The sequence below is a fragment of the Nonomuraea sp. NPDC049129 genome, from assembly GCF_040648495.1.
In the GTDB taxonomy this organism is placed as follows: Bacteria; Actinomycetota; Actinomycetes; order Streptosporangiales; family Streptosporangiaceae; genus Nonomuraea.
In genome coordinates, this window is the sequence record NZ_JBEZDU010000035.1 from 56,357 (window position 1) to 106,893 (window position 50,537).

Annotated in this window: 52 protein-coding genes and 2 pseudogenes (1 of these 54 cut by a window edge); 32 read left to right on the plus strand and 22 right to left on the minus strand. The window is 70.7% G+C overall.

From position 1 onward, the window contains the following. A protein-coding gene (locus AB0B64_RS54110; RefSeq protein ID WP_358201819.1) for a zinc-binding alcohol dehydrogenase family protein crosses the window boundary here: on the minus strand, window positions 1-326 show its 5' portion. It extends 622 nt beyond the left edge of the window; only the first 326 of its 948 coding nucleotides appear in the window; it begins with the start codon at window positions 324-326; its stop codon lies off the left edge, out of view. A 90-nt stretch (window positions 327-416) separates the two neighbouring features. On the opposite strand from AB0B64_RS54110, the gene AB0B64_RS54115 reads away from it, so the two are divergent. Further along, entirely contained in the window at window positions 417-881 is a 465-nt protein-coding gene (locus tag AB0B64_RS54115; RefSeq protein ID WP_357956987.1) for a MarR family transcriptional regulator, read from the plus strand. Here the strand turns inward: AB0B64_RS54115 and AB0B64_RS54120 are convergent. Together AB0B64_RS54120 and AB0B64_RS54125 are read right to left on the minus strand one after the other, a co-directional pair. Further along, window positions 878-1,984, minus strand: coding sequence for an SWIM zinc finger family protein (locus AB0B64_RS54120; RefSeq protein ID WP_358201824.1), 1,107 nt, complete (start codon window positions 1,982-1,984; stop codon window positions 878-880). The genes AB0B64_RS54115 and AB0B64_RS54120 overlap by 4 nt on opposite strands. Then, entirely contained in the window at window positions 1,981-4,788 is a 2,808-nt protein-coding gene (locus AB0B64_RS54125; protein ID WP_358201999.1) for a DEAD/DEAH box helicase, read from the minus strand. Before AB0B64_RS54125 ends, AB0B64_RS54120 begins: the two co-directional genes overlap by 4 nt. 111 nt (window positions 4,789-4,899) lie before the next feature. Between AB0B64_RS54125 and AB0B64_RS54130 the strand changes: the two genes are divergently transcribed. From AB0B64_RS54130 to AB0B64_RS54140, 3 genes are read left to right on the plus strand one after another with little or no spacing between them, the layout of a single operon-like run. Then, on the plus strand, window positions 4,900-5,517 hold the full coding sequence (locus AB0B64_RS54130; RefSeq protein WP_358201829.1) for a DedA family protein: 618 nt from the start codon (window positions 4,900-4,902) through the stop codon (window positions 5,515-5,517). Next, window positions 5,501-6,589, plus strand: coding sequence for a histidine kinase (locus tag AB0B64_RS54135; protein ID WP_358201835.1), 1,089 nt, complete (start codon window positions 5,501-5,503; stop codon window positions 6,587-6,589). Before AB0B64_RS54130 ends, AB0B64_RS54135 begins: the two co-directional genes overlap by 17 nt. Next, entirely contained in the window at window positions 6,580-7,224 is a 645-nt protein-coding gene (locus AB0B64_RS54140) for a response regulator transcription factor (RefSeq protein WP_357956978.1), read from the plus strand. Before AB0B64_RS54135 ends, AB0B64_RS54140 begins: the two co-directional genes overlap by 10 nt. Window positions 7,225-7,270: 46 nt before the next feature. Here the strand turns inward: AB0B64_RS54140 and AB0B64_RS54145 are convergent, their stop codons facing one another. Beyond that, window positions 7,271-7,585, minus strand: coding sequence for a hypothetical protein (locus AB0B64_RS54145; RefSeq protein ID WP_358201843.1), 315 nt, complete (start codon window positions 7,583-7,585; stop codon window positions 7,271-7,273). 207 nt (window positions 7,586-7,792) lie between these two features. Between AB0B64_RS54145 and AB0B64_RS54150 the strand changes: the two are divergent. Beyond that, window positions 7,793-8,761: pseudogene (locus AB0B64_RS54150) on the plus strand (sigma-70 family RNA polymerase sigma factor); the annotation flags it as partial. A 278-nt stretch (window positions 8,762-9,039) separates the two neighbouring features. On the opposite strand, the gene AB0B64_RS54155 reads toward AB0B64_RS54150, so the two are convergent. Then, window positions 9,040-10,032, minus strand: a complete 993-nt coding sequence (locus AB0B64_RS54155) for a magnesium and cobalt transport protein CorA (protein ID WP_358201850.1) — start codon at window positions 10,030-10,032, stop codon at window positions 9,040-9,042. Window positions 10,033-10,294: 262 nt separating this feature from the next. Here AB0B64_RS54155 and AB0B64_RS54160 point away from each other — a divergent pair, with 262 nt between their 5' ends. Then, window positions 10,295-10,621: a multidrug efflux SMR transporter gene (locus AB0B64_RS54160; RefSeq protein WP_357956973.1), complete on the plus strand. Its 327-nt coding sequence runs from the start codon at window positions 10,295-10,297 to the stop codon at window positions 10,619-10,621. Further along, a complete protein-coding gene (locus AB0B64_RS54165; protein ID WP_357956971.1) occupies window positions 10,618-11,196 on the plus strand; it encodes a TetR family transcriptional regulator in 579 nt (192 codons plus the stop codon). Before AB0B64_RS54160 ends, AB0B64_RS54165 begins: the two co-directional genes overlap by 4 nt. A 32-nt stretch (window positions 11,197-11,228) precedes the next feature. Here AB0B64_RS54165 and AB0B64_RS54170 read toward each other — a convergent pair whose 3' ends face one another. The 3 genes from AB0B64_RS54170 to AB0B64_RS54180 form a co-directional block, all read right to left on the minus strand. After that, a complete protein-coding gene (locus AB0B64_RS54170) occupies window positions 11,229-11,576 on the minus strand; it encodes a hypothetical protein (protein WP_358202005.1) in 348 nt (115 codons plus the stop codon). A 91-nt stretch (window positions 11,577-11,667) separates the two neighbouring features. Next, window positions 11,668-12,852, minus strand: a complete 1,185-nt coding sequence (locus tag AB0B64_RS54175; RefSeq protein WP_357956969.1) for a serine hydrolase domain-containing protein — start codon at window positions 12,850-12,852, stop codon at window positions 11,668-11,670. Window positions 12,853-12,855: 3 nt separating this feature from the next. Then, a complete protein-coding gene (locus AB0B64_RS54180; protein WP_357956967.1) occupies window positions 12,856-14,043 on the minus strand; it encodes a cytochrome P450 in 1,188 nt (395 codons plus the stop codon). 223 nt (window positions 14,044-14,266) lie between these two features. Here AB0B64_RS54180 and AB0B64_RS54185 point away from each other — a divergent pair, with 223 nt between their 5' ends. Then, window positions 14,267-14,995 carry a MarR family transcriptional regulator gene (locus tag AB0B64_RS54185; protein WP_357956965.1) on the plus strand — a complete coding sequence of 243 codons (729 nt, stop codon included), beginning with the start codon at window positions 14,267-14,269 and terminating at the stop codon, window positions 14,993-14,995. A 10-nt stretch (window positions 14,996-15,005) separates the two neighbouring features. Here AB0B64_RS54185 and AB0B64_RS54190 read toward each other — a convergent pair whose 3' ends face one another. Both AB0B64_RS54190 and AB0B64_RS54195 read right to left on the minus strand, forming a co-directional pair. Further along, a complete protein-coding gene (locus AB0B64_RS54190) occupies window positions 15,006-15,599 on the minus strand; it encodes a helix-turn-helix transcriptional regulator (RefSeq protein WP_357956963.1) in 594 nt (197 codons plus the stop codon). Window positions 15,600-15,629: 30 nt separating this feature from the next. Then, window positions 15,630-16,601 (minus strand): transcriptional regulator, encoded by a 972-nt coding sequence (locus AB0B64_RS54195; RefSeq protein ID WP_358201875.1) that lies wholly within the window; start codon window positions 16,599-16,601, stop codon window positions 15,630-15,632. A 60-nt stretch (window positions 16,602-16,661) separates the two neighbouring features. On the opposite strand from AB0B64_RS54195, the gene AB0B64_RS54200 reads away from it, so the two are divergent. Beyond that, window positions 16,662-17,828: an MFS transporter gene (locus tag AB0B64_RS54200; protein ID WP_357956959.1), complete on the plus strand. Its 1,167-nt coding sequence runs from the start codon at window positions 16,662-16,664 to the stop codon at window positions 17,826-17,828. Window positions 17,829-17,833: 5 nt separating this feature from the next. Here the strand turns inward: AB0B64_RS54200 and AB0B64_RS54205 are convergent, their stop codons facing one another. After that, complete coding sequence (locus AB0B64_RS54205) at window positions 17,834-18,934, minus strand: acyltransferase (protein ID WP_357956957.1); 1,101 nt, start codon at window positions 18,932-18,934, stop codon at window positions 17,834-17,836. A 206-nt stretch (window positions 18,935-19,140) separates the two neighbouring features. On the opposite strand from AB0B64_RS54205, the gene AB0B64_RS54210 reads away from it, so the two are divergent. From AB0B64_RS54210 to AB0B64_RS54220, 3 genes are read left to right on the plus strand one after another with little or no spacing between them, the layout of a single operon-like run. Next, window positions 19,141-19,761 (plus strand): class I SAM-dependent methyltransferase, encoded by a 621-nt coding sequence (locus AB0B64_RS54210; RefSeq protein WP_357956955.1) that lies wholly within the window; start codon window positions 19,141-19,143, stop codon window positions 19,759-19,761. Between the two features lie 54 nt (window positions 19,762-19,815). Then, on the plus strand, window positions 19,816-20,391 hold the full coding sequence (locus AB0B64_RS54215) for a sigma-70 family RNA polymerase sigma factor (RefSeq protein ID WP_357956953.1): 576 nt from the start codon (window positions 19,816-19,818) through the stop codon (window positions 20,389-20,391). Between the two features lie 12 nt (window positions 20,392-20,403). Beyond that, on the plus strand, window positions 20,404-21,591 hold the full coding sequence (locus AB0B64_RS54220) for a CU044_5270 family protein (protein WP_358201892.1): 1,188 nt from the start codon (window positions 20,404-20,406) through the stop codon (window positions 21,589-21,591). Between the two features lie 39 nt (window positions 21,592-21,630). Here AB0B64_RS54220 and AB0B64_RS54225 read toward each other — a convergent pair whose 3' ends face one another. After that, on the minus strand, window positions 21,631-24,540 hold the full coding sequence (locus AB0B64_RS54225) for a poly(A) polymerase (protein ID WP_358202009.1): 2,910 nt from the start codon (window positions 24,538-24,540) through the stop codon (window positions 21,631-21,633). Then, window positions 24,540-26,297: an RNA ligase family protein gene (locus AB0B64_RS54230; protein WP_358201897.1), complete on the minus strand. Its 1,758-nt coding sequence runs from the start codon at window positions 26,295-26,297 to the stop codon at window positions 24,540-24,542. Before AB0B64_RS54230 ends, AB0B64_RS54225 begins: the two co-directional genes overlap by 1 nt. A 146-nt stretch (window positions 26,298-26,443) precedes the next feature. On the opposite strand from AB0B64_RS54230, the gene AB0B64_RS54235 reads away from it, so the two are divergent. Both AB0B64_RS54235 and AB0B64_RS54240 read left to right on the plus strand, forming a co-directional pair. After that, complete coding sequence (locus tag AB0B64_RS54235; RefSeq protein ID WP_358201902.1) at window positions 26,444-26,989, plus strand: dihydrofolate reductase family protein; 546 nt, start codon at window positions 26,444-26,446, stop codon at window positions 26,987-26,989. 1 nt (window position 26,990) lies between these two features. Next, the gene (locus AB0B64_RS54240) at window positions 26,991-27,389 is read left to right on the plus strand and encodes a hypothetical protein (RefSeq protein ID WP_357956945.1); all 399 of its coding nucleotides are present in this window, start codon (window positions 26,991-26,993) and stop codon (window positions 27,387-27,389) included. On the opposite strand, the gene AB0B64_RS54245 is transcribed toward AB0B64_RS54240, so the two are convergent. Beyond that, window positions 27,373-28,038, minus strand: a complete 666-nt coding sequence (locus tag AB0B64_RS54245; protein ID WP_358202015.1) for a GNAT family N-acetyltransferase — start codon at window positions 28,036-28,038, stop codon at window positions 27,373-27,375. The genes AB0B64_RS54240 and AB0B64_RS54245 overlap by 17 nt on opposite strands. Before the next feature lie 119 nt (window positions 28,039-28,157). Between AB0B64_RS54245 and AB0B64_RS54250 the strand changes: the two genes are divergently transcribed. Next, window positions 28,158-28,739: a TetR family transcriptional regulator gene (locus AB0B64_RS54250; RefSeq protein WP_358201907.1), complete on the plus strand. Its 582-nt coding sequence runs from the start codon at window positions 28,158-28,160 to the stop codon at window positions 28,737-28,739. Window positions 28,740-28,777: 38 nt separating this feature from the next. Here AB0B64_RS54250 and AB0B64_RS54255 read toward each other — a convergent pair whose 3' ends face one another. Then, complete coding sequence (locus AB0B64_RS54255; protein ID WP_358201910.1) at window positions 28,778-29,233, minus strand: pyridoxamine 5'-phosphate oxidase family protein; 456 nt, start codon at window positions 29,231-29,233, stop codon at window positions 28,778-28,780. Between the two features lie 145 nt (window positions 29,234-29,378). Between AB0B64_RS54255 and AB0B64_RS54260 the strand changes: the two genes are divergently transcribed. From AB0B64_RS54260 to AB0B64_RS54290, 7 genes are all read left to right on the plus strand, one after another. Continuing rightward, window positions 29,379-29,717, plus strand: a complete 339-nt coding sequence (locus tag AB0B64_RS54260) for a YciI family protein (RefSeq protein WP_357956939.1) — start codon at window positions 29,379-29,381, stop codon at window positions 29,715-29,717. A gap of 35 nt (window positions 29,718-29,752) precedes the next feature. Further along, window positions 29,753-30,988 (plus strand): RNA polymerase sigma factor, encoded by a 1,236-nt coding sequence (locus AB0B64_RS54265; RefSeq protein ID WP_358201917.1) that lies wholly within the window; start codon window positions 29,753-29,755, stop codon window positions 30,986-30,988. A 77-nt stretch (window positions 30,989-31,065) separates the two neighbouring features. After that, entirely contained in the window at window positions 31,066-31,863 is a 798-nt protein-coding gene (locus AB0B64_RS54270) for an alpha/beta hydrolase (protein WP_358201923.1), read from the plus strand. Window positions 31,864-32,036: 173 nt separating this feature from the next. Next, the gene (locus AB0B64_RS54275; protein ID WP_357956933.1) at window positions 32,037-33,095 is read left to right on the plus strand and encodes a winged helix DNA-binding domain-containing protein; all 1,059 of its coding nucleotides are present in this window, start codon (window positions 32,037-32,039) and stop codon (window positions 33,093-33,095) included. Window positions 33,096-33,168: 73 nt separating this feature from the next. Then, window positions 33,169-34,557, plus strand: coding sequence for a serine hydrolase domain-containing protein (locus tag AB0B64_RS54280; protein ID WP_358201928.1), 1,389 nt, complete (start codon window positions 33,169-33,171; stop codon window positions 34,555-34,557). A 33-nt stretch (window positions 34,558-34,590) separates the two neighbouring features. Next, on the plus strand, window positions 34,591-35,196 hold the full coding sequence (locus tag AB0B64_RS54285; protein ID WP_357956928.1) for a DUF2975 domain-containing protein: 606 nt from the start codon (window positions 34,591-34,593) through the stop codon (window positions 35,194-35,196). Beyond that, window positions 35,196-35,411: a helix-turn-helix transcriptional regulator gene (locus AB0B64_RS54290; protein ID WP_357956926.1), complete on the plus strand. Its 216-nt coding sequence runs from the start codon at window positions 35,196-35,198 to the stop codon at window positions 35,409-35,411. Before AB0B64_RS54285 ends, AB0B64_RS54290 begins: the two co-directional genes overlap by 1 nt. Window positions 35,412-35,430: 19 nt before the next feature. Here the strand turns inward: AB0B64_RS54290 and AB0B64_RS54295 are convergent, their stop codons facing one another. After that, window positions 35,431-36,426: an aldo/keto reductase gene (locus AB0B64_RS54295; RefSeq protein ID WP_357956924.1), complete on the minus strand. Its 996-nt coding sequence runs from the start codon at window positions 36,424-36,426 to the stop codon at window positions 35,431-35,433. Window positions 36,427-36,554: 128 nt separating this feature from the next. Between AB0B64_RS54295 and AB0B64_RS54300 the strand changes: the two genes are divergently transcribed. Further along, on the plus strand, window positions 36,555-37,415 hold the full coding sequence (locus AB0B64_RS54300; protein WP_357956922.1) for a helix-turn-helix transcriptional regulator: 861 nt from the start codon (window positions 36,555-36,557) through the stop codon (window positions 37,413-37,415). 38 nt (window positions 37,416-37,453) lie between these two features. Here the strand turns inward: AB0B64_RS54300 and AB0B64_RS54305 are convergent, their stop codons facing one another. Further along, window positions 37,454-38,788 (minus strand): FAD-binding oxidoreductase, encoded by a 1,335-nt coding sequence (locus tag AB0B64_RS54305; protein ID WP_358201945.1) that lies wholly within the window; start codon window positions 38,786-38,788, stop codon window positions 37,454-37,456. A 100-nt stretch (window positions 38,789-38,888) separates the two neighbouring features. Continuing rightward, on the minus strand, window positions 38,889-39,374 hold the full coding sequence (locus AB0B64_RS54310) for a carboxymuconolactone decarboxylase family protein (protein ID WP_357956918.1): 486 nt from the start codon (window positions 39,372-39,374) through the stop codon (window positions 38,889-38,891). Window positions 39,375-39,572: 198 nt separating this feature from the next. Between AB0B64_RS54310 and AB0B64_RS54315 the strand changes: the two genes are divergently transcribed. Then, entirely contained in the window at window positions 39,573-40,499 is a 927-nt protein-coding gene (locus AB0B64_RS54315) for an RNA polymerase sigma-70 factor (protein ID WP_357956916.1), read from the plus strand. 231 nt (window positions 40,500-40,730) lie between these two features. Next, window positions 40,731-40,907 (plus strand): annotated as a pseudogene (locus tag AB0B64_RS54320) (cytochrome P450); the annotation flags it as partial. An 88-nt stretch (window positions 40,908-40,995) separates the two neighbouring features. On the opposite strand, the gene AB0B64_RS54325 reads toward AB0B64_RS54320, so the two are convergent. Next, window positions 40,996-41,553: a TetR/AcrR family transcriptional regulator gene (locus AB0B64_RS54325; protein ID WP_357956914.1), complete on the minus strand. Its 558-nt coding sequence runs from the start codon at window positions 41,551-41,553 to the stop codon at window positions 40,996-40,998. Window positions 41,554-41,603: 50 nt separating this feature from the next. Continuing rightward, window positions 41,604-42,614: an NADP-dependent oxidoreductase gene (locus AB0B64_RS54330; protein ID WP_357956912.1), complete on the minus strand. Its 1,011-nt coding sequence runs from the start codon at window positions 42,612-42,614 to the stop codon at window positions 41,604-41,606. A gap of 95 nt (window positions 42,615-42,709) precedes the next feature. On the opposite strand from AB0B64_RS54330, the gene AB0B64_RS54335 reads away from it, so the two are divergent. The 4 genes from AB0B64_RS54335 to AB0B64_RS54350 all read left to right on the plus strand — a co-directional run bounded on the left by AB0B64_RS54335 (window position 42,710) and on the right by AB0B64_RS54350 (window position 46,262). Then, window positions 42,710-43,264 (plus strand): helix-turn-helix domain-containing protein, encoded by a 555-nt coding sequence (locus AB0B64_RS54335; protein ID WP_357956910.1) that lies wholly within the window; start codon window positions 42,710-42,712, stop codon window positions 43,262-43,264. Window positions 43,265-43,380: 116 nt separating this feature from the next. After that, window positions 43,381-44,508, plus strand: coding sequence for a hypothetical protein (locus AB0B64_RS54340; protein WP_358201957.1), 1,128 nt, complete (start codon window positions 43,381-43,383; stop codon window positions 44,506-44,508). Window positions 44,509-44,646: 138 nt separating this feature from the next. Next, window positions 44,647-45,258 carry a TetR/AcrR family transcriptional regulator gene (locus AB0B64_RS54345; RefSeq protein WP_357956906.1) on the plus strand — a complete coding sequence of 204 codons (612 nt, stop codon included), beginning with the start codon at window positions 44,647-44,649 and terminating at the stop codon, window positions 45,256-45,258. Next, window positions 45,255-46,262, plus strand: coding sequence for an FAD-dependent monooxygenase (locus tag AB0B64_RS54350; protein ID WP_358201970.1), 1,008 nt, complete (start codon window positions 45,255-45,257; stop codon window positions 46,260-46,262). Before AB0B64_RS54345 ends, AB0B64_RS54350 begins: the two co-directional genes overlap by 4 nt. On the opposite strand, the gene AB0B64_RS54355 is transcribed toward AB0B64_RS54350, so the two are convergent. Together AB0B64_RS54355 and AB0B64_RS54360 are read right to left on the minus strand one after the other, a co-directional pair. Continuing rightward, on the minus strand, window positions 46,231-47,010 hold the full coding sequence (locus AB0B64_RS54355; RefSeq protein WP_357956901.1) for an integrase: 780 nt from the start codon (window positions 47,008-47,010) through the stop codon (window positions 46,231-46,233). The two genes, AB0B64_RS54350 and AB0B64_RS54355, sit on opposite strands and share 32 nt — an antisense overlap. Window positions 47,011-47,058: 48 nt before the next feature. Further along, window positions 47,059-47,688: a TetR/AcrR family transcriptional regulator gene (locus tag AB0B64_RS54360; RefSeq protein ID WP_358201976.1), complete on the minus strand. Its 630-nt coding sequence runs from the start codon at window positions 47,686-47,688 to the stop codon at window positions 47,059-47,061. A 79-nt stretch (window positions 47,689-47,767) separates the two neighbouring features. On the opposite strand from AB0B64_RS54360, the gene AB0B64_RS54365 reads away from it, so the two are divergent. From AB0B64_RS54365 to AB0B64_RS54375, 3 genes are all read left to right on the plus strand, one after another. Continuing rightward, complete coding sequence (locus AB0B64_RS54365) at window positions 47,768-48,436, plus strand: alpha/beta fold hydrolase (protein ID WP_357956897.1); 669 nt, start codon at window positions 47,768-47,770, stop codon at window positions 48,434-48,436. Between the two features lie 62 nt (window positions 48,437-48,498). Beyond that, the gene (locus AB0B64_RS54370) at window positions 48,499-49,635 is read left to right on the plus strand and encodes a hypothetical protein (protein ID WP_357956895.1); all 1,137 of its coding nucleotides are present in this window, start codon (window positions 48,499-48,501) and stop codon (window positions 49,633-49,635) included. A 115-nt stretch (window positions 49,636-49,750) separates the two neighbouring features. Further along, on the plus strand, window positions 49,751-50,305 hold the full coding sequence (locus tag AB0B64_RS54375) for a hypothetical protein (RefSeq protein ID WP_357956893.1): 555 nt from the start codon (window positions 49,751-49,753) through the stop codon (window positions 50,303-50,305). Window positions 50,306-50,537 lie beyond the last annotated feature (232 nt).

The window sequence follows — 50,537 nt, forward strand, 5'->3', positions numbered from 1 at the left end:
CGAGGGTCCACACCGGCGGCGTCGAAGGCGAGGAGGTCTGGCGCCACCACGACATCGGCGTATGCCCCGGCGCTGGTCAGGGCGGTCACGCGCTGCCCGACGCGGCCCGCGTCCACGCCTTCGCCGACCGCGACGACGCGGCCGGCGGCCTCGAAGCCGGGCACGAAGGGGCGCGGCACCGGAAAGTGGCCGCTGCGGACGAGCACGTCACCGTACTGGATTCCGGCGTATTCCACCCGGATCGCGACCTGCCCCGCGGCCGGGACGGGCTCGTCGATGTCGGCGAGGGTGAAGCGGTCGTCGGTGTCGAAAACCACGGCCTTCATAGTTACAGCTCCCTGTGTTGACTCAGTATCCTGATACCGAGGACCTTATGAGTATCAGATACCTGAGTCAACACAGGGAGCTGTTGATTGATGACCGACGTCCCCGCCGAGGAATACCTCTGTACGCGCATCCGCCGCACCGAGCAGGCTCTGATGGGTCACCATGAGGCTGTTCTGCGCGGCTACGGCCTGACCATGACGCAGTACACCGTGTTGCTGACGCTGTCGCGCGAGGACGGTATGTCCGGTGCGCAACTCGCCCGCTCCTGTGGCGTCACCCAGCAGACCATGGCCTCCGTCCTGACCGGCCTTCAGAACAAGGAACTCATCGCCCGCGAGGCCTCGCCCGTACATTCCAAGGTCCTCATCGCCTCGCTCACCGAACAGGGGCGGCACGTGCTGGACGGCGCGTACCGAGAGGTCATCGTGCTGGAGCGTGCCCTCGGCGCGGCTTTCACCCCGGCCGAGCGCGACGCGTTGTGCGCGCTCCTCGAACGCGCCACCACGATCCTGATCCAGCAGACGCCCAGCGCCGAGTCGTCCCGGGCCGGTTAGCTCACCAGCGCCGACGGGTCGCGTTCCGGTGGGCCGGCGGGCCACCACTGGCCGTCGCGGTCGGTGAAGGGGTACCAGCGGCCGTCGCGGCCGTACCGCAGCTGCCGGCCGCCGATGGTCCAGCGGTTGCGCCATGCCTCGACCTCCGGTGGGCGCTCGCCCTCCCAGCCGGCCCGCAGGAGTGCCCCGGCTCTGGCCAGGTCCTTCCTGGGCGGGGTCCAGGCCGTTTCGAGCGCCTCCAGCCCGTCGGCGCCGCCGTACCGCCAGGCCTGTACGGCCGCCTCCAGGCCGAGGTCGAGGTCGTGCGCGGCGGCCAGGCGTACCCGGTCCTGATATTCGGTCAGTACGGCCAGCCACCCGGTGAGCAGCAGCTCGCGGGCCCGGTCGGCGGCCGAGGCGGCGAGCACCTCCAGGGCGGCCACGTCGACCCCGGGCGCGGGCTCCAGCCCGAGCGGCGTGTACGCGACGTCGAGCGGCGGCGGACCGGGCAACGGCGGCACGCCCAGGCTGAACGCCACCGCGGCGGACGTACCGGTCTCGGCCGGGGCGGGGACGTCACGGCCCTGGAGCGCCTCGATCAGCTCCTGCTCGCCCCGGCCGCGCATGAGCAGCAGGACGAACGGATCGGCGTCGAGCAGCCACGACGCCTGGTAGCACAGGGCGGCGGCGTGCTTGCACGGGTGCCCCCAGTCGGGGCAGGTGCACTCCGGTTCGAGGTCGCCGACCGTCGGCAGCAGCGGGACTCCGGCGTCCTCGGCGGCCTCTACCAGGTCGTGCGGCATGTCGCGGTCGAGCAGCGCCGCGATGTGCCCCGCCTTGGCGGCGACCTGATCGAGGAAGCGCTCCCAGTCGGGGGCGGCGAGCTGTTCGACGTGGACGACGGTGTCGTACTCGCTCTCGGTGACGGCGGCGATGCGGCCCGGGCTGACCGTGATGGGGCCGACCTGGCCACTCTTGGCGTAGGTGCGGCCCTTGCGCAGGAGCGTGTGGTCGAGGGAGGTGTCCTCCATGGCCTGGATCCAGGCCCCACCCCACCAGGAGGTGGCGAAGCGGGCACCGGCCCGTTGCGCGGGGAACGCGGGGAATCCTCGGACGGCGTTCATCGTAGCTCCACGAGTGCGGCGAGTTCCGCGTCGGTCAGTTCGGTGAAGGCGGCGTCGCCTCCGGCCAGTACGGCGTCGGCCAGCGAGCGCTTGGCCGCCAGCATTTCGGCGATGCGGTCCTCGATCGTGCCCTCCGCGATCAGCCGGTGCACCTGGACGGGTTTGTCCTGGCCGATGCGGTAGGCGCGGTCGGTGGCCTGGTCTTCGACGGCCGGGTTCCACCAGCGGTCGTAGTGGATGACGTGGTCGGCGCGGGTGAGGTTCAGGCCGGTGCCGGCCGCCTTGAGCGACAGCAGGAACACCGGCGCCGCCCCCTCCTGGAAGCGCCGCACCATCTCCTCCCGTTTGGGCACCGAGGTGCCGCCGTGCAGGAACTGGGTGGCGACGCCCCGATCCGTGAGGTGCCGGTCGAGCAGCCGCGCCATGGCCACGTACTGGGTGAAGACCAGCACCGCGCCGTCCTCGGCGACGATGGTGTCGACGAGTTCGTCGAGCAGTTCGAGCTTGCCGGACCGGCCGGTCAGCCTGGGCGCGGCCTCGTGCAGGTAATGGGCCGGATGGTTGCAGATCTGCTTGAGCCCGGTCAGCAGCTTGACGATCAGGCCGCGCCTGGCCATGCCCTGGGCGCTCTCGATCTGCCGCATGCTCTCCCGGACCACCGCCTCGTACAGTCCGGCCTGCTCGGTGGTCAGCGCCACCGGGCGGTCGGTCTCGGTCTTGGACGGCAACTCGGGCGCGATGCCGGGATCGGACTTGCGGCGCCGCAGCAGGAACGGCCCCACGAGCCTGGCCAGCCGCTCGGCCGCCACGGTGTCGCCGGACTCGACCGGTTTGGCCCAGCGCGAGCGGAACCTGCCCAGCGAGCCGAGCAGCCCCGGCGTCGTCCAGTCGAGGATGGCCCACAGCTCCGCGAGGTTGTTCTCCACCGGGGTGCCGGTCAGCGCGACGCGGGCGGCCGCCGGGATCTCGCGCAGCGCCTTGGCCGTACCGGAAGAGGGGTTCTTGACGTGCTGTGCCTCGTCGGCCACCAGCAGCCCCCACGGGTGCTCGGCGAGCCGCGCCGCATCCATCCGCATGGTGCCATATGTCGTCAGTACGAAGCCCTCATCGACCAATGTCCGGCTATTTCCATGAAATCGGCGGACAGGGACGCCCGGTGCGAACCTGGAGATCTCCCGCTCCCAGTTCCCCAGCAGCGAGGCGGGGCAGACGACCAGCGTGGGACCGCCGCCCCGGTGCAGGTGCAGGGCGATCAGGGTGATCGTCTTGCCCAGGCCCATGTCGTCGGCCAGGCAGGCGCCGAGCCCGAGCGAGGTCATCCTGGCCAGCCAGCGCAGGCCCTGCAGCTGGTAGTCGCGCAGCCGCGCGTCCAGACCGGCGGGCACGGTGATCTCCTCGGGCTCCGACAGCCGGTCGCGCAGCTCCCGCAGCCAGGCGCTCGGCTCGATCGGCACCTGCTCGCCATCGACCTCCACAGTGCCGGTCAGCGCGGCGCCGAGGGCGTCGAGGCCGGTCAGCGGCTTGAGATCGCGCTGCCGAGCCTTGCGGGCCAGGTCCGGCTCGATGAGCACCCACTGGTCGCGCAGTCGTACGACGGGCCGGTGCGCCTCGGCGAGCCGGTCCATCTCGGCCGCGGTCAGCCGCTCGCCGCCCAGGGCGAGCTGCCAGTCGAAGCTGGTCAGGTGATGGCCGCCGAGGAAGGATGGCAGGTCGGACGGGGCACTGTCACGCTCGCCGACGACGGCGCGGGCGCTCAGGCCGCGTACGAGCTCCCTTGGCCAGTGGACCTCGACACCGGCCGCGCCCAGCCGTTCCGCGGCCCCGGCCAGCAGGTCCTCCACGTCCTCGCCTGACAGGGTCAGCTCGTCGGGGACGGCGCTGTCGAGCAGGCGTTCCAGCCGGGCCCAGGCGCGGGCGGCCCGCCTGATGGCCAGCGTGGCGTCGATCCTGGCCCGGGGGCCGAACCCCGGGTCCGTGCCCGCCCACAGGTCGGCGGCGTCCACCACCAGGGACGGGTCGGCCAGGCTGTGCAGCTGGACCACCGCCCGGAACTCCGCCTGCTCCAGACTGTCGGCCTCCAGACGCAGCGACAGGCGTACACCGGAGTCCAGCCCCGCCGACACCTCGTCGGCCCAGGCACGCAGCCGGGGCACTTTGACCGGTTTGACGGCCGCGAACGCCGAGGTGCCGGTGGCACGGACGGCGCCGGGGGAGCGCGGCATCGCGTCGGCCACCGCGTCCAGGAACGCCCGCACCAGCGACTCCGCGTCCCTCAGCCGCACCTCATCCGCGCCGCGTCCGTCGCGTCGCCGCGACTCCGCGTCCCTCGGCGTCGCTTCCCCCGCGCCATGTCCGCCGCCTTGGACGGTCTGCCCGCCGTTCTCGGTGGTCCGGTCTTCTAGAGGTACGGACCGTGCGGCGGCGGGCATGGCGTCCGCCAGCTCCCGGATCCGCTGGACATCGGCCGCGTCGAACGGCCCCGCCCGCCACGAGTCGAAGTCGCCCGGCGAAACCCCCGGCAGGATCCGCCCCCTGGCGACCAGTTGCAGCGCGACCAGCGCCACCGCGCCCCAGAAGCGCGCCGCCGGATCGGCGCCCGCGTCGCTCCTGGCTCTGGCCAGCCCGGCCACGGCGTCGGCGACCGGGACGCGAGTGGCCCGGGCGTCCAGAACCCGCAGCTCACCGCCGTGCTCCTCGACCACGGTCACCGTGGCGTCCCCGTCCGGGTCGAGGAAGGCCATCCGCCCCTGCCTGGGTGGGTCGCCGGGCTCGAAGACGACCGCTTGCCGTACCAGATCCGTCATTGGGCTCACGGCCGTACAGTGTACGGTACGAATCACCCTGTGGTTTACCACAGCCCAGATCTGCCGCCCACCTCATTACCACCACTTTGGATCTTGATTAGCCTCTACAGCATGACTGAATGGCTCATCGCGCTGATGGAGACTCTGGGCGCCCCTGGGGCGGGCCTGGCGATCGCGCTGGAAAACCTGTTCCCGCCGCTGCCCAGCGAGGTGATCCTGCCGCTGGCGGGCTTCACCGCCAGCAGGGGCCAGATGGACCTGCTCGAGGTGCTGGTGTGGACCACGGCGGGGTCGGTGTCCGGCGCGCTGGCGCTCTACTGGGTGGGCGCGCTGCTCGGCCGCCGCCGCACGCTGGCCATCGCCGCCAAGCTGCCGCTGGTGAAGGTCTCCGACATCGAGAAGACCGAGGCGTGGTTCCTCAAGCACGGCCAAAAAGCGGTCTTTTTCGGGCGGATGATCCCCATCTTCCGCAGCCTGATCTCCATCCCGGCGGGGGTGGAGCGGATGCCGCTGCTCACGTTCACCTTGCTGACGACCGTCGGCAGCCTCATCTGGAACACCGTGTTCGTGCTCGCCGGCTACTACCTGGGCGAAAACTGGTCACTGGTGGAGGCATACGTGGGAGTCGGCACCAACGTCGTGATCGGCGTGGTCGTGCTGGCGGTGCTCGTGTTCATCGGCGTGCGAGTGGCGGAGCGCCGCAAGGGGCGGCATGCGTCCCGTCGCTGAGGGCCTGCGGCTGCTGGCGGCGGTGTCGCTGGGCGCCGCCACCGCCCTGGTCGACGTGGTGTTCCTGGTGGTGGCGCTGCCCTTCCTGGGCACTCCCAACACGCGGGCGGCGGCCAGGCGGCTGGTCCTGCTGGAGACACGGCGCCTGCGCCTGGACGCGACGGAGTTCGACGTGGGTGGGCGGGCCCCGCGCTATCTGGCGCTCCGCGTTCCGGCGGGCTTGCTGGGCGGGCTGGTCGTGGGGCTGCTCCTGCTCGGGGTGGTGATGGTCGGCCGGCTCGCCTGGGCCTGGGCGAGCGGCGACACCTTCGACGGCATCGCACCCACGCTGCCGATCCTGCTCTATTTCACCCTGGCCGGGATCCTGCTGCTCTTCCTGAACCTGTCGGGCCTGGTGGGCGTTTACTCGCTCGAACGGCGGCTGGCCCAGCGCGTGCTCGGCCCCGACCCCACCGAGAGACTCGAACGCAGGATCGTCGAGCTGGCCGAGAGCCGGGCCGGGATCGTGGCGGCCGTCGACTCCGAGCGCCGCCGGATCGAACGCGACCTGCACGACGGCCTCCAGCAGCGCCTGGTCGCCCTGTCGATGTTGATCGGCCGATCCCGGCGCGGCCGTCCCGAGCTGCTGAACCAGGCTCACGAGGAAGCGCAGCAGGCGCTGGCCGAGCTGCGCGAGGTGGCCTGGCGGGTCTACCCGAGCGGCCTCGACTCCCTCGGCCTCGGCGAGGCGCTGGCGGGGGTGGCCGAGCGATCAAGCGTGCCGGTCAAGGTGTCCTGCGAGCTGGCCGCGCGCCCGCCGATGGGGGTGGAGACGGCCGCCTACTTCGTCGTCTGCGAGGCGGTGACCAACGCCGCCAAGCACGCGGGAGCCACGCTCATCACCGTTGACGTGCACCGGGAGGGCACAATGATCGTCGTGCGGGTCGAAGATGACGGCCGGGGCGGCGCGACCGCCTCGGGAAGCGGGCTGTCGGGCCTGGCGCGCCGGGTGGCGGCGCTCGACGGCAGGTTCGAGCTGGTCAGCCCGGCTGGCGGCCCGACGACGATCGTGGCGGAGCTGCCGTGCGAGTGATCCTGGCCGAAGACTCGACGCTGCTGCGCGAGGGCCTGCTCCGGCTGCTCGTGGAGGAGGGCCACGAGGTGCCCGCCGCCGTGGGCGACGGTCCCGCTCTGGTCGAAGCGGTGGCCGCGCACGAACCCGACATCGTGGTGGTCGACGTACGGATGCCGCCGACCCACACCGACGAGGGCCTGCGCGCCGCACTGGAGATCAGGCGCCGCTGGCCCGCCGTCAAGGTCCTGGTCCTTTCGCAGTACGTGGAGAAGAAATACGCGACGGAGCTGATGAGCGGCGACGTGGAAGGCGTCGGCTACCTGCTCAAAGACCGGGTGGCGCAGGTGGCCGACTTCCTCGACGCGCTCGACCGGGTGGGCGCCGGGGGAGCGGCGTTCGATCCCGAGGTCGTACGCCAACTGCTGGCCCGCACCACCCAGCTCGATCCGCTCGCCCGGCTCACCCCTCGGGAGCGAGACGTGCTCGAACGCATGGCCCAGGGCCTGACGAACGCCTCGATCGCCCACGCCATGCACGTGTCACAGAGCGCTGTGGAAAAGCACGTCAATTCGCTCTTCGACAAGCTCGGCTTGTCTCACCACACCGGCTACAGCCGCCGCGTGCTGGCCGTGCTGCGTTTCCTGGAGTCGTGACCTGCCTCGTTCCCGGCCGGCTGAAATGGCGGTCATCTAACGATCTTTAAGACGACCCCTGGGTGCGGGCGGTCACCACCGCGCCGGCGTACGAGCCGATCAGGATGGCCTCCTCGCGGGTGACGTTGTCGGCCAGCCGGTAGCCGAGCTCACGCTGGAACTCCTCGAAGGAGGCCAGCTCAGGCAGGCCTTCGCCGTTCACGACATGGACGAAGGTGACTCCGTCGGCCAGCCGGAAGCTGGTGTAGCGCAGCCCGGCCGGCGCCGCGGTGGCCAGTTCGGCGAAGACGTTCTCGATCAGTCGCTGGTTTTCCTCGGCCGATTCCGGCTTGGTCTGGTAGCGGATCACTGCTGAGCTCATCAGGCTCTCCTCGATTGGTTCGCTGTCACTGGTGTGGACAACACGGGCGCCGACAACTAATCGCCGCGATGAGCCGGGGCCTTCGCCGTTGTCAGTACTTGTGACAGCACTTTCTGGAGGACCTCTCGTGAGCTGCAAGAGTCGGACGACCGTCGAGCAGCGCTGGGTGCGACGTAGCGTAGAACCCGGCGCTCCGAGCGCTCGGCCGGAGCCAGTCGAGGAGCCGGTGTGAACCTGGAGGACGAGTTCGCGCAATACCGAAGTGAGCTGGTCGCGCACTGCTACCGGATGCTCGGCTCGCTGCACGACGCAGAGGACGTACTACAGGAGACATACCTGCGCGCCTGGAAGGGATTCGCGGAGTTCGAGCAGCGCTCGTCGGTCAAGACGTGGCTCTACAGGATCGCCACACGGCTCTGCCTGAACGCCTTGCGGCACAGCAGTCGCCGCCTGGTGCCCTCAGCGCTGGGTGCTCCCGGCACCGATCCGGACGATGTGGACGCGCCGGCGCTGGAGACGAGCTGGCTCGAGCCGTTCCCGGATCACCTGCTGAGCACTGACCCGGCTCTGGTCGTCGGGACTCGGCAGAGCCTGAGGCTGGCGATGGTCGCCGCGTTGCAGCACCTCCCGCCGCGACAGCGCGCAGTCCTGATTCTCCGTGATGTCCTTGCCTGGCAGGCGTCGGAGGTGGCCGCGCTGCTCGACACGACAACTGCGGCGGTCAACAGCTCGCTGCAGCGCGCACGTGCGGAGCTCGCCAAGATCACACCCGCCGAAGACCAGTTCAGCGAGCCAGATGAGCCCGGGCGCCGTGCTCTGCTCGACCAGTACGCCAAAGCCTTCGAGCAGGCGGATCTGGTCGCTCTGGAAGGCCTCCTGACTCAGGACATCAGGTGGGAGATGCCCCCGATCCCCACCTGGTTCAACGGCCGCGAGAACGTACTGCGCCTGCTTGCGGCGAAAGTGGCTCCTGGCGAGGGGCTGCGGATCATGGTGGAGACATCGGCGAACGGCCAGCCCTCCTTCGCCCTGTACGCCCACGGTCGCGACGGTGGCTTTCACGCGCGCTACTTGCAGGTGCTGACGCTGACCAAGGCGGGAGTCTCCTCAGTGCTCGCATTCCACCGGGCAGACCTGTTCCCCTCCTTCGGCCTGCCGATCGACCGCCCTGCCTAGGATGCGTTTCTCGCCGTGGATGCGGGCCCGCTCGCGCCGTTGGGCGGGCCCGCACCTCGGGGATGACGGGCATCGCTGCGACCTGATCGCCAACCCCTCACCTCTATGCCGACAGGCGATGCCAGGCCGCGGAGACCTCGCCCGTCGCGCCGGCTGGGCGCCCTGCTCAGAGCACAGGACCGGAGCCGCAGGGGTCGAGCAAGACGATGATGGTCAGCAAGACGATCCAGGCGAGAACCGCGGCCTGAGGAGCCGGCCCAGCGAGAAGTCGGCGGGTTTCACAGCCACCCGCTCTTGCGCAGCAACCGGTGGACGATGAACGTGGCGATGACCATGAGGCTCAGGCTGAGCGGGTAGCCGAGCAGCCAGTGCAGCTCGGGCATGTGGTCGAAGTTCATGCCGTAGATCCCGGCGATCATGGTCGGGACGGCGATGAGGGCCGCCCACGAGGAGATCTTGCGCATGTCGATGTTCTGCTGAATGGCCGCCGCGCTCTGCTCCCGGCTCACCAGGGCCAGATGCGCGCTCAGGGCGCTGGTGAGCAGTTCATTGTGCTCGTCGACCTGGGCGTCCACGCGGAGCAGGTGGTCCAGGACATCACGGAATTGGTCGCGGACGGCGGTGCACAACTCCACCCGGCCTTTGACGATCTCCTCCAGCACCGGCACCAGCGGATCTTGGGCGGTGCGGAACTCCAGCACCTCGCGCTTGAGGGAGTAGATGTCCTCGGTGACATCGGCCTGCTCGCCGCTGAAGACACGTCGCTCCAGGACGATGAGGTCGTGTTCTATCTCGTGGGAGATCTGTGAGTAGGTGTCCACGACCTGGTCGCAGATCGCGTAGAGCACCCCGGAGGGTCCGGCGGCCAGCAGTTCGGGATCGGATTCGATGCGCCGGCGCACCCCGGCCAGCGGGTTGGCCTTGCCGTGGCGGACGCTGATGACGAAGTCGCTCCCCAGGAACAGGTTGATCTCGCCGACCTCGATGTCAGAGCTCTCCTCCACGTACAGCAGCGGCTTGAGCACCACGAACAGGGTGTCGTCATAGCGTTCGAGCTTGGGCCGCTGGTGGGCGTGGATGGCGTCTTCCACGGCCAGCGGATGCAGCTTCACCTCGCGGGTGATGAGGTCGAACTCCTCCTGGGTGGGCTCGTGCAGGCCGATCCACAAGAAGCAGTCGCCTCTGGCTCTGGCGTCACCAAAAGCATCGCTGATGTCGCCGCTGATGGTCTCGCGCACGCCGTTGCAGTAGATCGCTTTGTCCACAATCACATCAGGCATTCTGACCTATCCCAACAACCCTCCCAACGTCTTGGCCGAGCCCGGGGCCTGCCCTACGGTTATCGCCGCTCTCAGGCGTATGAGGGCGCCCAGTTCTGCGAGCTGGACAGAGCCCGCCTCGACACACAACGCCGATCTCCCTGATGACGATCTCCTTCCGGCAGCCCTTCTCCTGCCTTGCCCTGAGGGAAGGCCGCCGCCGAGCTTCGTGTACGTTTGTACATGTACAAACGTACACGAAAGGCGTCTGATCATGGTGATGTACGCGTTCCTGGCGTTGGCGATCGCGGCGGAGGTGGTGGCCACCAGCCTGCTGAAGAGCACGGAAGGGTTCACCCGGCTGTGGCCGACGGTGGCCTGCCTGGCCGGCTATGCGGTGTCGTTCGTGGCCCTGGCGCAGGGGATCGCGCGAGGGCTGCAGATCGGAGTGGCCTACGCGGTGTGGGCCGGGCTGGGCACGGCGCTGATCGTGATGATCGGCGTACTGCTCCTGGGTGAGCCGATCTCGGCGACCAAGGTGCTCGGAGTCGCGCTGGTGATCGCCGGAGTGGTCACGCTGAACCTGGGAGGGGCGCATTGAGCGAAACCGGGAGCGGCACGTCGAGCCGCCGCGATCCATCCGGCCGGCGTCGCGCCATCGTCGAGGCCGCCGCCGGACTCATCGCCGGGGAAGGCGTCAGCGGCCTCACCCATCGCAAGGTCGCCGCGGCCGCCGAGGTCCCCCTGGGCTCTACCACCTACTACTTCACCGACTTGGCCGACCTCGTCCAAGCGGCTCTGGAACACATCGCCGCCCTTTCTCGCCAGGGCCTGGAGGAGATGGCCGGTGACCTGCGGGAGGCCACCGATCTGGCCGCCGCCCTGGCCGAGCTCACCACCGCCTACCTCGCCGCGCCCCAGCGCCACCGCATCCAAGACGAGCTGTATCTGGCCGCCAGCCACCGGCCCGAACTCCGGCCCGCCGCCCGCCTGTGGTTCGACGGCCTGACCGACCTGCTCGCCCCCCGCACCGGTCATGCCACCGCCCAGGCCATCGCCGCCTTCATCGACGGCGTCCTCCTCCACGCTCTCATCCACGACCAGCCCCTCGACACCGCCACCCTCACCACCGCCTTGTCCGCCCTCATCGCCACCGGCGACCACGCACCCCGATAGAGGGCAGCCCAAGGGCGGCGGCGCCGCCGAATTCAGGGTGCGCCGAACCAGCCGGATAGTGCTTCGCGCAGCGCGGGAACGGCGTCGCCGGCGGGTTCGTCGAGGGTCGCGGCCCAGGCGATGTGGGCGTCCGGCCGGATCAGCAGGACATCGACGGGTCTCTGATCGGTCTTGGCGGTGTGGATGTCGACGCGTTGCCGCCAGTCCTGGGCGGTTTCGCGGAGTTCGGGGCGGTCGGCGTGGTCGAGCAGGATCGGCCGGGCAGGGTGCAGGAGGTTGGCGACGCTGGTCATGCCCTGGTCGGTGTGCAGGGTGAGGTTGGGGGCGAAGGCGGCCTCGATGCTGTCCGGCTCGGGCGGCCGCAGCGCGGTGTCGTCGATGGCGAAGCCGAAGCGCCACGAGGTGCTCGTCCACCTGTACCTGGCCCTTGGGCGCCACCTCGCTCAGGACGTCAACGCCTCGCGAAGCCGCTCAGGCCGGATCGGCTGGGCAGAACTCCGACTGAAGCACGTCGGTGAGTGTGCCGATCGGATTGTTCCAGTCGCCGTTCACGTTGCTCGCCACCATGCGCTTGCCGTCGCGGCTGCCCATCGCGTACGAATACGAGCCGCTGATGGCGCCCGCGGCACCCCACACCGTCACGCCGCACGACAGCTTCTGCGAGAAGACGCCGAGCCCATACGTCGTGTTGGGGATCCATCCGCCCCCTGTCGAGACGGTGGTGAACATCTCCCGCTGCTCGGCGGGCGCGAGAAGCCGGCCGCGCAGCAGCGCGCTGACGAACCGGTCGAGATCCCCGACCGTCGACACCATGCCGCCGGCCGCCCAGCCCGTGGACGCGTTCATCTCGGTCACGTCGTAGACCTTGGCGTCGGGGCCGGTGACGAACAGCGTCGAGTAGTGCCGCGCGTGTGGCCCGCGGATCACCGTGTCGTCGCCCGGCAAGTACGTCCCGGTCAGAGCCAGCGGGCGGACGATCCGCCGCGAGATCTCGCCGGCGAGCGTCCGGCCGGTCACCCGTTCAATGATCATCCCGGCGAGGATGTAGTTGGTGTTGGAGTACCCGAAGCCCTGGCCCGGCCCGAAGTAGGGCGGATGGGACATGGCGATCTCCACGAGTTGTTCCGGACGGTACTTCTCGTAGCGGTGCTTGAAGAACTCCGGACCCACGAATTTGGCGAACGCTTCCTCGTCATTGCCGTAGTTGAAGATCCCGCTGGAGTGGTTGAGCAGCTGTCTGATGGTGATCTCGCCGCCGTCGTTGCCGTTGCCTTTCACCACCCCGGGCAGCCACTTCTCGACCGTGTCGTCGAGGCTCAGCCTGTGTTCGGCCGAGAGTTGCAGGATCACCGTCGCCGTGAACGCCTTGCTGGCGCTTCCGATGCGGAACCGCTCCTGCGGCAGGCGCTTTCGACCGGTTCGGGTATCGGCCACCCCCGCCGAGCCGAACCAGGACCGGTGGCCGTCACGGACCTCGGCGAGGATGCCGGGAAGACCGCCTTCGGTCACGGCCCGGTCGAGCGCACGCTGGACCTCGGCATGGCCAGGGGCGATGGCCGCTGAGGACGCCTCGGGGGCCGCCATGATGCTCGCCGCTACTGTCGCCATGCCGACGATCACGCGGGCCGTGCGGGTGAGCGAGAAGATCTTTTCCATCGGTCAGGCCTCGTCCCAGGTGACCGGTAGCCGGTGCACGCCGTACACATCAGAGTGGTCGCGCAGCGGCACGTCCTCCGGCGGGATGGCCAGGCGCAGCGTCGGGAAGCGGGTGACCAGCGCGGGGAAGGCGACCCGCATCTCGACGCGGGCCAGTTGCTGACCGAGGCACTGGTGGACGCCGTGGCCGAAGGAGGTGTGCCCGGCGGCGTCCCGGCGCAGGTCGAGGAGGTCGGGGTCGGCGAACTTCGCCGGGTCGCGGTTGGCGGCCAGAGCCGAGACGACGATCGTGTCACCCGCCTTGATCAGGTGACCGTCCAGCTCGACGTCTTCCAGCGCCGTCCGCATCCCGCTGTGGACGATGCTCAGGTAGCGCAACAGTTCCTCGACGGCCTGGTCGGTGATGCCCGGGTCGGCGCGCAGGGCGGCGAGCTGGCCGGGGTGGGACAGCAGGGCGAAGGTGCCCAGGGCGAGCATGTTGGCGGTGGTGTCGAGACCTGCGCCCAGCAGCAGCGCCCCGATGTTGGTGAGCTCCTCATCGGTGAGGTCGCCGGTGGTCAGGTCGCTGAGCAGGTCGTCGGTGGGTTCGGCGCGCTTGGCGAGTACGAGCTCGCGCAGGGTCTCCTGCAGCGCGGCGAAGGCGCCGTAGCGCTCTTCCAGCGTGGTGTCGTTGTCGTTCACCGTCGCCGCGTGACGCTGGAAGGACTCGCGACCGGCAGAGGGGACGCCGAGCAGCTCGCAGATCATCAGCGCGGGGATGGGTTGCGCGTACGCCGTCACCAGGTCCACCGGCGGGCCTTGTTGCTCCATGGCGTCCAGGAGCTCGGCGGTGATCTGCTCGACGCGCTCGGTGAGCAGGCGCATCCGGCGGACGGTGAACTTCGCGGTGAGCAGGCCGCGGTAGCGGGTGTGCTCGGGCGGGTCCATCCCGATGAACATCCCAGGCGGCGCGGCCGGGGGCTGGTCCATGGTGCCCGCTTCGGGCATCGGGGAGCGCATGAGCTCGTGCCGTGAGCTGAAGCGGGGGTCGGCCAGCACCGCGCGGACCAGGGCGTGGCCCGTGACCAGCCAGCCGATGTGCCCGTCGGGGAAGGCCAGCCGGCTCAGCGGCTGCCGCCGCGTCAGCGCCTCGGGCGGGTCGAAGGGACAGCCTGCGGGGCGCGCCATGGGAAGCCCTGCCAGGTCGGTCATCTTTACTCCTTCAAGTCGCGATAGTACGCCTTCAGAACTCGCCAAAAGCTACGTTGCATTCATATAAATGTCAATGTGTTCCACCGGAAATTTTGGCGTTCGTACTGGTGAAAGGCGACAAGAGTTGCAATGGATCTGCGCCTGAATGCAACTACTAAGTTGCAATGGAGTGGAGGCGAACGCAATAATGTCCACCGGATCGAGCCGCAGGAGGCGAAGACAGATGCCAGGAGGCAGGCTGACCAACCAGGACCGCCGGCAGATCGCCGCGGGACTGGCCGATGGGCTCACCTACGCCGAGATCGCCAGGAGCCTCGGCCGGCCGACGTCGACCATCACGCGGGAGGTCATGCGCAACGGCGGGTCGGGCGGCTACCGGGCCGATCAGGCGCATCAGGCGACCGAAGGGCGCGCGCGCCGTCGCCGGACCCCCTCGGCGCCGGCCGCGCCCGCCGCCACCGCCGCATACGGACGCGACCCCAAAGCGGTGCACGACTTCACCGAACGCGTCACGGCGCTGCTGGTCCAGCAGGGACTCCCGCGAATGATCGCCAGAGTGCTGAGCTGCCTGTACATCACCGACAGCGGCAGCCTCACCGCCGCCGAGCTGGTCCAGCGGCTACGGGTCAGCCCGGCGTCGGTCTCCATGGCCGTCGCCTACCTCGAGGAGCAGGGGCTGATCAGGCGCGAGCGCGACGCCCGGCGGCGGCGTGAGCGCTACATCATCGACGACGACGTCTGGTACCAGGCGTTCCTGATGAGCGCGCAGAGAAACCTCACGCTGGCCAACACCGCCCTGGAGGGAGCCGAGATCCTGGGCGCCACCACACCCGCCGGCTCCCGGTCAGAGTATGTGGGCCAGTTCCTCAAGCACACGAGTGAGGACATGGTTCAGCTGGCCGAGCACTGGCGCAAGACGCTCGCGGCGAAGCAGCGCGCCGCGAGCACATGACGCAGACCGTTCACTTCCCGGTGGGCTGGGCGCGGACGTGGAGGCGTTCGCCCTGCGGGCCGAAGAGGGACAGCAGCTCGACCGGCTCGGGGCCGGCGTTGCCGAACCAGTGCGGGATACGCGTGTCGAACTCGGCCACCTCGCCGGGCGTCAGGATCACGTCGTGCTCGCCGAGGACCAGGCGCAGCCGCCCGGCCAGGACGTAGAGCCACTCATAGCCCTCGTGTACGCGGGGATCGGGCTCGGTGCCGGGCCAGTTCGGCGGCATGACCTGCTTGAACGCCTGAAGCCCGCCGGGCCGGCGGGTGAGCGGGATGAAGGTGGAGCCGAAGCGCTGGAACGAGCGCAGCTGCACGCGCGGGTCCCCGGTGGGCGGCGCGTCGACGAGCTCGTCCAGTGTCACCTGATGGGCGCGCGCCAGGGGCAGCAGCAGCTCCAGGGTCGGCCGGCGCTGCCCGGACTCCAGCCGCGACAACGTGCTGATCGAGATGCCGGTCGAGTCCGACAGCTCGGTCAGGGTGGCTCCGCGCTGCTGGCGCAGGGTCCGCAGCCGCGGCCCGACGGCATGCAGAACATCGTCCAAGGCCGGCCCGTCATCGTCCATGAAATCCACCTTGCCACAACGGCAAACGACTCAGCCGCCTGACTGCGCGCTCACCAGCGCCTGCCCGGCGTCCGTACGGTCATAGAACACCGACCGTCCGGCCCGCCGGCGCCGGACCAGCCGCGAGTCGAGCAGGACCTTGAGATGACGGCCCACCGAGCCCAGGCCCTGACCGGTCAGCGCGACGAGCTGGGTCGTGCTCTTCGGGGTGTCGAGCAGCATCAGGACATTGGCCCGCGCGGGCCCGAGCAGCCTGCCCAGCGCCTCGGGCACCGGCGCGCCACCGGCTTCGGCCAGCGCCCCAGAGCACGGGTACACCACGGCGTGCCGGTGCGCCGTGTCCCACGAGACCCAGGTCTGGCTCGGAGTGACGGGGACGAACATCAGCCGCGCTCCGGACAGCTCGCGCGGCGGGTAGTCGTAGGTGCTGATCTGCAGCCGGCTCTCGCCGAGCCAGCGCATCCCGGGGCGCATGTCGTCGAGGGTCGCCGCCCAGCCGCCCTGGCTCAGCCGCGCGGTGCGGGCGATGACGTCGGCCTCGATGATCCGCCGGCGGCGCGGCCAGTAGGGGAGCACCGTTTGCCTCCACACCCACTCCAGCACGTCGGCGGTGCGTCGCGGCAGGTCGGCGCGGTGGAGCCGGGCGGGCAGGGGACCGCCGAGCGACACGGTCAGGTCCGCGCGGGCGGCCTCGGGCGGTGTGTCGCGGATGCGCGCGAGCTCCTGTTCGAAGACGGGCTCGGCGTCGTCGGAGGGGGTGGGGGTGAGGAAGTCGGCGTTCCAGTTGCGGCCCAGGGCGGCCCGGATGAGCAGCGCGGTGATCGGGTCGCGGGCCTGCCGGGCGCGGTAGGCGGGCAGGTGGGCGTCGAGCCACGCGCGCTCGCCCGGATGCGCGGCCGTGCCCCGCTCCAGGGTCTTCAGGCTCGCGGTGGCCTCGGCCAGGGGTGAGACGACGAACCGGCTGCCCGCCAGCGTGTCCGCGTTGACCTGCCACCAGCCCATGGTTTCGCCCCCCTGCGAAACATTAACGCCTCGCCGGGGGAGCCCCCGACACTTTCCGCCATGCGCACCTATCGCGATCTTTTCCGGACGCCCGAGTTCACGCCGCTGTTCCTGACCGCCGCCGCGCAGGGGGCCGGCCACACGGTGAGCGGGCTGGCCCGGGGAACGCTGATCTACTCGGCGACCGGGTCGCCGCTGCTGTCGGCTCTGGCCATGTTCGGCCCGGCCCTGGTTCAGGTGATCGGGGCGGCCACGCTGCTGTCGGCGGCCGACCGGTTACCGCCGCGGGCCGCGCTGACGGGTCTGGCGCTGGTCTTCGGCCTGGTCACCGCCGCGCAGGCTGTTCCGGGGCTGGCGGTGTGGGCCGTCTTCGCGCTGCTGCTGGGGCAGGGGTTGATCGCCTCGCTGGGCGGGGGAGTGCGCTACGGGCTGCTCAACGAGATCCTCACACGGGAGGGGTACCTGCTCGGCCGCTCGATGTTCAACATGTCCGACGGCGCCGTGCAGATCTGCGGGTACGCGCTGGGCGGCGTGCTCGTGGCCCTCCTGTCGCCGCGCGGCGCGCTCCTGACCGGCGCGGCCCTGTACCTCACCGCGGCGGCCGTGGCCCGCTTCGGCCTCAGCCGCCGGCCGCCGCGGGCCGCCGGACGGCCGTCGATCACCGACACCTGGCGGGACAACGCCCGGCTGTGGTCGGCCAAACCGCGCCGCTACGTCTACCTCGCCATGTGGGTGCCCAACGGGTTGATCGTCGGCTGCGAGTCCCTTTTCGTGCCGTACGCGCCTGAGCAGGCGGGACTCCTGTTCGCGTGTGCCGCGCTCGGCATGCTGGCCGGCGACGTCGTGGCCGGCCGGTTCGTGCCGCCGCTGTGGAGGGAGCGGCTCCGGGTGCCGCTGTGCCTGCTGCTCGCCCTGCCGTACCTGATTTTCGTCCTGCGCCCGGCGCTGCCCGTCGCGGTGGCGGCCATCGTGCTCGCCTCGGCGGGGTACTCGGCGAGCCTGCTGCTCCAGGAGCGCCTGATGGCACTGACCCCGGAGGAGCTGAGCGGGCACGCCCTGGGGCTGCACTCCTCGGGGATGGTCACCATGCAGGGCGTGGCCGCCGCGCTCGCGGGTGCCGTCGCGCAGCTGACCTCGCCCGCGACGGCGATAACGGTGCTGGCGGCGGCCTCGGTCGCGGTCACCCTGACGTTGGCCCCCGGGCTGCGGCAGCCCGTACCCGTGTGACCGCGTCACCTCTGCTCGTAGGTACGGGCCACGGCCCAGCACACCAGCAACGCCGCCCCGAACACCGGCAGCCAGCCCAGCCGGGCGAGCACCCAGCCGAAGCCGTCAGGGGCGGTGTGCAGACCGGGCAGCGCGTCGCTCACGAACAGCCCGGCCACGGTGACCGTGATCAGCGCGGTCTGGTGCCATAGGAAGATCGTCATCGCCGACTGGTTCACCAGCGCCACCGCCGCCCAGGCAGCCGGGCGGCGCAACGCCCGCCGTAGCGGGCCGAGCAGCAGCAGGGCCGCCCCGCACTGGGCCAGACCGAAGCAGACGGCCGCGAGGGAGGGCGGGTCGAGGTTGGAGACCGGGGCGCCGGGCACTCCGACCATGGCGGCCGGATACCCCGCCCACAGGACGAGCCCGGCCGCGGTGGCCGCGCCGCCGAGCAGCAGCGCCCAGCCCATCCCACGGCCGCTTAGGTCGCCGCGGGCCCAGGCCGCGCCGAGGCAGTACGGCACCAGCCACCCGGCCACCACGTTGACCCAGCCGAGCCAGGCCGGCCCGTCCAGGCAGTACAGGATCAGGTCGACGAGCAGGACGGCGGCGAGCGGCCACAACGGACGCAGCCGGGCCACCAGCGGGGTCAGCGCCGTCAGCACCGCGAACACCAGCAGGAACCACATCGGCGACAGCACCAGCTTGACCAGCACGCGCACGGTGTCCAGGGCGACCCCGGAGGCCAGCAGCGCGCCCGCGACCACGGCCCACACCACCAGCACGGCCACGACCGGCCGGAACAGCCGGGCCATCCGCCCGCCGAGCCAGCGTCCATACGTCATGCCGCGAGCGCGGGCGCTCGTGTAACCCTTCGCCCCCACCTGTCCACCCACCAGGAAGAACACCGCCAGCGTCTGGAGCACCCAGGAGACGGGGGTGAGCTCGGGCAGGTGCTTGAGCGGGCTGGCGGCGCGCACCGTTCCGTCGCCGACGACCACGGCGGTCACCAGCCAGTGGCCGAGCACCACCCCGAGGATCGCCAGGGCGCGCAGCGCGTCGACACCCCGGTCGCGGCCGGCCGGTGTCGACGCCTCGATCCGCTGGATGAGCTGGGAGGATGACATGGCGGCGAAGCTACGGATCGCCCCTTGTGGTCGGCTTCCCTCTGGGGAGTGCACCCTTGGCGTAGCTCCGAAGTACCAGGTGGGTCAGTCCTCCGGCCGGGAGGCGAGCGCCGCCGCCACCGCCTACCTGCGAGACGACCAGGCGCCGCTGCGACGGCCGGCCGTTCTCCACCCCTGGCATGTGATCCACTCATAGCCTGACCCGCATGAGCGAGGAAACCGATCTGGTCCGGCGCGGCTACGACGCGCTGTCCTACCGCTACCGGGGCGACGAGGACGGCGACGGCCAGTACGCGCCGTGGCTCGAAGAGCTCCATTCCCGGCTGCCGCCACGGGCCCGCGTGCTGGATCTCGGCTGCGGCTGTGGGGTTCCCGTCGCCCGCTCGCTGGCCGCGGCCGGGCACGACGTGACGGGCGTCGACCTCAGTGACGTCCAGATCGAGCGGGCCCGGCGTCTCGTGCCCGCCGCCACCTTCGTCCGGGGCGACGCCACGGCCCTCGACCTGCCGGATGCCTCCTTCGACGCGGTCGTGTGCCTGTACGCCCTCATCCACATGCCGCTGGAGCGCCAGCCCGCGCTCATCGGGCGCGTCGCCGCCTGGCTGCGGCCCTCGGGCCGGTTCCTGGTCACCACCGGCTGGGAGTCCTGGACCGGTACCGAGGACGGCTGGCTCGGCGGCGCCACGACGATGTGGTGGAGTCACGCGGACGCGGCCACCTACCGGACCTGGCTGCGGGAGGCTGGGCTGGAGGTCACCTCGGAGGCGTTCGTCCCGGAAGGAGACAGCGGGCACGCCTTGTTCTGGGCCCGCAAAGCGGGTGGGTGACGAGATTTCGGGTGGGGTGCGGTAATCCGGGAGCGGCCGGAGGGACTACTGGGTGTGGACGATCCTCAAGAACGATTCACCGACCTCTACGACCGGCACTACCGGAGCGTGCTCGGCTACGCGCTGCTGCGCGCCGAGCGTGATGCGGCCGAGGACGTCTCCAGTGAGACGTTCCTCGTCGCCTGGCGGCGGCTGGACGACCTGCCCGAGCCGCCGCTGCCGTGGCTGCTCGGCGTGGCGCGCAACCTGCTGGCCAAGCAGCGCGACTCACGCCACCGCCGGCAGGCTCTGGTCGACCGGATCACGGCGCTGACCACCTCGCGCGACCATGTCGGCTGGGACGTGGCCGACCACGTCATCGACAGGGAGAGCGCGCTGGCCGCGCTGTCGGCCCTGCCGGAGCAGGACGTGGAGGCGATGGTGTTCGCCACCTGGTACGGCCTGCCGCCCGAGCAGGCGGCCGCGGTCATGGGCTGTTCGGTCCGGACGTACAACGTGCGGCTCCATCGCGCGCGCAAACGGCTCGCCACCGCGCTGCGCCTGGAGCCGGGCGGCACGCGCCCGCAAGGCCGTACGACCTCTGCGACCCGTACGGCCGGTGGCCGGTTCCAAGAGCACCCAGAGACCTGATCGGAGAATGATATGACCGACCGCTTGTTCGCCCAGCTCAAGCCGATGGACCTGGACGAGATGACAGAAGAGGCCCACCGGCGGCGCCGCGCGGCCGACCTGGCCGCCGCCTTCCGGACGCCCCGCTCCGCGCGCCCGTCCCGGCGCCGGATCCGGGCCCCGTTCCTGCTGGTCGCGGGCACGGCCGCGGCCGGAGTGGCCGCGGCGGCCGTGATCGTCGTGACCGGCTCAAGCACCGCGCCCCCGACCGCCACCACATCTCCCACCCTGCCGCGCACCGCGCGGACCGCGATCGCGGACAAACCGGTGGACGCCCGCACGTTCCTGCTCGCGGCGGCCGCGACCGCGGTGCGTGAGCCGGCCACGTCCGGCCGCTACTGGTACCTCCGCGAGCGCACCTTCGCGAAGGTGCACGTCGTGCCGGGCGATTACCTGACCCAGGTCAAGGCCCTGCTGGCCGAGCAGCAGCGGAAGGAGAAAGAGCTCAAGGACAAGCCGGGCGAGCTCGCCGCCCTGCGCAAGGAGATCACCGGGAAGATCACTGAGCTCAAGCAGTCCGAGCTTCCGTACCTGGCGTTCACCACCGACACACAGGACACCTGGCGCGCGATGAAGCCGGGCGCGGCCAGCCGCTTCGTACGAGACCCGGACGTGAGCGTCACCTTCGGCTCCCCGCAGGACGAGGCCGACTGGAAGGCCGCCGGCTCACCCGCCCTGACGGAGAAGCGGCCCACCACTCGCGACGACAGCAGCGAGCGGATCCTGTCGATCGACAACCCGACTCTGACGATCCAGAACATCGCGCGGCTGCCCACCGACGAGAACGCGTTGCGGCGCCGCCTGGACACCCTGTTCAAGCAGAGCCCCAACAGCGCCCGGCTCGACAGAGGCGTCTACCTGTGGCAGACGGGCGTGGACCTGATGACCGCGCCGATCACGCCCGGCACCCGCTCCGCCCTGTTCAAGGTGCTGGCCGGCCAGGACGGCATCACCTCTCGGGGCCGGGTCACCGACGCGGTGGGGCGTACCGGGGTCGCCCTCTCGACGGCGGGGGACGACGGGGTGGAGTTCCGGATGATCATCAATGAGGACACCGCCGAGCTGCTGCAGTACGAGGTCGTGGAGAAGGGGCAGCCGCTCCTGCGGGTGGCGCTGGAGCGGATGGGCTGGGCCGACCGCCTGGGGGACGTCCCGGCCTGACGTGAGTGTCGAGGCCCGCATGGGGGCAGATGCGGGCCTCTAGCTCAGGGTCGGTACGGCGCCGCCCTCGGCCCGTTCGACCGTGACGCCGGACATGTGCCTGGCCCATCGGCCGGTGATCTCGCTGAGCTGGGTGGCCTGCGGAGGCGTGTGGCCCAGGCCGATCGCGTAGCGGGCCTGTCGGGGGCCGCGCTCGAACGGGCGCGGCCAGGCGTGTACGTCCGGCACCCCGGCCTCTTCCAGGCAGGTGAGCAACTCCAGCATGCGCCCTCTGACGCGGCCGAGCACCGCGTCGAGCTCCTCGGGGCGGTCGGAGCGTACGGTCAGCACCGCCCAGGCCACGTGACGGCGGTGAAGGGGCGGCGGGGCGGGCAACTCCGTGAACCGGCCGCTCTCCGTGAGCTCCCATGCCTGGTAGAGCTCCCGGGTGAGCAGGTCCAGGCCGCCGGAGGTGACGTGGCGGGCGCAGTTGCGTACGGGAGCGCTGGGCGTCATCACCATCATCGTGGTGGGGGTCGGCGGGTTGGCGGCGGGGGTGAGGGTGACCGGTTCGTGCCAGTCCCAGGCGGCCCACGTGCTGAAGAAGTGACGTAGGAGATCGGTGTCGTATCCGTCTGCGGCATCGAGGACGGTGCGGGCGGCCAGCACCGTCCAAGCCAGACCGGGCAAGCCACCGAACGGGGCCGCGTCCAGGCCCTTCGCCCGAGCCCACGCCTTCACCCGGCGGGCGAGGCGGGCGAAACGCTCGTGCGCGGCGCCTACCGCGGCGCGGATCGCGTCCGCGTCGCTGACGGCGCTCAGGGCGATGGCCGCCGCCTCACCCAGTTCGGCGCGGCGGGACACCAGCTGCGCCGGAGGGAACTGGCCGGTTGCCACCACGATCAGGTCCACGTCCAGGCCGGACACTCGCAGGCGCAGGCCCGGCACCCGTGCGCCGACCACCTGCCGCAGCCGGACGGCCTCAGGCAGCGCCGCCCGCACCCGCGCCGCCACGTCCAGGCCGGGCTCTTCCCCGTCGGGGAGTGCCGCCACCAGGTCCAAGTCGGCTGCGGGGAGCGCGCAGCCCATACGTCGGGAGCCCGCGACGTGCACGATCCCGGGGCGCAGCGCCTCCGCCAGTCGGCGAGTGACGCGATCGGCCAGGCCGTCCAGGTCCGGAACAGGCTCGGGGTCGAGCGCGGACGGGGCGGAGGTGGGCTCGGGTACGAGTTGGGGCGCGGCAGCAGCAGGCTCGGGCGAGGTGGGTTCCACCAGCGCGGGCGCGCCGGCAGTGCGCTCGGGGACGGTGGGTTCGGGCAGCCAGCGGAGTTCGCCCGTACCCAGGGTGATCACCGCGCGCGGGCGCATGGGTTCGTCCCCGCGCCGCGACAGCAGCACGACGGCCCCGACGCGGGCGGTCATCGCGTCGAGCCGGATGCCCGCATGGTCGGGCGCGTTCACGCGGCCCAGGGTCAGGTGCGGTGTGAAGCCCTCCGCGCGGCCCACGCAGCGGGGGAAGCGCTGGTGGAGGACCTGGCGCAGGCGGGCCCATGGGGCGGGGTCGGCGGCGGCCGGGTCGAGCCAGACGGTCGCGTCCTGGCGGTGCCGGAAGGAGCGGATCCCCTCCAGCCGTACCGCGAACGGCTGGACCTCAGCGGCCGCCGCGGCCAGCAGCGGCGCCGCCGCGTCGAAGGCCGACTCCGGTACGAACCCGAAGAGCAGGTTGACGTGCGGCGGCCACCGGTGCACCTGCGGATCGTGCGTCCGGCGCACCGCCTGAATGGGTGCCCACAGCTCCTCCGGCGGAATCCAGGCCACCGCCGTACGCGCGGTCGGCGCCATGTCCAGCACCCCGGCGGGCGCGCTGCCCGTGACGTCAAGGACGGCCTCCACCCCGTAGTGGTCGGAGACGTACAGCCCACCGGGATCGGGGCTGTCTCCGCGCAGGACGGCCGCGACGGTCCGGGAGCGGCCGCGCACCAGCACGCGGTCCAGCCGGGCGGCCCGCCCGGACAGCGAGGACAGCGCCGCCAGCGGGTTGGCGCGCGGGTCGAAGGTGGGCGTGTCGTCGCCGGGCCCGTACGCCTCCGTCCAGGCGTCGCGCAGCCCCAGCGCCGACGCGGGGACGTCCGTGCCGTCGTTGAAATCGCCCATCAGGACCAGGTCACCCTCGACGCCGGCCAGCCCTTCGGCGATCCGGGCGAGCTCGGCCCGCCGCCGCGCCGCGCCGTCGGCGGTGTGGTCGCTGGTCAGATGGGTGGTGGCGACGACGAGCGGGCCGGCGGCCGTCTCGGTCGCGAGGGCGGCGACCGCCTTGTGCGGGCCGAGCCGGTGCCAGGCCGCCTCCCGTACGGGCAGTCGGCTGAGCAGCAGCAACCCGCTGTCGGCGATGTCCTCGCCGCCCGGGTCGGTGCCGACGGTGTAGCGGGCCCGCACCCATGGGGCGGCCAGCAGGAGCGACAGCAGCGCGGGCTCGACTTCCTGCAGCGCGATGACGTCGGCGTCGGCCGCTTCCAGCGCCGCCAGCAGCAGGGGACGGCGCCGCGCGGTGTCGATGCGGTCGCTGTCGTAGCGGTCCCACAGGGTGTTCCAGGTCAGGACGCGCACGGCCGCACCTGTGGACGCCCGCGCCGCTTCCTGCCCCGAGCCGGGCCGCCAGCCGGCGGCCGGGTCCCACGTGTGCGGGGTTCTGGCGCTGAAGACGGGCGCGCGCAGGCGGCGCGGGGCGCGTACCCGGCCCGCGTCGCAGGTGTCGATCCGGTCCAGTCCGGTGGCGCGGTCCCAGATCAGCTCGCCGTCCGCCTCGACGAACAGCACCCGGTGCCACGGGACGTCGCCGCCGGGTACGAAAGTGGGCAGCGGGATGCGCTTGGGGGCGGCGTCCCGCTGGCCGACGCCGAGCACGAAACGCGAGGGGTCGAAGCGGGGGTCCCAGCGGACCCAGTGGTAGATCTCCTCGCTGGTACGCATCACGCCTCTTCCCCTTCCAAGGCGCCGTCCACGTCGTCGACGGTCCCGGACGCTCCGACGTACCAGGTGTGATGGGCCTGACCTGGATACGGCGGGACGTACCGGCGCACCTGATCGTCCAGCACGTGCGGCGGCACCGGATGGGCGCGGCGGGCGTTGCGCCGGTGCAGTTCGTCCGCCTCCACCAGCGCGACCACGTGCGTCGTCAGCGCGGCGCGGCGGCGCGCCACGGCGTGGACCAGGGAACTCTGGTGCTGATTGAGCGAGGTGGCGTCCCATACCACGGTGCCACCGGCCGCCAGGGCGGCATCGAGGCGGTCCAGCCCCTCGCCGAGCACTTCCCGGTTGGCCCGCTGGTTCGCCCGCGAGCCTCTGGCGGCACGCAGATCGTCCAGCGACAGGTACGCGGCCCCGTCGGCCTCCCGCAACGCGTCCGTCTTCGTCAGACCGGCCGCGAACGTGCTCTTACCGCTGCCTGACGGTCCGACCAGATGTACCAGCCGGGGGAACCGCCCCGACCGCCACCGCCAGGTCGCCGCCACGGCCTCCTCAACCGTGGTGACCTTTCCCCTGGCCCAGGCGTCGCGCGCCTCCGCCCAGCAGCGCTCGGCCGCCTCCCCGCCGAGGCCGGCCAACGCCTCGCGCAGACCGGCCCGCAACGGCTCCAGCGGATCGGGCCCGAGCAGCCCGGCGTCCTCGGCGTACAGGGCCGACCATTCGACCTGCTCACGTTCATGGTCAGCCTCATCGTCCACGCGCGCCGCCGCCACGGCGTGCAGCACCCCCAGATCGGCGGCCAACGCCATGCGTCCCAGCCCGGCCCGCCGCTCCTCGTCCGGGTACGGCCGGCCCAGCGTGCCGTGCAGCCCGGTCAGATCCGCGACCCGCCGTGCCAGCCGCATGCCCAGCGGCCTGGCCAGCCGGGCCGCCAACCGGGCCCGCGGTACGGAGTGCAGCACCGTGGCCAGCACGCCCGCCAGCCGGGCGTCCCCGGACCGGCCGATCGCGTCCAGCCGAGCCGACACCTCGGCCACCGCCTCCGGGGCGATGTGCTCTGCTTCGGCTGGGGCGAGGTCCACCGCGGCCAGCAGCGCGCTCACCTCGCAGTCCGCGCCCGAACGCACCGACCACAGGGCCGCACCCGGGCCAAGGGTGTTGGGTACGACGGTCGCGTGCATCCAGTGCGTACCGGTCTGGACGTGCCCCCGGCGCACCCACTTGGCCACCCGCCCCGCGAACTCCGCCCGCCCGAATCCTTCGACGGCCCGCACCACGTAGCCCTCCTGCCGCTCCGGGTTCAGCCGCAGTCCCCGCAGTGCCCGCTCGTCGAAGACACCGCGCCACAGCACCGGCGGGACCGGAATCCCCAGGCCGCGCAGGAAGGCGACCGTGCGGTCCCAGTCCAGGCAGCGGTCGTCGTCCCAGACCGAGAAGCCGTAGAACCAGCTGTCCAGCTCCTGGTAGGCGATGGAGTGCCGGGCGTACATGTTCTCCCCGCACACCCGCACACCCGCCGGGATCCGGCCACCGATCCGCCCTTGCAGGGCCTTGACCCACGCCCGGGAGGGATGGTGGGCCGAGTCCAGCGACCGGGCGTGCATCCCGTCCGTATAGAGGGTGGTGTTCTCGCCGTCGAGCTTCTCCGTGACCACGACCTCGCGCCCGCGCAGCCCGGACAGGTCTCCCGCGCGAACGTCGTCCGGCGTCACCCCAGGCGACCAGGGCAAATGAGGAGTGCGCGGATAGTGCGCGCGCATGATCCCTCCCCCTGACAGCTGTGGATCACTGTACAAGCGGCAAGAAAGCGCCTCCATCGAATAAACGCCTGCCGACCATTGCAGGATTCTTGACAATTATATTTTTCGGTGGGAGGCTGAGGACACCTCAGACAAGGAGCACAGCGATGAGAAAGATCGTGGCGGGCCTGTTCATCTCCCTGGACGGCGTCGTGGAGTCCCCGGAGAAGTGGCATTTCCCCTACTTCAACGATGAGATGGGGGAGATCGTCGGCTCGCAGATGGAGCAGTCCGACGCCATGCTCCTGGGACGGCAGACCTATCAGGAGTTCGCCGCCCACTGGCCGCACCAGGACCCGGCCGACAACCCGTTCGCCGACCGCATGAACAACACGCCCAAATACGTCGTGACCAACACCCTCGACACCGCCGAGTGGCAGAACACGACGATCATCAAGGGTGACGTCGTGGCCGGTCTGACCGAGCTCAAGGAGCGGCCCGGCAAGGACATCGGCATCACCGGCAGCGCAGCCCTGGTCCGGTCGCTGCTGGCCGACGGCCTGCTCGACGAGCTGCGCCTGCTGGTCCACCCGATCGTGGTCGGCTCCGGCAAGCGCCTGTTCGAGGAGGGCACCGGGCAGATCCCGCTCCAGCTGGCCGACTCCCGGACGCTCAGCACCGGCGTCCTCTCCCTCACCTACGGCAGGGCGTGACATGGCTACCAAGACCGTCGCCGACAAGCTGCTCGTCAAGCCGCGGACCGCCGTCTGGATCTCCGACGACGAGCACCGCCCGCTCGTCGAGCCGCTGCCCGAGGGCGCGCGGCACGTCGACGACCTGGGCGAGGCGGGCGTGGCGGTGCTGTTCGCCGCCGACGCCGCCGCGGTCCGCCGGCTCCTCGACGAGCACCGCGATCGACTGGCTCGGCCCGCGGCCCTGTGGGTGGCCTACCCGAAGGGCAACAAGGCCGACATCAACCGCGACACGCTCTGGCCCATCGTCGCCGAGTACGACCTGCGGCCGAACGGGCAGGTGGCCGTGGACGAGGTCTGGTCGGCGCTGCGCTTCCGTCCGCTCAAGGAAGGCGAGCCGCCTTTCACCGGTGGCCGGTAGCCCCGGGGGGCCAGGAGGCCCACTCAGAGGTGCCGGTCGGCGCGGGGGGCAGGCGCATCAGCAGGCCGTCGCAGCGGCAGGGCGAGCCGCACCGGTGGCAGTGGCAGTCGCCCACCACCGAGGCCTGTTCCCAGTATCGGCGGACGGTGGTCACCGGCTCCCAGCCGGCCGCCTTCAGCACCCCGTCGGCGCGCCCGGGCCGGTCGCGTAGCCACACCATCGCGTACGCCTCGGTGCACCGCTCCCTCAGCCAGGCCGTGCGCTGGAGGGCGAGGGCGGTGCCGAGGCCACGACGGCGCACCGACGGCACCACGGCCATGGTGCTCAGGATGCCGACCCGGCGGCCGTCGGCGGACGGCGGCGCGGCGGAGAGGATCCCTTGTGGCATCGGGGCGATGAACGCGCGATATTCCTCATCGTCGATCACCTGGGCCAGGGCCGCTCCCACCGGCGTCATCGACCCCTGCGGGAAGGCCGCCAGGAACTGCACCCTCTCGTCATCGCGCATGTGCCGCAGGAGCCGGTCGACGGTGAGCACGCCGTGGCCGAGAGCGGCGTTGACGACGGCGGCGGCCGCCGCGACCCCCCGCTCATCCCCGAGATGAAGCCGGGCGATGAACCAGCCGGGCGGCGTGGTGGGCGAATGCATGCGAGTCACGGTCCTCGTTATATCTGGGTACCGTTCTCGAATTCAGGTGAACGAAATTCACGTATCTCCAGCTTAGTACTATGATCGGAGTGGTTTGAATTCCGATCCAGGAGATACGCATGCGGCAGAACCCGGCACGACGGGCGGCGCTCCTTGACGCCGCCATCGAGGTACTGGCCCGCGAAGGGGCGCGCGGGCTGACCTTCCGTGCCGTCGACGTCGAGGCGCGGGTACCCAACGGCACGGCCTCCAACTACTTCGACAACCGCGATGACCTGCTCACCCAGGTCGGTCACCGCTTCTACGAACGGCTGGAGCCCGAGGCCACGATGGTGGCCGCCGCGCTGGAGGGACCGCGCGACCGCGACCGGGTCACCGAGCTCATGCACGACCTGGTGGACCGGATCAGCCAGTTCCGCTCCGGCTACCTGGCCCTGCTCGAACTCCGCCTGGAGGCCACTCGCCGCCCCGAGCTGCGCCGCCTGCTCACCGAACGCATCCGCGCCGACGTCGACGCCAACATCACCGCCCACACGGAGTCCGGCCTGCCCGGCGACGCGACCACCGTGGTCCTGCTCTACCTGGCCCTGAACTGGCTGATCCTCGAACGGCTCACGCTGCCCGACGTCTTTCCCGAGAGCCAGATCCACGACCTGGTCACCGACGTGGTCGAACGCGTCCTGCCCGGCCCCGGACGTTAGCCACTGGTTCCAGGCCCAGGCGGCGCGTCAGCCGCGCGTCAGCCGAGCCAGTGTCCGTCACGCATGAGGTCGCGGCCCTCCAGCTCGTCGGCCTCGCGCCAGGCCTGCAGCCGCTGGGGCTGGATCCGGAAATAGAGGTAGGGGCTGCTGAGCCGGCGCGGGTCGAAGCCGGTCTTGGCGGCGAAGGCGTCACCGAGCTGGTCGGAGAGCTCGCCGGCCAGGACCGTCTGGACGCTTCCCTCGATGAGGACCACATCGCGGGTCGGGCCGATGCCCAGACGGACCTTGCCGGTGGCCTGAAGGTTACGGCTGGTGGGGCTGGCGGCCGGGGTGGAGATGAGCAGGGTGGCGCCGTCCCAGAGGAAGGACAGCGGCACCATGTAGGGCGTCCCGCCTTCGCCATCGGCCGTGGCCACCCAGGCGTCGACGTCCTGGGCGAGCCGGTCGAGGGTGTCCTGCTTGCGCTGATGCAGGGTACGGGGCGAGTCGCTCATCGGTAGTGGGTCCCTTCATGCTCCAGATCGATGCTTGACCCTACAGAACGACCCGACAGCCGCTTCTCCGCGCTGCCCACAGGGGCGACCCTGGCAGACTGAGATGGGCCGGAATCCCGCCATCCCACCATCCCGAGGAGGACCGGTGCGTTACGTGTTGATGTTGTGCAGCGACGTGTCCGACGAGACGGTCGCCGGGCAGGATCCGGACATGGTCGGCTGCGGCGGCTGGACCGAGGACATGGAGCGCCGCGGGATCCTGCGGGGTGCGATGGGGCTGCGGCCCAGCAGTGACGCGACGACGTTGCGCGTACGCCGTGAAGAGGTCCTGCTGACCGACGGGCCGTTCGCCGAGACGAAGGACCAGATCGGCGGGTTCAGCGTGATCGACTGCGCCGACCTCGACGAGGCCATCGAGCTGGCCGCCGCCCATCCGTGGGCGCGCGTCGGACAGATCGAGATCCGGCCGGTCTGGCAACCGTGACAGGCACAGATCGCGACCAGGCCATTCTGGCGACCGTGACGGACCAGGTCACCGCGGCGGTCGCGACCGCGTTCCGGCAGGAGTGGGGGCAGGTCGTCGCCACGCTCATCCGGATGACCGGCGACTGGGACCTGGCCGAGGAGTGCGCGCAGGACGCCTTCGCCGCGGCGCTCGAACGGTGGCCGCGCGACGGAGTGCCGCGGCGGCCGGGCGCGTGGCTGACCACGACGGCCCGCAACCGCGCGCTCGACCGGCTGCGCCGCGACGCCGTGGGGGCCGAGAAGCTGCGGCAGCTGGCCCTGCTCGACGCCCGGGATGGTGAGGGGAATGGCGACGAGAGCGGGCTAGGTGATGACCGGCTGCGGTTGATGTTCACCTGCTGCCATCCCGCGCTCGCCCTGGAGGCGCAGGTGGCGCTGACCCTGCGTACGCTGGCGGGGCTGACGACGGCCGAGATCGCGCGGGCGTTCCTGGTCACGGAGCAGACGATGTCCAGGCGCCTGGTCAGGGCCAAGTCGAAGATCCGCAACGCGGGCATTCCCTACCGGGTGCCGCCCGCTCACCTGCTGCCCGAGCGCACGACGGCTGTGCTGGGCGTGGTGTACCTGCTGTTCAACGAGGGATATTCGGCCAGCGCGGGCGCCGATCTGGTGCGGCGCAATCTGTGCGGCGAGGCCATCCGCCTGGCCAGGGTGCTGGCGCGGCTGATGCCCGGGGAGCCGGAAATACGCGGGCTGCTGGCGCTGATGCTGCTGCACGACGCCCGGCGGGCCACCCGGGTGGACGCCGCCGGTGTGCTGGTGACCCTCGAGCACCAGGACCGCGGCCGCTGGGACACCGGCGAGATCGCGGAGGGCGCCGAGATCCTGGAGCGGGCGCTGCTCGAGGGCCGTCCCGGCGCGTACCAGGTGCAGGCGGCCATCGCGGCCTGCCACGCCACCGCGGCCAAGGCCGCCGACACCGACTGGGCGCAGATCGTCGCCTTGTACGACCGGCTCGCCCTACTTGTCCCCTCCCCGGTGGTACGCCTGAACCGGGCGGTGGCCGTGGGCATGGCCGATGGCCCCCTGGCCGGGCTGGCGCTGGTGGACGGCTTGGCGGAGTCGGGCGAGTTGGACGGCTACCACCTGCTGCCGGCGACGCGCGCCGACCTGCTGCGACGTCTGGGACGCGACGGCGAGGCGGCCGACGCCTACCGGCAGGCGCTCGACCTGTCCGCCAACGACTCCGAACGCCGCTATCTGGCCGGACGGCTGGCCGAGGTCAGCTGAGGGAGGGCGGGTGTCGGTTCCGGCTTGTCCCGTTCGTCGGTGAGGCGAGATGACCGGCAAGGGAAAGAAGGAGTCTCATGCACACCGTGCTCTCAGCCGACGGCACCCGCATCGCGTACGACCGGTCGGGCAGTGGCCCGGCGCTTGTCTATGTGACCGGCGCGCTCTGCGACCGCTCGACGGGTGCGCCGCTGGCCGCGCTGCTGGCGCCGTACTTCACCGTTTTCACCTATGACCGGCGCGGGCGGGCAGACAGTGGCGACACGGCGCCGTACCAGGTCGACCGCGAGGTGGAGGACCTGGCGGCGGTCATCGCCGAGGCCGGTGGGGCCGCGGCGGTGTACGGCATGTCCTCGGGGGCGGCGCTGGCGCTGCGGGCGGCCGCCCAGGGGGTGGCGATCACCAGGCTGGCGCTGTTCGAGCCGCCCTACAGTCCCGACGAGGCGGACCGGCTGGCGCGGGCCCGCGCCTACGAGGCCGAGCTGACCGAGCTGCTGAGCGCGGGGCGGCGTGGGGAGGCGGTCGCGCTGTTCATGACCACGGTGGGGCTGCCGGCGGAGCTGATCGGCCGGATGCGGGGCGCGCCGATGTGGCCCGCGCTGGAGGCGCTGGCGCCCACCCTCGCCTACGACGCGGCCGTGATGGGCAACGGCTCCACGGGCGGCGCGTTGCCCGTGGAGCTGGCGGCCAAGGTGGGCGTGCCCGTCCTGGTGGCCGACGGCGGGGCCGGTCCGGCGTGGATGCGCGACATGGCGCGGCGCCTGGCCGCCGCGCTTCCGGAGGGGCGGCACCGCACGCTGGAGGGTCAGACGCACGATGTGGATCCGCAGGTGCTCGCCCCGGTGCTGCGGGAGTTCCTCAGCGATCCCACCTGACGGCGGCCCATCGGGCAGCAGGCGCGTGGGCAGCAGCACGTCGGCGCGTGGTAGCGGGCAGGTCGGCGCTTCGACCTCGACAGGGCTCATCGTGGCAGGGCTGACCATCGATCCAGTACCGGCCCACCCTATGATCGCCTGATGCCCAAGGACCTGCTGGACGGGACGGCCCGATGATCACTGCCAGGGAGCTCAACCGGGCCACGCTGGCCAGGCAACTCCTGCTCCAGCGGCACGCGATGCCGGCGATACAGGCGGTGGAGCACCTGGTCGGCCTGCAGGCGCAGGCGCCGTTCCCGCCGTACTTCGGGCTCTGGTCGCGCCTGGCGGGGTTTCGGCCGGAGGAGCTGGCGGGGCTGCTGACCGGGCGTGAGGCGGTGCGGATCGTGCTCATGCGCGGCACCGTCCACCTGGTCAGCGCCGCCGACTGCCTGACGTTACGGCCGCTGACGCAGCCGCTGCTCGCCAAATACCTGCACAGCGCGTACGGCCGGCAGCTGGCGGATCTGGACCTGGCGGCGGTCGTCGAGGCGGGCCGCGAGGCGCTGACCGGCGCACCCCTCACCGCGGCCAAGCTCGGAACGCTGCTGACCGGGCGCTTCCCCGGCACGAACGCCGCCGACCTGGCGCAGGTCATGCGCCTCCTGGCGCCGCTGGTCCAGGTACCGCCCAGGGCGGTGTGGGGCAAGGCCGGGCAGACCGCGTACGCGACGGCCGAGTCGTGGCTGGGCCGCGAGCTGCATCCCTCGCCGTCGCTGGAGGAGCTGGTCGTGCGCTACCTGGCCGCGTTCGGGCCCGCGACCGTGGCCGACGTACAGGCGTGGTCGGGGTTGACCGGACTGCGCGAGGTGGTCGAACGGCTGCGTCCACGACTGGTCGAGCTGGACAAGGGGCTGTTCGACCTGCCGGACGCGCCCCGGCCGGGCCCGGAGGTGGAGGCGCCGGTGCGGCTGCTGGCGCCGTTCGACAACGTGCTGCTCAGCCATGCTGACCGCACGCGGATCATCTCCGACGAACATCGCAAGCGCGTCATCACCATCAACGGGCAGGTGCTCGGGACGGTCCTCGTCGACGGGTTCGTCCAAGGGGTATGGAAGCGGGACAAGCGGGTGGTGAGCGTCGAGATGTTCGCGCCGGTCTCGCCGGGGCAGGCCCAGGAGATCCGGGAGGAGGCGGCCGGGCTGCTCGCTTTCGCCGAACCGGGCCAGGCCGGCGAGGTCAGAGGGATCTGATGGCGGTTTTCCGTAAGGGATGATGAGGGTTTCCGCGATGTGCCGCGGCGGGCGCGGTCCCTAGCGTTGACGGGTGCTTCTGAATACTCTCGCGGCGCTCTTCCTGGCCGTACTTCCCGCGCTTCCCGCCCCACCAACCCCCGCCTCGATCGACGGGTTCATCGCCCAATATCGTGAAGCGACCGGATTGCCGGGCGTGGCGGTGGTGGTCACCAAGGGGACGCGGGTCGTCCATGCCGCGGGCTATGGCCGAACCGCTACCGGCGAGCCCGTGACCGCCGACACCCCCATGGCGCTCGCGTCGCTCAGCAAGTCCTTCACCTCGCTGGCCGTCCTGCAACTGGTGGAGAAGGGCCGGGTCGAGCTCGACAAGCCGGTTCGCGGTTACCTGCCCGAGTTCCAGATGGCCGATCCCCGGGCGGCCGAGATCACAGTGCGCCAGCTGCTCAACCAGACGTCGGGCATGGCCGACTCGGCCTTCCACGAGAAGAGCCTGCCCCAGCCCGACACGCTCCAGGGCTCGGTGCGCCGGCTCAAAGACGCGCGGCTCGCCTCGAAGCCCGGCACCGCCTACAGCTACCACAACACCAACTACCAGGTCGCCGCCCGGCTGGTCGAGGTGGTGAGCGGCGAGCCGTTCGCGGGCTACCTCAAGACGCACGTGTTCACGCCGCTCGGCATGCGCAACAGCAGCACGATCGACACCGATCGCGACCTGCCGGGCAGCGCCCGGGGCCACCTTTACCTCCTCGGCCAGGCGATCGCCGTGCCGGAGCCGCCCGGGTTCGGCAACGGCTCCGGCGGCGTGCTCAGCAGCGCCAACGACATGGCCCGCTGGCTGATCGCCCAGAACAGCGACGGCGGCATCCTGTCTCCCGCGAGCGTCAAGGAGATGCGCACGCCCTCGGTCCAGAACCCGGACTACGCCCTCGGCTGGGAACTCGACCGGACCGCGGGCGGCACCCCCGTCGTACGCCACGGCGGCGACCTGTTCACCTCCACCGCCCAGCAACTGCTGATGCCCGGGTCCGGTTACGGCGTGGCGGTCATGGCCAACACCGGCATGGCCTTCGCCGACAGCGCCGCGCTCATGGACGGCCTGGTCGCCCTGATCGAGGGCCGGCGGCCGGAGGCGCCCTCCTCTCCCTTCCTGGCCACCGACATTGTGTTCACGCTGCTGACGCTGGCGACCGTCGCGCTGGCGGTGCGTGGGATCACCCGCTCCCGGCGCTGGGCCGCCCGCCGGACGGGCTGGCAGCGATGGCGGCTGCTGCCGTACTTGTGCCCGCTCATCCTGTGTACGGCCATCGCCCCGGTCTTCCGGGTGCTCGCCCGAGGCAGCGACATTTCCTGGATCCAGGTGGTCTACCTCTACCCGACGTTCATGATCTGGCTGGTGACGGCCGCGGCGGCGGGGACGGCGCTGGTGGTCGCGCGCCTCTGGAGAGGTGCGACCAAGTAGACATAACGACTTTCGTTATTTACGATTATCGTTATGTCTACGAAGTGGCTCAACCGACTCGAGATCCTGCTGACCTTCTCGCTGATCATCAGCTGCCTGGGCGCCCTGGCGCTGCTGGCCTTCACCTTCATGATGGCCTTCTTCGGCACGCCCAACGGCGTGGGCGTCCCGCTGCACGTCTACGACGTGCCGGTCGCGGGCATGGCGGCGCCCGACGCCACGATCTCCGGCGCGAGCGCCGACGTGACCGTCGGCCTCCAGGGCGCCGCGCCACTCGTCGGCCTGCTCTACCTGCTCTTGTGGGGACCGGGTGTCGCGACCACTCTGCTGGCCCTGTTCACCGTCGTGCGCGCGATACGCCGGGCCAGGTCGGGGGACAGGGCGCTGTTCTCCGCCGTCACCGCCGCCCACCTGCGCCGCCTCGGCTGGATCCTGATCATCGGCTCGCTCGCCACGGGCGCGCTCGGCATGGTGGCCGAGCCGATCCTTTCCTCGCTGCTGCTGGCCAAGAGCTACCCGTTCCACCTGGAGGTGGGTGAGGTGCTGGCCGGGGTCGTGACGGGAGTGGCGGTGCTGGGCGTGTCGGAGATCGTCCGGCGCGGCGTCGCCCTCCTCGAAGAGGTCGAGGCCACCATCTGATGGCCGAGCCGTCCATCCGCGTACGACTGGACGACGTGCTCAAAGAACGCGGCATGACGCTCACCGAGCTGTCGCACCGGGTCCAGATCACCGTCGTCAACCTGTCGATCCTCAAGAACGGCCACGCCAAGGCGATCCGCTTCTCCACGCTCATGCGCCTGTGCGACGCGCTCGACTGCCAGCCGGGCGACCTGATCACCTACGAGCGGTCGTAGCCCAGCCGGAGAGTCGGACTCAGTTGCCCACGCCGAGATAGGACATGAACGCGGACGGATACCGGTCGCCGCGGGCCGCGCCCAGCGGCACCGCCTTCTCGATCTCGGCGAGGTCGTCCGCGGTGAGGTTCACCTCCATCGCGGGCAGCGCCTCGGCCAGCCGCTCGCGGGTACGAGCGCCGACCAGCGGCACGATGTCCGCGCCCTGCGCGGCCACCCAGGCGATGGCCAGCTGGGCGACGGTGCGGCCCTTCGCCTCGGCGACCCGGCGCAGGGCCTCCACGAGGACGAGATTGTGTTCCACGTTCCCGCTGGAGAAGCGCGGGCTGAAGCCGCGGCTGTCACCGGGGCCGGCGGTGTGGCCGGCCGCCCAGTGCCCGGAGATGAGGCCGCGGGCGAGGACCCCGTACGCGGTCAGGCCGATGCCGAGCTCCCGCAGTGTGGGCAGCACGTCCGCCTCCACCGCGCGGGAGATCAGCGAGTACTCGATCTGCAGGTCGGCGATCGGGTGCACGGCGTGCGCCCGGCGGATCGTCGCCGCGTCGACCTCTGAGAGCCCGATGTGGCGCACGTATCCGGCGTCGATCATCTCCTTGATCGCGCCTACCGTCTCCTCGATCGGTACCGCCGGGTCCAGCCGGGCGGGACGGTAGATGTCGATGTGGTCGGTGCCCAGCCGGGTCAGCGAGTAGGCCAGGAAGTTCTTCACCGCCTCGGGACGGCAGTCATGCCCGCCGAACTCCGAGCCCGGCCCTCGCAGCATGCCGAACTTGACGCTCAGCGCGTAGCTGTCGCGATCGCGGCCGCGCAGCGCCTCGGCCAGCAGCGACTCGTTGTGGCCCATGGCGTAGAAGTCGCCGGTGTCGATCAGTGTGAGGCCGCTGTCCAGCGCGGCGTGCACGGTGGCGATGCTCTCCGTGCGGTCGGACGTGCCGTACGCGCCCGACATGCCCATCGCACCCAGGCCCAGCGCGGAAACGGCCGGTCCGGTGCGGCCCAGGGTTCGCATCTGCATCACGTTCTCCCTCGTTCTCGATGTCGTCCCCAACCTTGGGCCCTGGCCGGGACGAGCGGGAGCGGAGCGTTCATCGTGGGAGAGCCGCTCCCTGGCTCGGCTCGGCCGCCGTGAGAGACCATGGGGTCATGCAACGTGACCAGCTCGCCGACTTCCTGCGCCGCCGCCGGGAGGCGATCCGCCCGGCCGAGGTGGGGCTCGCCGACGGCCCTCGCCGCCGCGCCGCCGGGCTGCGCCGGGAAGAGGTGGCGATGCTCGCCGGCATGTCGGTGGACTATGTCGTACGTCTCGAGCAGGGCCGCAGCAGTCAGCCTTCGACCCAGCTGCTCGGCGCGCTGGCCCGGGCGTTGCGCTTGTCCGACGACGAGCGCGACCACCTGTTCCACCTGGCCGGCCACCGGCCCCCGCCCGCCGACGGGGTGGCCCGCCTGGCTCGCGCCGGCCTGATGCGCATGCTCGACCTGCTCGGCGACACCCCGGCCCTGGTGCTGTCGGACCTGGGCGAGGTCCTTGCCCAGAACCGGGCGGACGTCCTGCTGATGGGCGACCACACCGGCTTCTCCGGCGACCGGCGCTATGTCGCATACCGCTGGTTCACCGAGCCGGCCGCGCGCGCCGTTTGCCCGCCCGAGGAGCAGGAGCGTCACTCCCGTCAGCTCGTGGCCGACCTGCGCGCGACCGCCGGCCGCCGCTCCGGCGACCCCACGGTCGCCGGGCTCCTTGACCGTTTGCGGGCCGCGAGCGCCGACTTCCGGCGGCTCTGGGCCGAGCACGAGGTGGCGGTCCGGCGCGCCGACCGCAAGACCATGCTGCACCCGCGGGTGGGCCGCCTGGCGATGAACTGCGAGACGCTGGTCACTCCCGACCAGGGGCAGGAGCTGCTGGTGCTCACCCCGGCGGACGCCGAGACCCGCGAACGGCTGGAGCTGCTGCGGGTGCTCGGTATCGAAGAGTTCCCCACGAGGGCAACGGGCACGCCCGCACGGTAAAGCGGCCGATCAGAGCATGCCGCTGTCTGGCGCCGGGCCTACTGAGGCCGGACGTTGTGGTTGCGGGCGAACAGATTGCCGGGGTCGTACTGACGCTTGACCGCCGCGAGCCGCTCGTAGGTCCGTGTCGGATAGATCGCGGCGACATCCTCCTCGCCGGCAGAAGTGAGGAAGTTGGCGTAGGCGCCGCTGAGGTGAGGCGCGAGTCTCGCCCAGACCGCGTCCAGAGCGGGACGCGCGGCCTCGACGACCGGCTGCGGCCCCAGGATGGTGGTCACGATCATCAACTCCGCCTGGCGATGCGCGTAGGCGGTGGCATCGTCGGGGACTCGGGACACCGCGCCGCCGACGCTGCGAACGGCGATGAACGGCGACCCCTGCGCTGCCCCGACCTCGACAAGCATCCGAAGGACATCGGGCACCGATGCCTGGTCGACGAACGCGCTTCGGGTCACCAGCTGGATGCCCGGCGGCGGGGTGGCGGCGTCCACGAGCGCGTCCGCGTACGGTCTCAGCGCGACATCGTCGCCGATCACCGTGCCGAGCCGCCGGATCGGGTCGATGGCCCGTGCCGCGAGATCCGGGTCATCGCCGTCGAAGGCGAGGCGGATCTCGAGCGGCGCTTCGGGCCCGCCCGCGAAGGGATTGGCGAACTCCGCGACGGAGGTGAGCTCTTCGGGGGCGGTGCGCAGGTGGTCCGCCCAGCCCTGGAGCACGGTGGCCGCCTCCGACGCCGGGAAGCTGATCTTGCCGTAGAAGATGTCCGTCGTCGGGTGGGCCGCGAACTCGAAGGCGGTCACGATCCCGAAATTGCCGCCGCCACCGCGAATCGCCCAGAACAGCTCCGGGTTCTCCTCCTCGCTCGCCTGTACGACCTGTCCGCCGGCCGTGACGACCTCGGCGGTGACCAGGTTGTCCAGCGCGAGGCCGTACTTCCTGACCTTCCAGCCGATGCCACCGCTCAACGTCAGCCCACCGACACCGACGCCCTTGGTGTCGCCCGAGGAGATCGCCAGGCCGTGCGGGGCCAGCGCGGCCACGACCTGACCCCAGGTGGCGCCGCCGCCGATCCGTACGAGGTGCCGTTCCTTGTCGATGACCTCGACGTTCGCGAGCTTGCCGAGGTCGATCACGACGCCGTCGTCCAGGGTGCCGAAGCCCGCGAAGCTGTGGCCGCCGCCTCGTACGGACAGCGAAAGCCCCGCGCCGGCGGCGAATCTGACACCCGCTTGGACGTCTTCGACGCTCTTGGGCCGCAGAACGTAGGCCGGGCTGCCGGAAGCCAATATCGAGCGGCTGGCCGATGGATACTCGGCCGCGCCCGGTTCGATGATGTCGCCGCCGAAGTCACGGCGAAGGGTTTCAAGACTCATGACATTCCTTCAGAGATAGTCGCCCCGGAGGAGGGGGTGGTGAGGTGCCCGGGCCGGCCCGGATGGGGGGATCCCGGACCGGCGGGGATCGGCCTGCCGGTCAGTTCGCCATGCCGTCGAACATGCCGGGCTGGTAGGAGCCCCCCGGGTTGCGCACGATCACGTTGAGCCGGTTGTTGGCGTTGATCATGGCGATCACGGAGACCAGCGCGACGATCTGGTCGTCGTCGTAGTGCTTGCGCACCTGGGCCCAGGTGTCGTCGGACACGCCGTGGTGGGTGTCGGCGAGCCGGGTACCCTCCTCGGTGAGCGCCAGCGCGGCCTGCTCGGCCTCGGTGAACACGGTGGACTCGCGCCAGGCGGCGACCAGGTGGAGCCGGACCGCGCTCTCCCCGGCGGCCGTGGCGTCCTTGGTGTGGTAGTCGACGCAGAAACCGCAGCCGTTGATCTGGCTGGCGCGCAGCATCACCAGGTCCTGGGTGGCCTGGGGGAGCGGCGACTGCTGGATCGCCAGGGCGACGTTGTAGATGCGCTTGGCGATCTTGGCGCCGAGCTCGTTGGCCATCAGATCCATACGCTGTTCCATGATGTGGTCCTCATTCGTGGTGGTACGTGCCGCGTCAATCGTTGGCGCGGCGTCCTGGCGAACAAGAAGATCCCGGCGACCAGATCCTTGTGACAGCGGAGTGATGTGACGTGCATCACCGATCGTCGGTGTCACAAAGCGGGGGTTACCGGGATCTCATGCACGCCACGGTCGAGAACGAACAGGCAGGAAGCAGCGATGAGCGAGCACAACGAGAAACCGACGGACGCGGCAGGGCCCCTCGTTCGTGACAGCCACGTGGACCCCGCCACCGAGGTGTTCCTCACCCACCGCAACCTGCTCTTCACGGTCGCCTACGAGATGCTCGGCTCGGCCGCCGACGCCGAGGACGTCCTGCAGGAGACGTGGTTGCTGTGGGCGGGCGTCGACCTCGGCACGGTACGGGAACAGCGTGCCTACCTGGTCCGGATCACCACCCGGCAGGCGCTGAAACGGCTGCGTACGCTCGGCCGCCGCAAGGAGTCCTACGTCGGCCCCTGGCTGCCCGAGCCGCTGCTGACCGCGCCCGACGTCGCCGAGGACGTCGAACTGGCCGACAGCGTCTCGACGGCGATGCTGCTGGTGCTGGAGACGCTTCAGCCGACCGAGCGGGCGGTGTTCGTGCTGCGCGAGGTGTTCGATCTGGACTACGACGAGATCGCCGACGCCGTCGGCAAGAGCCCGGCCGCGGTCCGCCAGATCGCCCACCGGGCACGGGGGCACGTCGCCGCGCGCCGGCCACGCGACATTGTCTCCCCGACCGAGACCCGAGCCGCGATCAAGGCGTTTCAGAGGGCGATCGAAACGGGCGATCTGCAGCGCCTGCTCGACATCCTCGCGCCGGACGTCGTCCTCCTGACAGATGGTGGCGGACTCAAGCAGGCCGCGCTGGCGCCCGTCGTGGGGGCCGACCAGGTGGCCCACGTGCTGGGCAACCTCACCCCTGTGGCGTTGCTGCAGCCGGCCCAGGTCAACGGCCACCCGGCACTGATCGTCCGGCTCGACGGCGCGATCGACACCGTCGTGACGGTACGCATCGACGACGGCCTCATCACCGGGCTCTATGCCGTACGCAATCCCGAGAAGCTGTCGCACATGGAGTGGGAGACCACGGTGAGCCGCTGAGCCGGTCGTACCCAGACCATCCATAATGAGACATTCAAATCTCATAATGAGTCGCGTGCGAGTTATAACCTAGCACCGCACCCCTGACGATCTATGCGAGCGATCTGGTTGACCGAGTTCGGGGCTCCGTCGGTGCTGGTCGCCGGGGAGGCCCCTGATCCGGGGCCCGGCGACGGTCAGGTTCTGGTGGACGTCGAAGCGGCGAAGCTGGGTCGGCGGGTGATCGCCCCTGTCGCCTTCGGCCATGGGGTGCACCATTGCCTGGGGGCGCCGCTGGCGCGGATGGAGATGCGCCTCGCGTTCCCGGCCCTGCTCAAGCGCTTCCCCGGTCTCGCGCTGGCCGAACCGGACGCCATACCCGATTTCCGGGTCTTCAGCCCCATCTATGGGGTGACTCACTGCGCGTGACCTGGTGACGGGGCGGGAGCGCGGACTACGGGCCGACGCTGCCCGTACCTACGAGCGGATCGTCGGCGCGACGGCGGGCGATGATAGCCTACTCGGGCTTCCGTGCGCCGTTGAGAAAAATCGTCACGGCCGCCTCGGTGGCTTCCTCGGGCGTCATGACCTCGCCGACGGTCAGCCACAGGGTACGTTCCACGATCGCGGAGAACATGGCGAGCACGACGTCAGGGCGCAGGTCGTCGCGGAGCACCTTGTCGCGCATGCCGCGAGCGATGACGTCGCGGATGGGCCTGACCGTACGCTCGATGGCGTCATGGTCGCAGAACTGGTCGGCCTGGCCGATCACCGCCGCGTATTTGGCACCGTTACGCAGGTACACGGCGATGATCCTGGTGATCGCCCGGTCGGCCGGAAGCTCGTCGAGATTCGCGGCCGCGAAGGCCTCCACGAGTTCGGCCATCCCGACCTCGGCCACACCGCGCAGCAGCGACTCCCGCGTCGGGAAATGCCGGTACAGCGTCGCGCGTCCCACACCGGCCTCATCGGCGATCTCCGCCATCCCCGCGTCTGAGCGCCGGCCCAGCGCCCGGGCGGCGGCGTCGAGGATCGCCGACCTGGTCCGCTGCATCCCGGCATCCGATTTCACCACTCGACCATGCTAACGGCCCATGATGAGACAATGATGTCTCACAAGCGGTCCTAGGCGACTGTGAGCACGATCTTGCCTTGGATATGCCCTCGGGCGGCGCGCTCGTGCGCCGCACGCGCATCCGCGAGTGGAAACGTGCTGTCGATCGCGACGCGAACCGTGCCCGCGTCGAGCAAGCGTCCCAGCTCAGCGAGTTGCGCGCCGTTCGAGCGGACCTGGGTGGCCGAGACCGTGACGCCCAGCTTCGCGGCCTCTTCGTCATCGAAGTCGCCGGGGAACACCGGATACAACGCGCCGCCGCGCTTGAGCGTGCGCAGGAAACGACCGCTGTCGCGACCACCGACGCTGTCGAGCACGAGATCAAGGTCGTGCGCGAGTTCCTCGGGACGGCTCTTGGTGTAGTCGATGAACTCGTCGGCGCCGAGCTCGCGCAGGAACGACTCATGCGCGCCCGATGCCACCGCGATGACGCGGGCACGTTTCCACTTGGCGAGCTGCAGCGCGAAATGCCCCACGCCACCCGCGGCGCCGTTGATGAGCACCGTCGTCTCGGCGTTCAGTGCCATCGGGCGATGCCGCGCCGCTTGGAAGGGCGACTGGTGATCGTGTCCGAGCTCGATCAGGAACTGCCACGCGGTGAGCCCTGCCATCGGCGCCCCCGCGGCGTGCACGTGATCGAGGCGAGCCGGCTTGCGGGCGAGGTCCGACGCGGGCGCGGCGACGTACTCGGCATATGCGCTGCCGTCGAGACTGGGAAAGCGAAGCAGACCGAAGACTTCATCGCCGACGGAGAGGCCGTCCACATCCGCGGCGACGGCCGCTATGACGCCCGACACGTCCGTCCCCGGAATCATGGGCAAGCTCAGCTTCGGCCTCATCTCCGGAGGCACGTTGGACATTCCTTCGCGCACGTACCAGTCGGGGGGATTGACGCCGACCGCGTGCACGCGAACGAGCACCTCACCCGGTTTCGGCTCGGGAATCGGCACTTCGTCGTAACGCAGCACCTCAGGACCACCGTGCTCGTGCAGCCGGATGGCCTTCATCGTGTTCGCCGGCATTGTCTTCCTCCTTCACCGCAGAGTGGGTTATCGTTTCCGGAGCAGTGCTCCAAATATAACCGGGGCACTGCTCCGCTTGTCAACTCAGGAGGCATATGCGAGCCGACGCCAGGAAGAACTACGACCAGCTCCTCGCGGTCGCGCGTGCCGTCGTGACCGAGCAAGGCGCCGACGCGTCGCTGCGCGACGTCGCCCGCAGGGCCGGCGTCGGGCTCGGCACGCTGTACCGTCACTTCCCGACGCGCGAGGCGTTGCTCGAGGCCATGCTCCGCGCGAGCTTCGACGAACTGGCGGCACAGGCAGGCGAGCTCGCAACGTCGAGCTCGCCTGGGGATGCTCTCGTTTCGTGGCTACGCGACTGGGTCGCCTGCGCCCATGAGTATCGGGGCGTTGTGGCGCTGATGGTGGCCGCCATCGAAGACGCCGAGTCGGCACTCCATGCTTCGTGCGTCACGATGCGCGCGGCGGGCACGCGGCTCCTCACCCGCGCTCAGGCGGCGGGCGTGGCACGGACCGACATCGACGGCACCGACCTGTTCGCGCTGGCCGGGGCTCTCGCGTGGCTCAACGATCAACCCTCGCTCGCGCCCCGCGCCGATCATCTCTTCGGCGTCATCGCGAGCGCGATTCTGACGGGCGCGGGAAGGTGATCGCTTCTGCGGGCTCCAAACGCGCTTGAACGCGCCGACGCCGCCATCGGCCTTGCCGCAGGCCGGAACATGATGGATCAAGAAGGTGCCGCCCGGGCTTTGTGCAAGGATTCGGCATGAAGCGTCTCGTACTCTGGCTGGCAATGATCTGTCTCGGCGGCTTGTGTGTCGTGCTCGCCGTACAGACCGGATCTGAGGGAGATCCGGATCCGCGGCCAACGGTACGACCGGCGGCGGGGCTGCCCGAGTTACCGGCCAAAAGGGCGCCGCGCCTCGATTACGCGGTGTTGTACGACCCGGAAGTCATCCGGGAACCCGCGGCCGCGCACCATCCCTGGCGGGTGGGGAGCGGTTCCGGCCAGGAGTGGCGGATCGAGGACGCGCTCGGCTTCGTGCCCAAGGACGGCGAGCAGGCGGTCTCACCTCTCGCCATCAGTGACGATGGCCGGCATCTCGCCTATATCAGGCGTTCCGACCGTGTCCTGGTTGTCAGAGACCTCGCCAACGGGACGACCGAACGGGTCCCTGCCGGGGTGTATCAGCCCGATGACGACTCATGGAACGTCGCGCTCGTCTTCCAGGGGGAGGGCGAGCTGCTGTTCGTGTGGAACGCCGAGCGGGGGAGCGAGCTGATCGATCTGTCGTCGAAGCGGCGTCTCCGTGTCGGCGCAGACTTCGATCGTGACCTTCTGGACGCTCGCGCCGGCGGCGGTCGCGTCATCGTGGTGACGGGCAAGGAACTACGGGTCCGCCAGAGCTGGAGGTCTCCCTTCACCGTGGCCCACCGTGAAGGTGATGCCGAGGACGGCACGCACCCCGTGGTGCTGGGCGATGAGGCAGTGAGCGTGGACCGGCTGGGTGAAGTGGAAAACCTGCGTTACCAGCTGAAGAGAGTGGATCTCCGGCGCTCCACCCACCGGGCCACGTTCGCCGATCTCGCGCTGCCGTACGACCTGGAGACCGTCAACGCCGTCCGCCCTCTGGGTCGCGACAGCGTGCTGCTCCGCGCCGAGCGGAGCTGGACCTGGCCCGACCACGGCTACCCACCTGGACCGTGCGACTGGGAGGAGTTCTACGTCGTCAATCTGAAGACCGGGGCCGTCAAGTGGGCCGATTACCGGGCGGCCGAGATCTGGGGAACGGAAGGAAAACACATCAAGAGGCAGGCCTACGCACGGGACTTCGTGCCCGAGCCGATCACAGAACGCCCCGTACCGGCCCGGGATCGCGAGCGCTGCCTCTGATCAGGACCGGCCGCGACCTCGGCCACGCCCTGCCCGACGACCCCACCTGCGATCGCATCACCACCATCGACGGGTACCTGGTCGTGTGCGGAGGGGACCCACTTGCGCCGGCGAGATCATCCCAGTAAACATTTACTTGTGACTTCGAAGAGCAAACAGGCGCTGCTCGACGCCGGAGCCGAGGTGTTCGCCCGCCACGGGCTGAAAGGCACCCGGGTTCGCGAGATCGTCGAGCGCGCGGGCGTCAACGAGCGGATGATCTACGACCACTTCGGCAGCAAGGAAGGGCTGTACCGGGCGGTCCTGGACGCGCAGAGCAGCGACATGGGAGCGGCGTGGCGGCCGGTTCTGGACCGGTTGACCGGCCAGGATCCGGTCGCGGCCACGCGCGTCGCGTTGCGGGCGTACTTCGACCTGGTCTGCGAACGTCCCCTGCTGGTGCCGCTGCTGCTGCACGAAGGGCTGGGCGAGGGGGAGATCCGGCCGCCGATCGAGCCCGCGGACCTGCCCGCGCCGCTGCGCGAGGTGTTCGAGCGCGGGCAGCGGGAGGGGGCCTTCCGGGCCGACGGCGACTTCGAGCTGTTCTACGTCACCGCGATCTGCCTGCTGACGGTGCTTCCCACCCTGCCGGGGCGGCTGACCGCCCTGGCCGGCGGCACCAGCGGCGAGCAGGCACGGGCGCGGCTGCGCGACCAGGCGGTGGACCTGCTGCTGGAGGGCATCACGGGGCCGGCGGGAGCAGGCCGGTGAGCGACTTACAAGTGCTGATCGCCGGGGCCGGGCCGACCGGCCTGACGCTGGCCTGCGACCTGGCCCGCCGCGGCGTCGCCGTACGCGTCATCGACCAGGCCCCCGGACCGTTTCCCGGCTCGCGCGCCAAAGGCGTCACCCCCCGCACCGTGGAGGTCCTCGACGATCTCGGCCTCGCCCAGGAGGCCGTGCGGGCCGCCACGCCGGTCGTCATGCGGCACTACGGGCGCGACGGCACCTTCACCGACCAGCGTCCGGCGTCGTACTGGCAGACCAGCCCGGCCGAGCCGCACCCGCAACTGCTGCTGCCGCAGTGGCGCACCGAGGCCATCCTGCGCTCCCTGCTGGGCCGCCTGGGCGTCACGGTCGAGTACGCCACCCGGCTGATCCGGTTCGAGCAGGACGGCAAGTCGGGGGCCACCGTGCGGCTCTTCGACATCTTCCGCGGTTCGCACTTCACCCTTGTGGGCTTCGGCCAGAGCAGCCGAAGCTCGCTCGACGCCGTACGCGATGCCTGGCCCGGCCCTCTACGTACGTGCCTGATCGCCGAAGCAGGCACGCTCACCGACGCTGACGGCCACGCGGCCGACGGCTACGGCGTCACCGGCGAGGCCATGGTGCTCGTACGTCCCGACGGCCATCTCGCCCTGACCGTCGAAGCCCACGACACCGTCACCGTGCTGACCTACCTTGAGGCATTGAAAAGGCTGCCGCCTGGGCGCTTGCTCGATCGACGGCGGGTACGTCACCTCCAGCGAGTCTCCGAGCGCCAGCCGCCGCCACGCCGCGACGGCCTCCCGGATCCTGGCCCGCACGGCGGGCAGCGTCGTGGTGGTCAGCACGTCCGGCCGGGACAGGTGCCGACCCCGGCACTGCTGATCCACCCAGGTCAGACACTGCTGGTCATCGGCGTCGACCCAGGTGGCGGTGCCGATGCCGGCGACGACGCACTCGGCGAGGACCACGTGACCCTCATGCCTGGCCGAGGTCGGTGCAGTAGGTGATCGTCGCGTCGTCCGCCGCCACCGCGTGGCGCGTCTCCGCCTGCCGGACACGATGGATGATGTCGGCGGGCCCGCTCGACGCCAGTACGGCCATGACCCCCGGCCAGTCGGCGAGCTGGAAGGGGTCCACGATGCGGCTGGCTCCATTGCTGAGCAGGACGGCGCCGCTCAGCTCGGAGATCGCACAGCTTCCGGTGATCGCCTCGTCCGCCGCGCGCGGGTCGTCCTTGGCCACCCAGAAGCCGCCCGGCTGGTTCCGGTTGGCGCGCAGGTCCCGCAGGAGGCGGTGGTAGTCCTCGCTGCCCTTGGCGGCGGCCTCGAGCGCGGGCTCGTACGACCGGCTGATGATCACCTCCCGGGGATCGGAGACGACCAGCGGCGCGTCGTCAGCTCTGTCGAGCACGAGGAACGCGTCACCGAGCACCAGGTACTCGAGCAGGCCGCCGGACAGGCGCAGGACGGCCACGGCCGCCGACGGGCTGATGGGGTTGGCGACGTCGCAGGTGTGGCGGTGCTCGTTCGTCACCTGCTCGATGGCTTCGGCGAGCAGCGCCGGAAGGCCGCGGTCCCCTACGAGTGACAGGAGGTTGGCTCCCAGGCGGCCTGCGTACCAGGCAACGCCGTGCCGGCAGGTCGCTTCGCCGCCGGGGATGCCGGCCCCGTCGACCAGCACCGCCGCCGTCGGCACAGCGCCGGTGAAGTCCTCGTTCGCGCGGGTGGTCCCTTTCGCGACGCTCGTCATCGTCACCCGCATGTCCTCGCGCCGCCTTCCCGTCGCTCGGTTTCCGCTATGAGGTCACCTGAGGTGGGGCAGGCCGCAGGCGAGGTCGTGTTCCAGGGTGCGGGCGTAGGACTCGACGGTGGCGACGATGTCGACGGCGTCGGGGTCGAGCAGCCACTGCGTCTGCAGGCCGTCGAGGGTCGCGATGATCTCGGTGGCCTTGGCCACCGGGTCGATGTCCGGGCGGGCGACGCCGTCGGCCTGGGCGGAGCGGATGTTGTCGGCCACGATGGCGCGCATCGCGCGGTAGCGTTCGACGAAATGTTCGTGGCCGGGCGAGCCCGGCTCGAGGCTCTCCGCCACCAATACCGTGAACAGTTTGGCCAGCCCGGCCCGCTGCTTGTTACGGCGCGCGAACTCCGGCAACGCCCGAAGCCGCCCGGAGGGCTCCATGCCGAGCAGTTCCAGGGCGAACGCCTCACTGTCCAGGTCACGCCGCTCGATCACCGCCAGCAGCAGGCCCGCCTTGCTGCCGAAGTGGTGCAGCAGACCGGGCTCGGTGATGCCGGCCCGGGCCGCGACGTCGGCGAGCGAGGTGCCGCGGAAACCGCCGCGGGCGAACATCTCGCCGGCCGCCGTGATGATCTCCTCCCGCCGCAGGCGAGCGCGTTCCTGCCTGCCGGATCCTTGCCTGCTCGGGGTCACGGTGTTAAACCTAACGCAACTCACTTACCGAGCACTAGGTAAGTGAACCCCCCTTCGGTACGAGTAGCGAGGTGCGACGATGCCGCCCAGACCCCACCGCATCCGGTCCTTACTGATCATCGCGGTCGCCCTGCTGGGCGGGCTCTGCCCCGGTTCGCCGGCCCAGGGCGCGCAGCGGGAGCCGGTCATCCTGGTTCACGGCTGGAACGGCTCGCCGACCGAGTTCGCCCAGATGCAGACGGCGCTGGAGCAGGCCGGCTACCCGACGTACGCGATCGACCTGCCCGGCGAGGAGAACCTCGCCAACGCCCGGGCCATCGCCGACCTGGTGGAGCAGGCACGCGGCGAACACGGCGGCAGCAAGGTCAGTCTCGTCGGGCACAGCATGGGAGGGCTGTCCGCGCGCTACTACCTCAAATCCCTCGGCGGCGCCGCCAAGACGCTCAGCTACATCTCGATGGGCACCGGGCAGCTCGGCTACTGGCCCGCCTGCCTGCTGCCGGCCGGTCAGGGCGGGCAGATGTGCCCCACCAGCAGCTTCATCACCCAGCTCAACAGCGGCGACCCCACGCCGGATCCGGTCAGGTACACGTTGCTGACGAGCTCGCTCGACGAGACGCGCAACGACGTCATCGCCGGCGCCTGGTGCCGGGCCGAATTCGCCGGCGTGGCGCATGCCGACGAACCGGCGTCACCGGTGTTCATCGACGCCGTCCGCAACGCCCTTGACGGGCGATGCCCGTCCTAGATGCCTCGTAGAGGGCGAAAAGCGATCGCCGATCGCGCGGGCGACCAACTACTGTCGCCCGGATGGGAAGCGATCTTCTGCCATTGCTGTGGCTGTGCGGGCCGTCAGGTGTCGGGAAGTCCTCGCTCGGCTGGGAGGTGTTCGCCCAGCTGAGCCGGGGCGGCGTCCGGGCGGCGTTCGTCGACGCCGACCAGATCAGCCTGTGCTACCCCCTGCCGGAGATCGGCACCCATCGGATCCGGGCCCGGAGCCTGGCCGCGATGTGGCCCAACTTCCGGGAGCAGGGGGCACAGTGCGTGGTCCTGTCGGGTTTCGTCGACACCGCTGAGGAGATCGGCGAGTACGCGAAGCGTCTCCCGGACGCCGCCTTCACCGTGTGCCGGCTGCGCGTGAGCACCGATGAGCTCAAGGAACGGTTTGTCGGGCGGGGATGGCGTCCCGACCTGGTGGCGGAGGCCGTCGCCGAGGCGGAGTCGCTGGAGGGCAGCGACTTCGCCGACCTGTGCCTGGATACCGGCGGGCTGACCGTGCCCGAGGCGGCCCGGATGGTCCGCGAGCGAGCCGGTGGCTGGCCGCGTCCCGGCCCACCCGTCGGCCATGTTTCCCGACCGGCCGCACCGCGCGCCGTTGACCCGGTTCCGGTGCTGTGGTTGTCCGGCGCCACCGCGGTGGGGAAGTCGACCGTCGGCTATGAGGTCTTCTCGCGGATCGTCCGGGCCGGCGTACGAGCTGCTTATGTGGATCTGAAGCAGATCGGCGTGTTACGTCCCGCCACGGACGACGACCCGGACGGCCATCGCCTCAAGGCGCGCAACCTCGCGGCCCTCTTGGCCGGATACCGCGCGGCCGAGGCCAGGTGCCTGATCGTCTCCGGGCACGACGACCGGGACGACACCGTCCGCGACTACGCCGAGCTGCTTCCCGGCGCGGCGCTGACGGTGTGCCGTCTGCACGCCGGGCCCGCGACGCTGGCCGAGCGCGTCACGCGGCGCGGCCGGGGAGGCGGGCCGGCGATACCGGGCGATGAGCTGAAGGGACTGGACCCCGAAGCCCTGCGCCGCGTCGCCGAACGGGCGGCACGCGAGGCCTTGGCGCTCGACCGCGCCGGAGCGGGTGACCTGCGTATCGACACGGACGACCGGTCGGCGCAAGAGGTGGCCGACGAGATAAGGGCGCTCATCGGCGACTGGCCGAACTAAGCCAAAGCGAACGGTCCCGCGCTCAAGGCGCCCGGCCGCTTGACAGTCATGCCCTTCATAGGATAGTTGCGCTATCCAACAACTAGATAGCGCGACTACCCAACAGGGAGACGTGATGGAGACGAGCATCGTTCTGGTGGTGGCCCTGCTGGGCTTCCGCGCGCTGGGGGCCTTCGGGGTCGGCCGGTTCGCCTCATGGCCGGTCAGCGCGGCGCACGCCCTGGCCGTCATGCTCTTCATGACAGCCAGCGCGCACTTCGTCCCGGAAAGCGTCACGGTGATGCCCACCCACGGGGATCTCGTACGCATGGTGCCGCCCTTCGTGCCCTTCGCCGACGCGGTGGTCTACCTGACCGGCGTGCTGGAGCTCATGGGCGCGGTGGGGCTGATCATCGCCAGGACACGCTGGTCGGCCGGGATCGGGCTGATCGCGCTCTTCGTCCTGCTGCTGCCGGCCAACATCTACGCCGCGCTGGCCGACGTGCCGTTCAACGGCGGCGAGGCGTCCCCGTTGTGGCTGCGCATTCCCGAGCAGGTCCTCTACATCGCCGTCGCACTCTGGGGCATCCGCTCGGCGCCCCGGGTGTGGCCGCTGCCGCTTCGCGCGGGTTACGGCTTCGTCGACACCGCCCTCGACGGCCGACGAGGCCCGGCCCGCGATCGAGCCTGATCGATACGACAGCTGGCGCGATCATTCCGAAAACGTGCCCAATACCCTGTTGACCGTGTAGGGAATTGGTGGATACGTGAAGGGATGAGCCTCTGGACCCCGGACCCCACGTTCTATCCTTCGCCCAGGGACGCGGTCGGCGCACCCGCCGAGAAACTGGCCTATGTCGTCGCCTTCGACCGGTCGGCGACCAGGCCGGACGCGCTGGCCGTACTCGACACCGATACCGCCT

Coding starts and splice junctions, on each gene's coding strand:
- AB0B64_RS54285 (WP_357956928.1), top strand. CDS start 34,591: ATGTCTACGAAGTGGCTCAACCGACTCGAGATCCTGCTGACCTTCTCG.
- AB0B64_RS54130 (WP_358201829.1), top strand. CDS start 4,900: ATGACTGAATGGCTCATCGCGCTGATGGAGACTCTGGGCGCCCCTGGG.
- AB0B64_RS54245 (WP_358202015.1), bottom strand. CDS start 28,038: ATGCATTCGCCCACCACGCCGCCCGGCTGGTTCATCGCCCGGCTTCAT.
- AB0B64_RS54335 (WP_357956910.1), top strand. CDS start 42,710: ATGCGAGCCGACGCCAGGAAGAACTACGACCAGCTCCTCGCGGTCGCG.
- AB0B64_RS54120 (WP_358201824.1), bottom strand. CDS start 1,984: ATGAACGCCGTCCGAGGATTCCCCGCGTTCCCCGCGCAACGGGCCGGT.
- AB0B64_RS54230 (WP_358201897.1), bottom strand. CDS start 26,297: ATGCGCGCGCACTATCCGCGCACTCCTCATTTGCCCTGGTCGCCTGGG.
- AB0B64_RS54225 (WP_358202009.1), bottom strand. CDS start 24,540: ATGCGTACCAGCGAGGAGATCTACCACTGGGTCCGCTGGGACCCCCGC.
- AB0B64_RS54160 (WP_357956973.1), top strand. CDS start 10,295: ATGGTGATGTACGCGTTCCTGGCGTTGGCGATCGCGGCGGAGGTGGTG.
- AB0B64_RS54305 (WP_358201945.1), bottom strand. CDS start 38,788: ATGAGTCTTGAAACCCTTCGCCGTGACTTCGGCGGCGACATCATCGAA.
- AB0B64_RS54330 (WP_357956912.1), bottom strand. CDS start 42,614: ATGCCGGCGAACACGATGAAGGCCATCCGGCTGCACGAGCACGGTGGT.
- AB0B64_RS54210 (WP_357956955.1), top strand. CDS start 19,141: ATGAGCGAGGAAACCGATCTGGTCCGGCGCGGCTACGACGCGCTGTCC.
- AB0B64_RS54190 (WP_357956963.1), bottom strand. CDS start 15,599: ATGGACGATGACGGGCCGGCCTTGGACGATGTTCTGCATGCCGTCGGG.
- AB0B64_RS54220 (WP_358201892.1), top strand. CDS start 20,404: ATGACCGACCGCTTGTTCGCCCAGCTCAAGCCGATGGACCTGGACGAG.
- AB0B64_RS54205 (WP_357956957.1), bottom strand. CDS start 18,934: ATGTCATCCTCCCAGCTCATCCAGCGGATCGAGGCGTCGACACCGGCC.
- AB0B64_RS54300 (WP_357956922.1), top strand. CDS start 36,555: ATGCAACGTGACCAGCTCGCCGACTTCCTGCGCCGCCGCCGGGAGGCG.
- AB0B64_RS54340 (WP_358201957.1), top strand. CDS start 43,381: ATGAAGCGTCTCGTACTCTGGCTGGCAATGATCTGTCTCGGCGGCTTG.
- AB0B64_RS54310 (WP_357956918.1), bottom strand. CDS start 39,374: ATGGAACAGCGTATGGATCTGATGGCCAACGAGCTCGGCGCCAAGATC.
- AB0B64_RS54375 (WP_357956893.1), top strand. CDS start 49,751: ATGGAGACGAGCATCGTTCTGGTGGTGGCCCTGCTGGGCTTCCGCGCG.
- AB0B64_RS54370 (WP_357956895.1), top strand. CDS start 48,499: ATGGGAAGCGATCTTCTGCCATTGCTGTGGCTGTGCGGGCCGTCAGGT.
- AB0B64_RS54365 (WP_357956897.1), top strand. CDS start 47,768: ATGCCGCCCAGACCCCACCGCATCCGGTCCTTACTGATCATCGCGGTC.
- AB0B64_RS54200 (WP_357956959.1), top strand. CDS start 16,662: ATGCGCACCTATCGCGATCTTTTCCGGACGCCCGAGTTCACGCCGCTG.
- AB0B64_RS54125 (WP_358201999.1), bottom strand. CDS start 4,788: ATGACGGATCTGGTACGGCAAGCGGTCGTCTTCGAGCCCGGCGACCCA.
- AB0B64_RS54180 (WP_357956967.1), bottom strand. CDS start 14,043: ATGACCGACCTGGCAGGGCTTCCCATGGCGCGCCCCGCAGGCTGTCCC.
- AB0B64_RS54315 (WP_357956916.1), top strand. CDS start 39,573: ATGAGCGAGCACAACGAGAAACCGACGGACGCGGCAGGGCCCCTCGTT.
- AB0B64_RS54290 (WP_357956926.1), top strand. CDS start 35,196: ATGGCCGAGCCGTCCATCCGCGTACGACTGGACGACGTGCTCAAAGAA.
- AB0B64_RS54175 (WP_357956969.1), bottom strand. CDS start 12,852: ATGGAAAAGATCTTCTCGCTCACCCGCACGGCCCGCGTGATCGTCGGC.
- AB0B64_RS54145 (WP_358201843.1), bottom strand. CDS start 7,585: ATGAGCTCAGCAGTGATCCGCTACCAGACCAAGCCGGAATCGGCCGAG.
- AB0B64_RS54295 (WP_357956924.1), bottom strand. CDS start 36,426: ATGCAGATGCGAACCCTGGGCCGCACCGGACCGGCCGTTTCCGCGCTG.
- AB0B64_RS54115 (WP_357956987.1), top strand. CDS start 417: ATGACCGACGTCCCCGCCGAGGAATACCTCTGTACGCGCATCCGCCGC.
- AB0B64_RS54275 (WP_357956933.1), top strand. CDS start 32,037: ATGATCACTGCCAGGGAGCTCAACCGGGCCACGCTGGCCAGGCAACTC.
- AB0B64_RS54255 (WP_358201910.1), bottom strand. CDS start 29,233: ATGAGCGACTCGCCCCGTACCCTGCATCAGCGCAAGCAGGACACCCTC.
- AB0B64_RS54185 (WP_357956965.1), top strand. CDS start 14,267: ATGCCAGGAGGCAGGCTGACCAACCAGGACCGCCGGCAGATCGCCGCG.
- AB0B64_RS54195 (WP_358201875.1), bottom strand. CDS start 16,601: ATGGGCTGGTGGCAGGTCAACGCGGACACGCTGGCGGGCAGCCGGTTC.
- AB0B64_RS54270 (WP_358201923.1), top strand. CDS start 31,066: ATGCACACCGTGCTCTCAGCCGACGGCACCCGCATCGCGTACGACCGG.
- AB0B64_RS54240 (WP_357956945.1), top strand. CDS start 26,991: ATGGCTACCAAGACCGTCGCCGACAAGCTGCTCGTCAAGCCGCGGACC.
- AB0B64_RS54250 (WP_358201907.1), top strand. CDS start 28,158: ATGCGGCAGAACCCGGCACGACGGGCGGCGCTCCTTGACGCCGCCATC.
- AB0B64_RS54135 (WP_358201835.1), top strand. CDS start 5,501: ATGCGTCCCGTCGCTGAGGGCCTGCGGCTGCTGGCGGCGGTGTCGCTG.
- AB0B64_RS54235 (WP_358201902.1), top strand. CDS start 26,444: ATGAGAAAGATCGTGGCGGGCCTGTTCATCTCCCTGGACGGCGTCGTG.